The 57,671-nt window shown below is 46.4% G+C and carries 50 protein-coding genes and 2 rRNA genes (2 of these 52 only partly in view); 22 read left to right on the top strand and 30 right to left on the bottom strand.

Features of this window, described 5'->3' with window-relative positions; all coding sequences use genetic code 11:
• The 3 genes from K0H61_RS17300 to K0H61_RS17290 all read left to right on the top strand — a co-directional run.
• Window positions 1–189: ribosomal RNA gene (locus tag K0H61_RS17300) — 23S ribosomal RNA — on the top strand; it begins 2,704 nt to the left of the window's first position.
• 172 nt (window positions 190–361) lie between these two features.
• Window positions 362–477, top strand: a 5S ribosomal RNA gene (gene rrf, locus K0H61_RS17295).
• Window positions 478–706: 229 nt separating this feature from the next.
• Window positions 707–3,157 (top strand): bifunctional diguanylate cyclase/phosphodiesterase, encoded by a 2,451-nt coding sequence (locus K0H61_RS17290; protein ID WP_220050689.1) that lies wholly within the window; start codon window positions 707–709, stop codon window positions 3,155–3,157.
• On the opposite strand, the gene K0H61_RS17285 is transcribed toward K0H61_RS17290, so the two are convergent.
• Window positions 3,114–4,097, bottom strand: coding sequence for an alpha/beta fold hydrolase (locus K0H61_RS17285; RefSeq protein ID WP_220050688.1), 984 nt, complete (start codon window positions 4,095–4,097; stop codon window positions 3,114–3,116). The two genes, K0H61_RS17290 and K0H61_RS17285, sit on opposite strands and share 44 nt — an antisense overlap.
• A 90-nt stretch (window positions 4,098–4,187) precedes the next feature.
• Window positions 4,188–5,990 carry a DUF885 domain-containing protein gene (locus K0H61_RS17280; protein WP_220050687.1) on the bottom strand — a complete coding sequence of 601 codons (1,803 nt, stop codon included), beginning with the start codon at window positions 5,988–5,990 and terminating at the stop codon, window positions 4,188–4,190.
• Window positions 5,991–6,198: 208 nt separating this feature from the next.
• Here K0H61_RS17280 and add point away from each other — a divergent pair, with 208 nt between their 5' ends.
• Window positions 6,199–7,194 carry an adenosine deaminase gene (gene add / locus K0H61_RS17275; protein WP_220050686.1) on the top strand — a complete coding sequence of 332 codons (996 nt, stop codon included), beginning with the start codon at window positions 6,199–6,201 and terminating at the stop codon, window positions 7,192–7,194.
• Window positions 7,195–7,259: 65 nt separating this feature from the next.
• Here add and hemN read toward each other — a convergent pair whose 3' ends face one another.
• From hemN to K0H61_RS17250, 5 genes are all read right to left on the bottom strand, one after another.
• The gene (gene hemN / locus K0H61_RS17270) at window positions 7,260–8,636 is read right to left on the bottom strand and encodes an oxygen-independent coproporphyrinogen III oxidase (protein WP_258405977.1); all 1,377 of its coding nucleotides are present in this window, start codon (window positions 8,634–8,636) and stop codon (window positions 7,260–7,262) included.
• Between the two features lie 249 nt (window positions 8,637–8,885).
• A complete protein-coding gene (locus K0H61_RS17265) occupies window positions 8,886–9,353 on the bottom strand; it encodes a DUF2489 domain-containing protein (RefSeq protein ID WP_220050685.1) in 468 nt (155 codons plus the stop codon).
• 70 nt (window positions 9,354–9,423) lie between these two features.
• Window positions 9,424–9,984 (bottom strand): Der GTPase-activating protein YihI, encoded by a 561-nt coding sequence (gene yihI, locus K0H61_RS17260; protein ID WP_220050684.1) that lies wholly within the window; start codon window positions 9,982–9,984, stop codon window positions 9,424–9,426.
• Window positions 9,985–10,073: 89 nt separating this feature from the next.
• Window positions 10,074–10,712, bottom strand: a complete 639-nt coding sequence (locus K0H61_RS17255; RefSeq protein ID WP_220050683.1) for a class I SAM-dependent methyltransferase — start codon at window positions 10,710–10,712, stop codon at window positions 10,074–10,076.
• Between the two features lie 820 nt (window positions 10,713–11,532).
• Window positions 11,533–12,156 carry a c-type cytochrome gene (locus K0H61_RS17250; RefSeq protein ID WP_220050682.1) on the bottom strand — a complete coding sequence of 208 codons (624 nt, stop codon included), beginning with the start codon at window positions 12,154–12,156 and terminating at the stop codon, window positions 11,533–11,535.
• Between the two features lie 170 nt (window positions 12,157–12,326).
• On the opposite strand from K0H61_RS17250, the gene yihA reads away from it, so the two are divergent.
• On the top strand, window positions 12,327–12,977 hold the full coding sequence (gene yihA, locus K0H61_RS17245) for a ribosome biogenesis GTP-binding protein YihA/YsxC (RefSeq protein ID WP_220050681.1): 651 nt from the start codon (window positions 12,327–12,329) through the stop codon (window positions 12,975–12,977).
• Window positions 12,978–13,786: 809 nt separating this feature from the next.
• Here the strand turns inward: yihA and polA are convergent.
• On the bottom strand, window positions 13,787–16,555 hold the full coding sequence (gene polA, locus K0H61_RS17240) for a DNA polymerase I (RefSeq protein WP_220050680.1): 2,769 nt from the start codon (window positions 16,553–16,555) through the stop codon (window positions 13,787–13,789).
• 385 nt (window positions 16,556–16,940) lie between these two features.
• On the opposite strand from polA, the gene elbB reads away from it, so the two are divergent.
• Complete coding sequence (gene elbB / locus K0H61_RS17235) at window positions 16,941–17,600, top strand: isoprenoid biosynthesis glyoxalase ElbB (RefSeq protein WP_220050679.1); 660 nt, start codon at window positions 16,941–16,943, stop codon at window positions 17,598–17,600.
• A 161-nt stretch (window positions 17,601–17,761) separates the two neighbouring features.
• Here elbB and glpG read toward each other — a convergent pair whose 3' ends face one another.
• The 5 genes from glpG to K0H61_RS17210 form a co-directional block, all read right to left on the bottom strand.
• Window positions 17,762–18,595, bottom strand: a complete 834-nt coding sequence (glpG, locus tag K0H61_RS17230; protein ID WP_220050678.1) for a rhomboid family intramembrane serine protease GlpG — start codon at window positions 18,593–18,595, stop codon at window positions 17,762–17,764.
• On the bottom strand, window positions 18,592–18,897 hold the full coding sequence (glpE, locus tag K0H61_RS17225) for a thiosulfate sulfurtransferase GlpE (RefSeq protein WP_220052805.1): 306 nt from the start codon (window positions 18,895–18,897) through the stop codon (window positions 18,592–18,594). The genes glpG and glpE overlap by 4 nt, the downstream gene beginning before the upstream one ends.
• A gap of 104 nt (window positions 18,898–19,001) precedes the next feature.
• Window positions 19,002–20,027, bottom strand: coding sequence for an L-threonine 3-dehydrogenase (tdh, locus tag K0H61_RS17220; protein WP_220050677.1), 1,026 nt, complete (start codon window positions 20,025–20,027; stop codon window positions 19,002–19,004).
• A 277-nt stretch (window positions 20,028–20,304) separates the two neighbouring features.
• Window positions 20,305–21,498: a glycine C-acetyltransferase gene (locus K0H61_RS17215; protein WP_220050676.1), complete on the bottom strand. Its 1,194-nt coding sequence runs from the start codon at window positions 21,496–21,498 to the stop codon at window positions 20,305–20,307.
• A 274-nt stretch (window positions 21,499–21,772) separates the two neighbouring features.
• Window positions 21,773–22,420 (bottom strand): TetR/AcrR family transcriptional regulator, encoded by a 648-nt coding sequence (locus K0H61_RS17210; RefSeq protein ID WP_220050675.1) that lies wholly within the window; start codon window positions 22,418–22,420, stop codon window positions 21,773–21,775.
• Window positions 22,421–22,657: 237 nt separating this feature from the next.
• On the opposite strand from K0H61_RS17210, the gene waaA reads away from it, so the two are divergent.
• Window positions 22,658–23,965 carry a lipid IV(A) 3-deoxy-D-manno-octulosonic acid transferase gene (gene waaA, locus K0H61_RS17205; RefSeq protein ID WP_220050674.1) on the top strand — a complete coding sequence of 436 codons (1,308 nt, stop codon included), beginning with the start codon at window positions 22,658–22,660 and terminating at the stop codon, window positions 23,963–23,965.
• A 25-nt stretch (window positions 23,966–23,990) separates the two neighbouring features.
• On the opposite strand, the gene K0H61_RS17200 is transcribed toward waaA, so the two are convergent.
• Window positions 23,991–24,725, bottom strand: a complete 735-nt coding sequence (locus K0H61_RS17200; protein WP_220050673.1) for a 3-deoxy-D-manno-octulosonic acid kinase — start codon at window positions 24,723–24,725, stop codon at window positions 23,991–23,993.
• Window positions 24,726–24,814: 89 nt separating this feature from the next.
• On the opposite strand from K0H61_RS17200, the gene K0H61_RS17195 reads away from it, so the two are divergent.
• The 6 genes from K0H61_RS17195 to K0H61_RS17170 all read left to right on the top strand — a co-directional run bounded on the left by K0H61_RS17195 (window position 24,815) and on the right by K0H61_RS17170 (window position 30,766).
• Window positions 24,815–25,843: a glycosyltransferase family 9 protein gene (locus K0H61_RS17195; RefSeq protein ID WP_220050672.1), complete on the top strand. Its 1,029-nt coding sequence runs from the start codon at window positions 24,815–24,817 to the stop codon at window positions 25,841–25,843.
• 42 nt (window positions 25,844–25,885) lie between these two features.
• A complete protein-coding gene (locus K0H61_RS17190; protein ID WP_220050671.1) occupies window positions 25,886–26,779 on the top strand; it encodes a polysaccharide pyruvyl transferase family protein in 894 nt (297 codons plus the stop codon).
• A gap of 44 nt (window positions 26,780–26,823) precedes the next feature.
• Complete coding sequence (locus K0H61_RS17185) at window positions 26,824–27,885, top strand: CDP-glycerol glycerophosphotransferase family protein (RefSeq protein WP_220050670.1); 1,062 nt, start codon at window positions 26,824–26,826, stop codon at window positions 27,883–27,885.
• 10 nt (window positions 27,886–27,895) lie between these two features.
• On the top strand, window positions 27,896–28,660 hold the full coding sequence (locus K0H61_RS17180; RefSeq protein ID WP_220050669.1) for a glycosyltransferase family 2 protein: 765 nt from the start codon (window positions 27,896–27,898) through the stop codon (window positions 28,658–28,660).
• 38 nt (window positions 28,661–28,698) lie between these two features.
• Window positions 28,699–29,190 (top strand): pantetheine-phosphate adenylyltransferase, encoded by a 492-nt coding sequence (gene coaD / locus K0H61_RS17175; protein WP_220050668.1) that lies wholly within the window; start codon window positions 28,699–28,701, stop codon window positions 29,188–29,190.
• Between the two features lie 106 nt (window positions 29,191–29,296).
• A complete protein-coding gene (locus K0H61_RS17170) occupies window positions 29,297–30,766 on the top strand; it encodes a capsule assembly Wzi family protein (RefSeq protein WP_220050667.1) in 1,470 nt (489 codons plus the stop codon).
• A gap of 23 nt (window positions 30,767–30,789) precedes the next feature.
• Here the strand turns inward: K0H61_RS17170 and K0H61_RS17165 are convergent, their stop codons facing one another.
• From K0H61_RS17165 to K0H61_RS17155, 3 genes are all read right to left on the bottom strand, one after another.
• Window positions 30,790–32,622, bottom strand: coding sequence for a DUF3413 domain-containing protein (locus tag K0H61_RS17165; RefSeq protein ID WP_220050666.1), 1,833 nt, complete (start codon window positions 32,620–32,622; stop codon window positions 30,790–30,792).
• A gap of 262 nt (window positions 32,623–32,884) precedes the next feature.
• Window positions 32,885–33,889, bottom strand: coding sequence for an NAD-dependent epimerase (locus tag K0H61_RS17160; protein WP_220050665.1), 1,005 nt, complete (start codon window positions 33,887–33,889; stop codon window positions 32,885–32,887).
• A 50-nt stretch (window positions 33,890–33,939) separates the two neighbouring features.
• On the bottom strand, window positions 33,940–35,103 hold the full coding sequence (locus K0H61_RS17155; protein WP_220050664.1) for a nucleotide sugar dehydrogenase: 1,164 nt from the start codon (window positions 35,101–35,103) through the stop codon (window positions 33,940–33,942).
• Window positions 35,104–35,336: 233 nt separating this feature from the next.
• Here K0H61_RS17155 and K0H61_RS17150 point away from each other — a divergent pair, with 233 nt between their 5' ends.
• From K0H61_RS17150 to K0H61_RS17140, 3 genes are read left to right on the top strand one after another with little or no spacing between them, the layout of a single operon-like run.
• Window positions 35,337–36,068 (top strand): glycosyltransferase family 2 protein, encoded by a 732-nt coding sequence (locus tag K0H61_RS17150; protein WP_220050663.1) that lies wholly within the window; start codon window positions 35,337–35,339, stop codon window positions 36,066–36,068.
• A gap of 25 nt (window positions 36,069–36,093) precedes the next feature.
• Window positions 36,094–36,753, top strand: coding sequence for a TVP38/TMEM64 family protein (locus K0H61_RS17145; protein WP_220050662.1), 660 nt, complete (start codon window positions 36,094–36,096; stop codon window positions 36,751–36,753).
• A gap of 12 nt (window positions 36,754–36,765) precedes the next feature.
• Window positions 36,766–38,490: an ArnT family glycosyltransferase gene (locus K0H61_RS17140; RefSeq protein WP_220050661.1), complete on the top strand. Its 1,725-nt coding sequence runs from the start codon at window positions 36,766–36,768 to the stop codon at window positions 38,488–38,490.
• Between the two features lie 93 nt (window positions 38,491–38,583).
• Here K0H61_RS17140 and mutM read toward each other — a convergent pair whose 3' ends face one another.
• The 8 genes from mutM to K0H61_RS17100 all read right to left on the bottom strand — a co-directional run bounded on the left by mutM (window position 38,584) and on the right by K0H61_RS17100 (window position 45,591).
• Window positions 38,584–39,399, bottom strand: coding sequence for a bifunctional DNA-formamidopyrimidine glycosylase/DNA-(apurinic or apyrimidinic site) lyase (mutM, locus tag K0H61_RS17135; RefSeq protein ID WP_220050660.1), 816 nt, complete (start codon window positions 39,397–39,399; stop codon window positions 38,584–38,586).
• Window positions 39,400–39,419: 20 nt separating this feature from the next.
• Window positions 39,420–39,875, bottom strand: coding sequence for a hypothetical protein (locus tag K0H61_RS17130; RefSeq protein ID WP_220050659.1), 456 nt, complete (start codon window positions 39,873–39,875; stop codon window positions 39,420–39,422).
• A gap of 87 nt (window positions 39,876–39,962) precedes the next feature.
• Window positions 39,963–40,946 carry a GTP 3',8-cyclase MoaA gene (moaA, locus tag K0H61_RS17125; protein WP_220050658.1) on the bottom strand — a complete coding sequence of 328 codons (984 nt, stop codon included), beginning with the start codon at window positions 40,944–40,946 and terminating at the stop codon, window positions 39,963–39,965.
• 12 nt (window positions 40,947–40,958) lie between these two features.
• Complete coding sequence (locus K0H61_RS17120; protein WP_220050657.1) at window positions 40,959–42,758, bottom strand: bifunctional molybdopterin-guanine dinucleotide biosynthesis adaptor protein MobB/molybdopterin molybdotransferase MoeA; 1,800 nt, start codon at window positions 42,756–42,758, stop codon at window positions 40,959–40,961.
• 14 nt (window positions 42,759–42,772) lie between these two features.
• Entirely contained in the window at window positions 42,773–43,369 is a 597-nt protein-coding gene (gene mobA, locus K0H61_RS17115) for a molybdenum cofactor guanylyltransferase MobA (RefSeq protein ID WP_220050656.1), read from the bottom strand.
• Window positions 43,353–44,060: an ABC transporter ATP-binding protein gene (locus K0H61_RS17110; protein ID WP_220050655.1), complete on the bottom strand. Its 708-nt coding sequence runs from the start codon at window positions 44,058–44,060 to the stop codon at window positions 43,353–43,355. Before K0H61_RS17110 ends, mobA begins: the two co-directional genes overlap by 17 nt.
• 2 nt (window positions 44,061–44,062) lie before the next feature.
• Window positions 44,063–44,770, bottom strand: a complete 708-nt coding sequence (locus tag K0H61_RS17105; RefSeq protein ID WP_220050654.1) for an ABC transporter permease — start codon at window positions 44,768–44,770, stop codon at window positions 44,063–44,065.
• On the bottom strand, window positions 44,767–45,591 hold the full coding sequence (locus K0H61_RS17100; protein ID WP_220050653.1) for an ABC transporter substrate-binding protein: 825 nt from the start codon (window positions 45,589–45,591) through the stop codon (window positions 44,767–44,769). The genes K0H61_RS17105 and K0H61_RS17100 overlap by 4 nt, the downstream gene beginning before the upstream one ends.
• A gap of 276 nt (window positions 45,592–45,867) precedes the next feature.
• Here K0H61_RS17100 and K0H61_RS17095 point away from each other — a divergent pair, with 276 nt between their 5' ends.
• Both K0H61_RS17095 and K0H61_RS17090 read left to right on the top strand, forming a co-directional pair.
• A complete protein-coding gene (locus K0H61_RS17095) occupies window positions 45,868–47,250 on the top strand; it encodes a sigma-54-dependent transcriptional regulator (RefSeq protein ID WP_220050652.1) in 1,383 nt (460 codons plus the stop codon).
• A 1-nt stretch (window position 47,251) separates the two neighbouring features.
• Window positions 47,252–49,387: a sensor histidine kinase gene (locus K0H61_RS17090; RefSeq protein ID WP_220050651.1), complete on the top strand. Its 2,136-nt coding sequence runs from the start codon at window positions 47,252–47,254 to the stop codon at window positions 49,385–49,387.
• A gap of 264 nt (window positions 49,388–49,651) precedes the next feature.
• On the opposite strand, the gene K0H61_RS17085 is transcribed toward K0H61_RS17090, so the two are convergent.
• Together K0H61_RS17085 and K0H61_RS17080 are read right to left on the bottom strand one after the other, a co-directional pair.
• Window positions 49,652–50,110: a GNAT family N-acetyltransferase gene (locus K0H61_RS17085; protein ID WP_220050650.1), complete on the bottom strand. Its 459-nt coding sequence runs from the start codon at window positions 50,108–50,110 to the stop codon at window positions 49,652–49,654.
• Between the two features lie 98 nt (window positions 50,111–50,208).
• Entirely contained in the window at window positions 50,209–50,868 is a 660-nt protein-coding gene (locus K0H61_RS17080; RefSeq protein WP_220050649.1) for a 7-cyano-7-deazaguanine/7-aminomethyl-7-deazaguanine transporter, read from the bottom strand.
• Between the two features lie 244 nt (window positions 50,869–51,112).
• On the opposite strand from K0H61_RS17080, the gene K0H61_RS17075 reads away from it, so the two are divergent.
• A complete protein-coding gene (locus tag K0H61_RS17075) occupies window positions 51,113–51,838 on the top strand; it encodes a type 2 periplasmic-binding domain-containing protein (protein WP_220050648.1) in 726 nt (241 codons plus the stop codon).
• A gap of 20 nt (window positions 51,839–51,858) precedes the next feature.
• On the opposite strand, the gene K0H61_RS17070 is transcribed toward K0H61_RS17075, so the two are convergent.
• Window positions 51,859–53,217 carry an isochorismate synthase gene (locus K0H61_RS17070; protein ID WP_220050647.1) on the bottom strand — a complete coding sequence of 453 codons (1,359 nt, stop codon included), beginning with the start codon at window positions 53,215–53,217 and terminating at the stop codon, window positions 51,859–51,861.
• Between the two features lie 640 nt (window positions 53,218–53,857).
• Here K0H61_RS17070 and K0H61_RS17065 point away from each other — a divergent pair.
• Both K0H61_RS17065 and K0H61_RS17060 read left to right on the top strand, forming a co-directional pair.
• On the top strand, window positions 53,858–54,502 hold the full coding sequence (locus K0H61_RS17065; protein WP_220050646.1) for a paraquat-inducible protein A: 645 nt from the start codon (window positions 53,858–53,860) through the stop codon (window positions 54,500–54,502).
• A gap of 66 nt (window positions 54,503–54,568) precedes the next feature.
• The gene (locus tag K0H61_RS17060; RefSeq protein ID WP_220052808.1) at window positions 54,569–54,748 is read left to right on the top strand and encodes a hypothetical protein; all 180 of its coding nucleotides are present in this window, start codon (window positions 54,569–54,571) and stop codon (window positions 54,746–54,748) included.
• Between the two features lie 36 nt (window positions 54,749–54,784).
• Here K0H61_RS17060 and K0H61_RS17055 read toward each other — a convergent pair whose 3' ends face one another.
• Together K0H61_RS17055 and K0H61_RS17050 are read right to left on the bottom strand one after the other, a co-directional pair.
• Entirely contained in the window at window positions 54,785–55,735 is a 951-nt protein-coding gene (locus K0H61_RS17055) for a YeiH family protein (protein WP_220050645.1), read from the bottom strand.
• 366 nt (window positions 55,736–56,101) lie between these two features.
• Window positions 56,102–56,668, bottom strand: a complete 567-nt coding sequence (locus tag K0H61_RS17050; RefSeq protein ID WP_220050644.1) for an aldolase/citrate lyase/malate synthase family protein — start codon at window positions 56,666–56,668, stop codon at window positions 56,102–56,104.
• A 117-nt stretch (window positions 56,669–56,785) separates the two neighbouring features.
• On the opposite strand from K0H61_RS17050, the gene K0H61_RS17045 reads away from it, so the two are divergent.
• Window positions 56,786–57,671 carry the 5' portion of a DUF3612 domain-containing protein gene (locus K0H61_RS17045; RefSeq protein ID WP_220050643.1) on the top strand. 644 nt of this gene lie beyond the right edge of the window, so only the first 886 of its 1,530 coding nucleotides appear in the window; the start codon lies at window positions 56,786–56,788; the stop codon falls past the right edge of the window.

Genomic DNA, 57,671 nt, shown 5'->3' with positions numbered 1-57,671 from the left:
CCGGTAGCTATGTTCGGAATCGATAACCGCTGAAAGCATCTAAGCGGGAAGCGAGCCCCAAGATGAGTCATCCCTTGGACTTTAAGTCCACTAAAGAGCCGTTCGAGACTAGGACGTTGATAGGTCAGGTGTGTAAGCGTTGTGAGGCGTTGAGCTAACTGATACTAATGACTCGAGAGGCTTAACCATACAACCCAGATGGGTTTTACTAAGCGTGCTTAGATAGAATACAAACACTTAAGAAGTGACTCAAAACAGCTTTCCGAATTAACTGGAATAAAAATTTATCAACTACATCCATGTAGTTGACCCTAACGGGCCGCGCTAAAGCGCGTTAAAAATTGTTCCAGACAATTTTTTGCTTGGTGACAATAGCATTGTGGTCCCACCTGATCCCATCCCGAACTCAGAAGTGAAACGCAATCGCGCCGATGGTAGTGTGGGGTCTCCCCATGTGAGAGTAGGTCATCGCCAAGCGCCTAATTATCTCTATGAGATGTAACGAAGCCAGCTGAAGAAGCTGGCTTTTTTGCATTTTGGCCTTGTAAAATTACTAAGATAATTCACCTATTCACGCTTTAAATTCAATTTATTACAGTTATTTTTGATTAATTACCCTCAACTTCACTAAGTCCTTTTGCTTACTTGGCTAATTACCGCTAGGATACTGGGCATCAATTCATCGCTTGTTAACATTTTCACTCTGATGCTACGTAAATTATCACTCTCTATTTTGCTGCCTGCCTGCATGTTAACACTGTATTTAGTGTTGGTTGCTGGGGAGTATTTATATGAAAGTGATTTAGTGCGTGATCAGCTCGCCGAACGGCAGATTAATCAAATCCAGCAGCAACTACTGCGGATGCGTCAGGTGGTGGAGTCTGCCCAAGCGATTCAGGATGTCGATCGGATCGAGCAGGAGGTGGTGTTAGCTGCTATCGATATGAACGTGATGGTTTATATCCTGATGGACGCTAATAGTCGTATTCGTTTCGCTAATCACACTGTCTGGCGCGACAGTAATGCGATGCATGTTATTGATGGATATGATATTGCAATTCATCATGCCGTAGTCCAATCAACACAGCCTCAAGTCATTCTTAATCAAGAAAGGTTAACTATTCAGGCCTACTATCCAGTTGACTCCCGCTATCCTGGTGGTATCGAACTTATTTATCTTGAATCTGATTTAGCGCCCTTGATTGCGGAGGCCTCCACAGAGCTACAGCAACGTTTCCTGCGTGTATGGGGGTTAGGGGCTTTACTGCTTATTGCCTTTACTCTCATTCTTTATTATCTGTTAATTCGGCCATTTAAGAGTCTGAGTCGGGCGGCAAAGCAAATCGGCTCAGCTGACTTCAAGGTATCCATACCTTGGAGTTCAACTGAAGTGTTATCTTTGCAGGCTAGTCTGCAGCAGGTGCATGATCGCTTATGCAGCGCAGTAAAGCAGCTTAATGACAGTGAACTTCGCTGGCTGTTCGCCGTTGAAGGTTCTAGAAATGGTATCTGGGATTGGGATCTCAGAACTGGTGAAGTCTTTCTTTCTGATCGCTGGAAGGAAATGGTGGGGTATCGGCCCGATGAATTGGACGGGGTATTCCAGACTTGGGAAGCGCGTCTGCACCCTGAAGATAAGCAAGCTGTGCTTGATTCGCTCGATAATTATATCAGCGGTAAGGCGAAGTCCTTTGAAAGTGTGCATCGTTTGATGCACCGAGACGGTCATTATGTATGGGTGCTCGACCGCGGAATGCTAGTTGATTGGGATCACCTTGGCAGACCAACTCGAATGCTGGGATTACACGTAGATGTGTCAGCGAGTGAGCGTCACCATGCTGCCATTAGCGAGATTGTTAAGCACTCGACGTCTGGCCATCGAATGTTGCCTGATGCGTTTATGAAGCAGTTAACTCAGTTCTTATCTGAGCCAAGTATACTGCATTCTTGGTCTGCATTATTTTCTGTGGAAGTTGAATTACTCGGCTTACATCCATCGTTAGCTCCACAGGAATTAGAGCGTTTATATGCCCAACTCGGAGCTCGATTATCTAGCTATTTTGGTGAGGATGTTGTTGTCGCTCATGTTCAACTAGGCCGTTTTTCTCTGCTTGCTAAAACAATGTCGCTCGATGTTGCATCGGCTGGACGTAAGGCGTTAGCGCTAGCGGCTGAATTACGTCAGCTGGCATCCAGGCCCTTTCAGAATGCGGATAATCATCTGACTCTTAATGCTAATGTCGGGATTTGTCTTATCGATAGTTTCGATACCCTAGAGGCAGATGAAGTGATGCGGCGCGCAGATTTAGCTATGCAACAGGCAAAGTCACTGGAACAGGCCGGGTGTGCCTTCTACAGTGGTGAGCTTGAAGAGGAACTGAGTCAAAGCGATACACTGCATAAGGAGCTCGCCTTAGCCATCGCAGAAAACCAAATAACCATAATGTTCCAACCTGTGATGGACTCAAGCGGCAATATAATCTCGGCTGAAGCATTATCCCGCTGGCATTTACCTAATGGCAAGTTCGTACCCGTTACCGAGTTTATTGGGCTCGCCGAGCGCCATGGCCTCATTGCCTCGTTAGATTTACATGTGGCGAGGCGTGTATGTCAGTCACTACAGCAGTTACAGCAACAAGGGCTAGAAATACCGAGAATAAGCATTAATGTGAGTAGCTTATCTTTTTGTCAGGCGGAATTTGTTGAACAGTTAATTGCTATTGTTCATCGAGCTAATATAGCTAGCCATCGGATTGGTATTGAGCTTAACGAACTTGCATTAAATGGTGGTGAGCTGTTTATCAGGGACAGAATGAATAAACTGATTGAAGCAGGTATCACTATTACTTTAGATAACTTCGGTTCAGGCAGTGCATCTCTAAGTTATTTAATGAAATACCCAATCAGTGAGGTGAAATTGGATATGCAGTGCACTGCAATAATCGCTGATTCACTCTGTTGGCCGCAGGCACTTATCCAAGCGGCGCAGCCTTTTAAAGTGCGGGTTGTGGCAAAGGGAATTGAGTCAGTTCAACAGCAGCAAATGTTCGCTGCCTTAGGTTGTATGCACTATCAGGGCTATGGCATGAGCCGAGCCCTAAGCCTTAGTGACTTTAAACGGCTAATTTACCCTCGTCCTTTGCTACGTAGCGTGTAAAAAAGCTGAGTACTTCCATTAGCGCCTGATTTCGGTAGCTGTCTTTTTCCATAAAGATTTCATGGGCCGCACCCTCAATCACTTTTAGTTTGCAGTGTGTGCTAACTGCAAGGTTTTGTGCGGCGTTATCGACGACCCTATCATCTCCTGCTTGAAGAATTAAAATGGGCGTTCTGATGTTAGCTGTGGCGAGCACGCAGGAATCGGCTGCGTCTAAGGATTCCATTAACCAACGATTGGTCGGTGAACCCAGTTGCAGTTCGGGTTGGAGTTCATATTGCTCACGGTAATGTTGATAGCGTGACTGCGAATGGGTTAAGTCATTACCCTTAAAAGGCCCTGGCTGGTAGTTGTGGCCATTAAGAACATAGTTAGGTTCACCGCCATTGAGGCTAGAATCTAATTTACTTGCCAACCAGCGAACAAATCCCTTCGGCATTGGTAATTTGATGCCATACATAGGCGCCGAAAATGCCGCTGCGGTAAAAGTATCTGGGTACTCCTTAAGATACAGGGTTCCTATCGCGCCGCCCATGGAGTGGCCTAAAAGCAACAGCGGTTCGGCCGCTTGTTTAAGTACTACTGTGCGGATGAACAATGCAAAATCATCGACATAGTCATTGAAGCGTCGCACATGTCCTTGATGGGGATTTTGCGTTAAGCGGCTCGAAAGTCCCTGCCCTCGGTGATCGATGGCAAATACCGAAAACCCCTGCTGGTACAGATCAAAAATCAATTCTTGGTATTTAATGTAAGACTCAACCCGGCCGCTGCTGATAATAATGCTGGCTTGAGGATTGGGATGTTTTACAAACATAAACGCCAAGCTGACACCGTCAGGTGTTGTGAGGGTGTCTTGCACCACGGTTTGCCAGAAAGCTTGCTGCTCTGCAGTATTTAACAGGTGTTCAGATGAAAACGTGGAGGAGGTTTGGCTCATGCTCTGCAGTACATCTTTAACAAAGTGATTTGCCTAGAGTGTAACAGAGAATAGTGGGAGTCTTAAAATCTAGACTCCCACCTTTTGGGTTTAGATTTTTGACCGTTCGGCGGCAATAAAGTCATCGATTTGCTGTTCTAGAATCGACATAGGTACTGAGCCATTGGCTAATACAGCATCGTGGAAGGCGCGAATGTCGAATTTATTACCTAAGGCTTTTTCTGCTTTGGCGCGTAAGCGTTTAATGGTTAACTCACCAATTTTGTACGATAACGCTTGCCCTGGCCAAGTGATATAGCGGTCTATTTCAGTGGTGACGTTATGGAGCGACAATGCGGTATTGCTCGCCATAAAGTCGATGGCTTGCTGACGGCTCCAGCCTTGGGCGTGTATGCCTGTATCGACGACGAGACGCGCAGCGCGCCACATCTCATAGGTTAAGCGACCAAAATTGCTATAGGGATCTTTGTAGAAACCCGCTTCTAAGCCTAAGTATTCGCTGTATAGACCCCAACCTTCACCGAATGCTGAGATATAACCATAGCGGCGAAAATCGGGCAGATTGCTGAGTTCAGAGTTAATGGAGATTTGCAGATGGTGCCCTGGTACGGCTTCGTGCAGAGTTAATGCCTCTAGTTCGTAGAGCGGGCGTTTATCCAGAGCATAGGTATTGACCCAGTAATAGCCAGGTTCGTCGTCGCGGTTAGAGCCCGAATAACGGCCAGATGTGTATTTAGGGGCGATTTCAGCTGGGACTGGCGCCACGCCATAGGGTTTACGCGGCAGATTGCCAAAATACTTTGGCAGCATGGCATCGGCTTTTTTGGCGATGAAGGAGGCTTCCTTCAATAACTGCTCGGCGCTAGTGGTATAGAACTTAGGGTCGGTTCGCAGGAAATGTAAGAAGTCCGCAAAACTGCCCTTAAAGCCAACAGTCTTAATGATTTGCTCCATTTCCTTGCGGATGCGAGCTACCTCCTTTAAACCTAGCTCATGCACTTCGGCTGAAGTGATATCGAGCGTGGTGTAATAACGCACACGGTTTTCGTAGAAGGCATCACCATCGGGCAGACTATTAGCGGCAATATTTTCCCGAGTGTTGGGCATATATTCCTGGGTCATAAAATCATAAAACGCCTGATAGGTCGGCAGGACATTTTGTTCAACTAAAGCGCGCCCTTCTTTTGTGAGCTCTGCTTTTTGAGCCTCAGTGAAATAGTTTGGATATTGGGTGAAGGGGGCAAAGTAGCTGCTCTTTTCTACCGGGACAATATAAGCACTAATACTGTTCTCAAAGCCTTTGAGCGTCGCCTTTGGCGGTGTGATGCCTTCCTTCAAACCTTGTCTTAGCCAATAGGTTTGTTGGGCAAAATAGCTAGGCAATGCCTTGAGCTTACCCATGTAGTTTTGGTAATCCTCTAAGGTATTAAAGCGACCTTGAGCGATTGAGGCGATATAGGCATGAAAACCGCTCTCTGCGGTTATCGGTAGGTAATAGTCTTTGTATTTATAGAGATCCACATCGTTTTGGATCTGATCCTCAAGGATTTGCGCATTAATCTTATCTTCTTTGTTGAGCTTACTTCTATCAAGCGCTTTCAACTGCGAAAGGACTGCAAGTTGCCCTTGATTGAGTTTGGCTAACGCCTCAGGAGAGAGATCTTGAAGTTTACCCATAGCCGTCTTATCACCCATGCCATAGGCCATCTCTGGGCTTGCAGCTAATTGTAATCGCCAGCTTTGGTCTATGATGGACTTAAGCGCGGGATCGATTTTCTTGCTCTGAGACTGCATGGCAACGGCCATCGGCGCAGTGTTTTCTACCTGAGTTGGTGCAGAACTACAGGCTGCTAAGGCACAAATAAGTAAGCTAGGGGTAAGTAATTTATGCATGGGCTTTCTCGGATATTTTCGTTGTTATTGAAGCCATTATGCCTGAGTTTTCAACAGATACTTGTATAGATAAGCCGCATAATTGTGACCGAATGTTAATTTATCGCAGCGCTTTAAGTCAGTTGTGCAATCTATGCATGTTAAACTGAGCTCCGCAACCTGACCAAAAAACAACAATATTGGCAGGGGCGTTTACAAGGGGTTAATCATGATAAATACATCCATTCCATTGGTGGATCTGCATCGGCATTTAGACGGTAATGTTCGAGTCAACACTATTTGGGAGCTTGCACATCAACATGGTATTAAATTACCAGTTGATTCTATTGATAAATTAGTTCCATTTGTTCAAATCCAAGGTAAGGAATCCAGTTTAGTGGCCTTTCTGTCAAAGCTGGATTGGATGGTGGCGGTGCTTGCCGATTTAGATGCGGTAAAACGTGTAGCCTATGAGAACGTTGCCGATGCGGCGGTATCTGGGCTCGATTACGCCGAGCTGCGTTTTAGTCCATTCTATATGGCGATGAATCATAAGTTGCCGATTGAAGGCGTGGTCGAAGCGGTAATTGACGGCGTAAAAGCGGGTCTTAAGGATCATAAGGTTAAGATTAATCTCATTGGCATTTTATCGCGCACCTTCGGTCAAGCGGCCTGTATGCAGGAGCTTGAGGGCTTACTCGCCCATAAACAGCATTTAGTGGCGATGGATATTGCCGGTGATGAGTTAGGTTTCCCTGGTGCACTTTTTAACGATCATTTTAAAAAGGTACGTGATGCAGGCCTTGCTATCACCGCCCATGCGGGGGAAGCTGCTGGAGCACAGAGCATGTGGCAGGCGATTCAAGAGCTTGGCGCGACTCGTATTGGCCACGGGGTAAATGCAATCCGCGATCCTAGGTTGATGGAGTATTTAGCCAAACATGGTATTGGTATTGAGTCCTGCCCTACGAGTAATTTGCATACCTCTACAGTGGCATCCTATGCGGCGCATCCCTTTAAGAATTTTTTAAATGCGGGCATTCCTATAAGCTTAAATACCGACGATCCGGGTGTGAGTGCTATCGATATAAAGCACGAGTACCGCATTGCTAAATCGGAACTAGGGTTAACGAATGCAGAGCTGGCTCTGGTGCAACGCAATGGTATCGAGATGGCGTTTATTTCAGACAGTGAGCGCAAGGCACTGTATGCCGCTAAAACTTAAGTGTTGAAAGCGAGGCAATAAAAAATCCGACCCTAGGGTCGGATTTTTTATTGGAGTGTGAAAGCTTAAATCACTCGTGAGAACTGTTGCTGGCGCGCCTTTTGACGGTAATAAAGGTCAAAGCACATACAGATGTTACGGATCAATAGACGCCCCGTTGGGCTAATAGTGATTTTTCTATCTGTTACTTCAACTAATTTATCGTCAATGAAGGTTTGCAGCAGTTTTAAATCTTCGGCGAAGTACTCTTCGAAGTTAATACCCAGTTTGGCATCGATTTTTGCCATATCTAAGTCGAAGTGGCATATCAGCTGTTTAATCACTACGCGGCGAATTTCATCATCACGGTTTAAGCTACAACCCTTCCACAGGGCGTGACCGTCTTTATCGATTGCTTCGTAGTATGGACGAATGTCCTTTTGGTTTTGGGCGTAACAGTCGCCAATTTGGCTGATTGATGACACGCCTAAACCCAATAGGTCACATTCTTCTTGGGTGGTGTAACCTTGGAAGTTACGGTGCAGTTTGCCTTCACGTTGCAGTTTAGCTAACTCATCATCTGGCTTCGCGAAGTGGTCCATGCCGATATATTGATAACCCGCACCGGTTAAGGTCTCTATGGTTTGATGCAGCATATCGAGTTTTTGTTTAGGTGACGGTAAATGCTCATCTTTAATCTTACGCTGCGCCGCAAAACGTGCTGGCAAGTGGGCATAGTTAAACACCGACAGACGGTCCGGTGACAGATCAAGCACGCGCTGCATAGTCGCTGCAAAGGTCTCTGGTGTTTGATGCGGCAACCCGTAGATTAAATCGATGTTGGTCGATACGAAGCCCATAGCCTTGGCTTTGGCCATCAAATCGAAAATAAATTGTTCGTCTTGCTCGCGGTTTACGGCCACTTGCACTTCTTTGTTGAAGTCTTGCACCCCAATCGAAATACGATTAAAGCCGGCTTCTTTCAAGGTATCGAGCATTGAAAGCTCAATCTCGCGGGGGTCGACTTCAATTGAGAATTCGCCTTCATCGGCAAAGTTAAAGTTAGCCTTGATTAGCGCGGTTAACTTTAGGATTTGCTCAGGGTTTAAGAAGGTTGGCGTACCGCCGCCCCAGTGCATTTGGGTCACGCTATAGTGCTTGAAAAGCGGAGCACGTTTAATGATTTCATGGCTGAGATACTCGATGTATTGATCTGCCTTATGGGCATGGCGAGTAATGACTTTATTACAGCCACAGTAATAGCAAAGTTTGGCGCAGAACGGGATATGAATATACAGCGAGAGTTTGTCACTCTTGCTGTTTTCAATGGCAGTTAATAGGTGTTGTTCTGTAAATGAGTCGTCGAACTCTAGCGCCGTTGGATAAGACGTATAACGGGGACCGCTGTAGTTATATTTTTCGATCATCGACTGATCCCAGCTTATCTGAGTGGGCTGCTTCAAGGCGTGTCCTCCGAGGGTAAATTAGCAACAAACGAAGTATGCAAGGTTCTAACTTAAATAACCTTGATCTAGGTTGTAAAATTGATCTCTGTCTTTTTAGAAGTTACGCAATATCTATGAAAAGTAGACGAATGTCAGTTGGTTTTTGGAGGTTTTGTGCGCAGGCTCACGGGAGAATCTAGCTTAGGAAGGAGGGAAGTGATACTGGCCTCGAAACACCAAACGTGGGTTTCGAGGCTTGTTAAATTGCTAGTGTGTTGCTTTAAGTTGGTAGGTTGAAAGCTTCTTGGCATCTTCGCTGATAGCATCAGCTAATTCGGCCTCTGACTTCATTCGCACAAAATCGAGCTTCATCCGCTGTTGTTTTGGCAGTTCCTTGCGGGCCTCCATAATGGGATGATCTTTGATTAGCTCAAAATGTTTAAAAAGTCCTGGAAACTCTGGCGCAACACGCTCACTCAAGGACAATATTTCAAACAATCGCCCGATACGAACTACACCTTCGGACACTTCACAGCGGTCTTCAATCATCGCTAAGGCGATATAGCGAATATCCTCTAACACTTGCTCACGCTTTGCATTAGCAGTCGCATCACGTTCGGCAACAATCGCTTGTTGGCGCTGGGTTTGTTGCTTAAGTTTGAGGAGCAGAAAGGTGGCGTAACTGCTGAGGGCTACAATGATGATAAAGCCGAGAATAATAAGAGTGGTAGACACGAATACTCCTTAGTCAGACCCTAGAAAAACAGAGCCATAAAGACTCTGTTTTTATGCTTACAGCAGGCAATTAAAACTTGTCTTGATAATCTTTCAGTAGTTCAGCACCGGATTCAAAGCGGTCGAACAGATCGTCATCTGAGTCGCTTTTAGCTTTGGATTTAGCTGGTGCCTCCTCTTCTAGCTCATCGCTAATTCCCAGTTTGACCATGAGCGCTTCAATTTTGTTGAGTTGCTGATCTAACCATTTTTGATCTGCATCGTTCAGGTCGCGACCTTCTTCAAGCATGTCGAGTAACTGGTTTAATCTTGGATCTTCTTCCAATTTCAGCAGTTTTTGCTCATCAGTCATTTTGGGCTGTTTTACTTTAGCTAAGGCAACCGCAGTTTCGTTTGCTGCTGCCACAACCAATTGCACAGGTTTTTTACTGCCATGACGAGGATCTTTCTTTTGGCCCGCTTTTTGTTGCGGCGCTTGAGCCTGGATCATGCCTTCATTGTGGCGGCTGCCAGATTTATTGCCCTTTTCTGCGCGCTTACCCGTGACTACAGCACGGTCTTGCTTCTTTACTCGAGGCTGTAATTTAGGGGCGTTCTCGCCGCCCTTGCGTGATTTCTTGCTACGAGACATGTTTTTCTCAATTGTTTACAACGTGTGGCCCTGTCGACTCGGCATATACCATCGGCAAGGTGCTAAATTTGGTCGGCTGTTATACCAGATTATGATGTTTTTTGCATCAAAACGAGGTCTTTCGCGGCAAATAATAGTTCAAAATCGCTATTATGGGCTAAATGTTCGAAGGTTTTTCGTTGATAAAAACTCACATGGGTGAGGTTATTCTTATAATGCCACTTGGCAAAACCCTCTAAATCAACCAATAAAGGCGTGCTGATAGCAAGCCAGCCACTGGGTTTCAGCAGGCGGGAGAGCAAGCTCCATTCTTTAACTGGATATTGAAAATGCTCAAACACTCGGTAGCAACAGATGAAATCATATTCCTGCTTTAGCGTCTCGTGGTCGGGGGCAAAGAAAGGGTCATACTGGTTAAGCGTGTGCCCAGCTCGTTCAATGCTAATCAGACTATCTTGGTCTAAAATCCGGCCAAAGTTCAGTCCAATGAGACTCCCTTTTTGATGTTGCTGCATTTGTTCAAGAAAGGGCAGGATAAACTGGGATAATTGACGCTGCTTTGAGGCTATGCGTGAGCGGCCATAACGTTGTCTTTCAGCGGCTGGGGGGAGATGACTTTTAGCGTCGGCAAATGCGAGTCCACATGTCTGACAAATATAAAAACAGCGTTTTTTATCCTGCAGTAGCAAGTCTGTTTGAGTATTTTGACAAAGGGGACATCTGCGCATTGAGTCATCAAGAAAAGTATTAAGGCCTTGATTGTAACAATTATATTGCCCAAGTGCACATTTTTAGGAAGGTGGAATTAAGCTGGAAAATGCTAAAGAAAAAGGCGGCAGTTAAACTGCCGCCTCACAATCGGTACAATGCGCACCTTATTCTGATTCCAAGTATCCGTACTTGCTATGCGACTTTCCCGGTCGGTATCCTTCTTTTTTTTAATGCTTTCCCTGCACTTTTCTCGTTATCGGTCTTCCAGACACTTAATTAATTACTGTCGCCATCCTGACCACAGTTTCCGTAGATGGTCTCAAGACTCATCACTAAGCAGCGTCTTCACTGACGTTAAGTTAACCATCCATGTTACTTAAAAGTACCTTCCCATGATAACTAGCGTCCAACCAGTGCATCCAAAGTTTTTAGCTTCTTTTGCCACAGTCTGAATCATTCTGACTGTTCTCTAGTGGGGCAAGCTCCCTTGAGTGTAAGGCTGAATTTGCTATTGCAAACTGGCGTTATCGGCCATCCCCTACAAAAGTGTACTGACCTGGACTTCAAAGCGAAATCACGACTCTTGTTATTATTAGAGAGTGGTCTTAATCGTATTATTGTTATTAAGTATCTTTATTCTTATATCTTGAATGTTAAACATACCGAAATCTGTGAGTTGTGATTAAATTTTTTATACAAACAGATGGGTTTATCTCGGTACGGGGCATATTAAAACCAAATACGTGATCTATGTCAAGCCAAAGTCGCCTCAGTTTACGTCAACGTAAACTTTGATTGGTAAAAAAAGGGTGCTTAGCACCCTTTATTGACTCAAACTTATTTTAGGCTGGATAGATACTTAGACAGTGCATCAATATCGCTGTCACTTAACTTTTTAGCGACGTCTTGCATCATACCATTGAGATCATTATGACGACTGGTGTCACGGAACTTCGTCAGTTGAATTTTAATATAGTTAGCATGTTGCCCTGCTAGCGCAGGGAAACCGGCTGACTCGGCGCCTTTGCCTTCAGGACCGTGACAGGCTAAACAGGCGGTAATCCCACGAGCCACATCGCCACCTTTGTAGAGTTTTTCTCCTAACTCTGGAACATCTTTAACATCAGCAGTTTGAATTGCTTGGCTAGAGAAGTAGGCGCTAATATCCAGAATATCTTGATCACTTAGAGGCATTGCCATGCCACTCATGATAGGATCCATACGGCCGTCCTTACCACCCGATTGCGCGGCGCTACGGAAATCATGTAGTTGCTTTTGGAGGTAAGATTCGTGTTGACCCGCAAGTTTTGGGTACATGTCGATCATGCTGTTGCCATCCATGCCGTGACATGCAGAGCAGACGATAACTTTGGTTTTTCCCGCTTCAGCATTACCTTCAGCAATAACTGGTGAAGATATGGCGGCAACTACAACAGACAGCGCAAAAGCTAACTTTTTCATGGCGTTCCAACTTCTAGTTAAGATTATTATCCTGAGCTCGCAATTGTGTTAAGCAAGCGTGGTAAAAGGTGTATCTGTGTGATCGGAGTAATATTTTACACGAAAACGTGGAAAAGTAAGCAAATCTTCTTAAATTATGGTAATGCGCACTAAAATATTTGGAGTAAATAGTGACCGAATCTCAAATCGATTTTCGCAGGGCGAAATTTTTAATCAGTGCACCAGACATTGCACATTTGGATCAATATCTGCCCGGTGATGTTGGTGTTGAAATTGCGTTTGCTGGCCGCTCCAATGCTGGTAAATCAAGCGCACTCAATGCTTTAACCGAGCAGAAAAACTTAGCGCGTACCAGTAAAACTCCGGGTCGTACTCAGTTGATTAACGTGTTCGAATTAGATGCTCAGCGCCGCTTAGTTGACTTACCTGGTTATGGTTTTGCTCAGGTACCACTGGCGATGAAGCTCAAGTGGCAGCACTCACTGGGCGAGTACCTACAAAAGCGCGCCTGTTTAAGCGGTGTGGTTGTGTTAATGGATATTCGTCATCCATTAAAAGACTTAGACATGCAGATGATCGAGTGGGCGGTGGCGAGTGAGATCCCTGTGCTAGCTCTGCTAACAAAATCCGACAAACTTGCGCAAAGTGCCAAAATGAAAACCGTGAACGAAGTGCGTAAGGCGCTAGTCGAGTTCGGTGACTGGGTTCAAGTGGAACCATTCTCAGCGCTTAAGGGTACGGGCAAACCTAAGGTGCTAAGTATTTTGAATGAATGGTGCCACCCACAGTGGCTGGCCAATGAAGAGTCTTCAAAAGACTAATCCCTCCTATTACGCAGTCGACTAGCTGTCCTATGCTAGTTGGCTGTATGAGCCTTATTTCCCGCAGTATCGCCATATTCCATCAGTTAATTCATTAATTTAGAGCAAAAAAATAGCCGATAACATTTGCTATCGGCCGAAATTTTAGCTCTTTTGGGGAGAGGCTAAATTCAACAAGACTCAAGCACCATCGAATGACCTTCAATGGTTCTCAATGAGTACAGCATACATCGATTTAAATCTTATTTAAAGTAATTACTCTAGAAATTATTTCATGTTGAAAAAAAGCCAAAAAAAAGCCCCAGCAAGCAAGTTGCTGGGGCGCCAGAATTTGGCTCGTCACTTTAAGTGAAATAAAGGTCTGAAAGATAGAACATCTTAACCTCTGTACCCTACGCAGAGAATAATACGTCATTTATCTTAAAATAGGAAACAGTTTTTTTCAAAAAGTGATAATAATGTGCGTTTGGTCTCAATAGTTGTTTGAAAAAGCGACTGATTTTGATCGAAAAATTTCATAATTCACGAATTAACTCTCTGAATTGCCATGATTATTGATTTTTAGGTACGAAACTGACTAGGAATGATGATTTTTTACGGGTGGCGACTGGGTGGATAAACGCCATTTGTTGTGAAAACCGAACGAATGAAGAGAAATTGCTTAGCTTTGGCTGATGGCTATCGAATCTTCTTATTAATAGATGAATGAGTTATGGAGTGTTTTCTCACCGTAATAGGGTTGGATATACAAAAAGGGCTTATCCCTGCGGAATAAGCCCTTCAATATTTGAAATTAAGCGAAACTGAGATTAGTGCGCCTCGTCCCAGTTATCGCCAAGTCCTGCTTCTGCTAACAGCTCAACATCGAGTTGCACTGCGCCGGCCATTAATTGGCAAACCTTGAGTTTTAGCTCTTCTGCTTTATCTGCATCGACCTCAAATACCAGTTCGTCATGAACTTGCATGATCATGGTGATTTCACCCTTGGTTTCGGTTTTTATCCAATCGGCAATGCTGATCATGGCCTTTTTAATGATATCTGCCGCTGTGCCTTGCATCGGGGCGTTAATCGCGGCGCGCTCTGCAGCTTGGCGACGCATGGCGTTGCGGTCACGAATTTCTGGCAGATAGAGGCGACGGCCAAAGAGGGTGGAAACATAGCCTAATTCGGCGGCGCTGGCGCGGGTTTCCTCCATATATCTCAATACGCCTGGGTAACGGGCAAAGTAAGTGTCGATATAACTTTGGGCTTCGTTACGGGGAATATCGAGCTGACGGGCTAAGCCGAAGGCCGACATACCATAAATCAGACCAAAGTTAACGGCCTTGGCACGGCGTCGCTGTTCGGTCGTGACGTCTTCAAAGTCGGTACCAAAAACTTCGGCAGCGGTAGCGCGGTGAATGTCTTTACCCTCGGCAAAGGCTTTGAGTAGGCCGTCATCTTGGGAGAGATGCGCCATGATCCTCAGTTCGATTTGTGAATAGTCCGCAGCGAGAATCTTACGACCCTGTGGGGCAATGAATGCTTGGCGAATACGGCGACCCTCTTCATTGCGGATCGGAATATTCTGCAGGTTAGGCTCGCTCGATGATAAGCGACCCGTTGCCGCGTTGGCTTGATGGTAGCTTGTGTGTACACGACCCGTTTTTGCATTAACCATCAGCGGCAGTTTATCGGTATAAGTGCTCTTTAATTTGGTTAAGCTGCGGTGCTCAAGGATGACCTTAGGCAGTGGATAATCTAATGCCAATTCCACTAAGACTTCTTCGGCAGTTGAAGGTGCGCCCTTAGGCGTCTTTTTAATAACCGGATAACCCAACTTCTCAAAAAATAGGGTTTGCAGCTGCTTTGGCGAACTTAAGTTGAATTTCTCGCCGGCTATCTCGTAGGCCTTGGTTTCAAGGTCATCGATTTTACGCGCTAATTCATCGCTTTGTTGGCCCAGTAGCATGCTGTCGATAAACACACCTTGGCGCTCGATATCCGATAGCACTTGGATAAGCGGCAGTTCGATATCGCTAAATACTGCAGCTAGCTTGTCTTCTTTTTCGATTCTTGGCCACAGATGTTGGTGTAAGCGCAGGGTAATATCGGCATCTTCTGCCGCATAGGGCGCAGCGGTCTCTAGTGAAATTTGGTTAAAGGTTAATTGCTTAGCGCCTTTGCCTGCGATGTCTTCAAAGCCAATATTTTTATGGCCTAAATATTTGAGCGCCAGGCCGTCCATATCGTGGCGGGATGCGACAGAATTAAACACGTAGGATTCGAGCATAGTGTCGAAGACGACACCTTGAAGCTTGATGCCCGCATTTGCCAGCACGCTCATATCGTATTTAATGTTTTGGCCGACTTTTTTAATTTCAGGATTTTCTAAAATCGGGCGCAGCTTTTCTAGCACTAACTGTTTGTCTAGCTGTGTTGGCGCGCCAACATAATCGTGGGCTACAGGAAGGTAGGCTGCTTTGCCGACTTCAATTGAAAATGACAGTCCAACCAATTGCGCCTGCATATAGTCGAGGCTGGTGGTTTCAGTATCCACAGCTATGAGCGGTGCCTGCTTAAGCTGGCTAATCCATTGATCTAGCTGTGTTTCGGTTAGAATCGTCTCGTAGTGGGTCTCAATGTTGGCCGCTGGCGTTACGTCTTCTTGAGTTTCCACCGCTGTGCTTGGCACTGCTACAGAATTAGGAGCTTTGTTATCTAACACTTCGGCGAGCCAGCGCTTAAATTCCATCTCACCGTAGCATTTGATTAGTTCGTCTCGGTCGGCTGGTTTGACGGTCAGTTCATGCCAATCCTGCTCAAGCTCAACATCGGTTTTGATGGTAGCAAGCGCATAGGACAGCTCAAGCATTTCGGCATTTTCGATGATCTTGGCGCCCATGGTTTTTGAGCCTCTAAAGCCTAATTCTGCTACTTTTTCTGGCTCAGCCAATAACTTTGCTACACCACCGGCACCGGTAAGCATGGCGAGTGCGGTTTTCTCGCCTACTCCAGGTAAACCCGGAATGTTATCGGCCTTATCGCCCATTAGAGCGAGTAAATCGATAATCAGTTCAGGGCCAACACCAAATTTTTCGGTGACTTCAGCAGGCCCCATGATGGTATCTGTCATGGTGTTGATCAGGGTGATATGTTCATCAACCAGTTGCGCCATATCCTTATCACCGGTGCTGATGAGTACTGCTCGTTGTTCACTACTGGCTTGACGGGCGATAGTGCCAATCACGTCGTCGGCCTCAACGCCTGGGATTGAAATTAGGGGTAGACCTAAGGCGCGAATAATGCGGTGCAGGGGCTCGATTTGCGAGCGTAGATCATCGGGCATCGGTGGGCGATGAGCCTTGTAATCGCTATACATGTCATTGCGGAACGTTTTGCCCTTGGCGTCGAATACCACGGCGATGTGACTCGGTTGATAGCGGGATAATAAACTGCGTAGCATGTTGACTACGCCATATACAGCACCAGTTGCTTCGCCCTTTGAGTTTGTCAGGTGAGGAGGCGCATAATAAGCGCGATATAAATAGGAAGATCCATCCACAAGGACAAGTGGGTTATTTGCAATGGTAGGCATAAGTAATTTTCGTTTATCGATGACGTAGATGGCGGTAAGCATGCCACAGAAGTGGTTTTTCAGCCACGGCAAATTGACTCTCAGCCTGTGGATAAGTCTGTGAGTGAAAAAGTCAACTGTGAATTATGGCGATGATTACGGCTTGGTGCGATATTTTTAAGTTGTTGATTATTATTGTTTTTAAAAAATTGTGTGAGTTCGATAAAGTTTCCTGAAAAATCATCCTGATTTGTGGATTTTTTATTGTCTCCGTAAAATATCTGCTAGCTGGCTTAATTTTGACCGTCCATCAGATTCGACGAACTAAGTTAGCATGATTTTTAATCAGATCAACACATTTGTTTCTAGTTTGTTAAAACCAAATGACATAAGAAGGGCATTTTTAATGAAAAAAATCGCAGTATTACTCAGTGGGTGCGGTGTTTTCGATGGAACAGAGATCCATGAATCGGTTTTAACCTTATTATCTTTGGCTAAAGCTGGGGCGCAATATCAGTGTTTTGCAACCAATATCAATCAGATGCATGTTGTTAATCATGCTACCGGAGAGGTTGATGCTGCAGCGACCCGAAACGTTTTAGTCGAGTCGGCTCGTATTGCCCGGGGCGATGTTAAGGACACAATTGAGTTAGATGTACATGACTTTGATGCGCTGATTGTGCCTGGTGGTTTTGGGGCCGCGAAAAATTTGTGCAACTTCGCTACTAACGGCAGTGAATGCGAAGTTAACCTATTAGTCACTGATTTTATTAATGAGTTTATTGTAACTAAAAAGCCAGTTGGTTTTATGTGCATCGCACCTATGATGATCCCGCGCCTCTACGGCCACGGCGCTAAGGGCACGATTGGCAATGACATTGATACCGTTGCTGCATTTAATTTAATGGGTGGCGCCCATCAAGAGGCGACAGTTCATGAGATTGTTGTCGATGAGATCCACAACATTGTGAGTACTCCTGCCTATATGTTGGCGGGTAATATCGCAGAAGCACATTCGGGTATCGAAAAGCTAGTGCATAAGGTATTAGAGTTAGCCAGTAAATAAGTTGCTGGTGGACTGATTAGTATGCCCCAGTTTTGTTGGGGCATCATTTTATGGGGTGTTTTAAGGTGATATCTGCCTTGGAACCAGCACGGTCACTATCACTGATGGCAATTAAATCGGTTTCATTTTGGCTTTAGCAAATGCTGGTTTCAGTTATCGCGTTATTTTTTACGGCTATCAAATAGACCTTGGGCTAAGCCAATCAACAAACCACCAATATGGGCGCCGTTGGCGACAGAAACCCCTAAGAAATCGGTAAAGCCTAATACCAGCCACAGCATCATAAAGCCCATGTAGGAAGGGGGTAGGCCAATCCCTGCGCTGGGTTTGCGAAGACCCATTACCCAAGTGTATCCCACGACGGCATACACCACGCCCGAGAGTCCACCAAAGTTTGGGCCAGTCACATAGTACTGAACCACGTTAGGCAGTGTCCCCGCGACGACTAGCAATATCAGCAGTGGTGTGGTGCCGATGCGAGTTTCAATTCTGCCCCCTAAGTACCACCACCATAATAGGTTGAAGATGATATGCATGGCGGAGAAATGCAGCAGGCTAGGGGTAAACACTCGCCAGAACTGGACCGTACTCGTGTCTGGCACCGCACCAAAATAGGAAAGCGCTTCGTAAACTGGCGCGCCAAAACCAAGGTTCATGGCGGCATAAATCAGTGTACAAAGAGCAAAAATAACGAGGGTGAGTGGGCCTGCGCCAGTAATAAATTGGCTGAAAAGTTGTAGTGATGGCGCGCCATAATCGAGTTTGGCTTCAGTATCGCCATGTTCCCAAGAGGCTTGTAGGTATTTGTTCTCGTATGGATTAGCGATGAAGTGGGCAAACTCTTTGCTGGCAAGCTCGGCATCTTTGTCGTGGGTCACCACAATGGCGACTCCCTGCATTAGCGGCTGGACTTGGCACTCAATCTGTTTACCTTTGAGGTAATCGACGAAGGCCTGCGCGGCTCTGCTATTGGGGAGTCGACCAATTTCTATCATGCATTGGCCTCATGCCATGCACTAAAGCCACCATCGAGACTGTAAACATCATCGAAACCCTGTTCACACAGGTATTGCGCGGCCGTTTGGCTGCTGATGCCGTGGTAACACACAACCACTAATGGGCTATCCATGTCCGCTTGGCTGATAAATTGCGCCAAGTTGTCATTATTTAAGTTAACTGCGCCAGCGATATGGCCGTTGCTGAAGCTATTACCATCGCGAATATCGACGATTTGTACTGACTTAGACTCGGTCATTTGCACTAATTGGTTGACGCTTAAGTGTTTAAAGGAAGACATAATAAAACCTGAAATTGCAGAGGTAGGATTACCTTGGGATAAGTGTGCAATAAGGGGCTGCATGTGTACAGCCCCTTGTTTTAATAGGTGACACTTCTGAGAGATTAATCCCAGCTTAAAATCACTTTACCGGATTGGCCAGAACCCATGGCGTCGAAGCCTTTTTGGAAATCTTCGATCTTGTAGTGGTGAGTGATGATAGGTGAAATGTCTAAGCCAGATTGGATTAGGCTTGCCATCTTGTACCAAGTTTCGAACATCTCACGGCCGTAAATGCCTTTGATCACTAGACCTTTGAAGATCACTTTGCTCCAGTCGATCGCCATTTCGCCGCCTGGAATACCCAGCATGGCGATTTTGCCACCGTGGTTCATGGTGTCTAACATCGCGTGGAACGCCGTTGGTACGCCTGACATTTCCAGACCCACATCGAAACCTTCGGTCATGCCGAGTTCCGCCATTACGTCCTTCAGGTTTTCTTTAGCAACGTTAACCGCGCGAGTCGCGCCCATCTTACGGGCCAGCTCTAAACGGTATTCGTTAACATCGGTGATCACCACGTGGCGAGCACCAACATGGCGACATACGGCCGCAGCCATAATACCGATTGGGCCAGCGCCTGTAATTAACACGTCTTCGCCCACTAAATCGAATGACAACGCAGTGTGCACAGCGTTACCGAATGGGTCGAAGATAGAGGCTAAATCATCGCTGATATCGTCTGGGATTTTGAAGGCGTTAAACGCTGGGATAACTAAGTATTCAGCAAATGAACCTTCGCGGTTTACACCGACACCTGAGGTGTTGCGGCATAAATGGGTACGACCCGCACGGCAGTTACGGCAGTGACCACAGGTGATGTGACCTTCACCAGAAACGCGGTCACCAATGTTAAAACCGCGAACTTCTTGACCGATGCCAACCACTTCACCCACGTATTCGTGGCCAACGACCATAGGTACAGGAATGGTTTTTTGTGACCATTCGTCCCAGTTATAAATGTGCATGTCGGTGCCGCAAATCGCGGTCTTTTTAATCTTGATCAGCAGATCGTTGTGGCCCATTTCAGGTTTAGGCGCATCGACTAACCAAATACCTTTTTCGGCTTTTAACTTGCTTAGTGCTTTCATTTTGTAGAGTCCTAGGACGTATTGGTGTTTCGAGATTAAATTTTGTTCGTTCTGGCAAGCTCGTACTCGCGAAGCGAGGAATGACGTGTAGTTATTCTACTCAAATGACGAGTGACAAAGAGTAAGTGCTTGCCAGACGAACCCTTCGGGCAGCGTTTGGCTGACGTTTCTGCTACGTTATCGTCCGTTTATGTAGAATAACTACACGGCACGGACTTTGCCTTGCATAAACACCAGCCAAATTGCTGCAAAAATAACCCTGAAACGTCAATACGCCCTAGATAATCGCCATTTCTTTAGCGATACGGGTAAAGGCTTCAATCGCTTTGTCTAGCTGCTCACGAGTGTGCGCGGCTGACATTTGAGTACGGATACGGGCTTGTCCCTTTGGAACCACAGGGAATGAGAAGCCAATAACGTAAATGTGTTCTGCCAATAGGCGGTTGGCAAAATCGCTCGCCAGTTTGGCATCGCCAATCATCACTGGGATAATCGCGTGGTCTGCGCCGCCTAAGGTAAAGCCCGCCGCCGACATTTGCTCGCGGAAGTAACGGCTGTTTTCCCATACTGCTTCGCGCAGCGCTTGGCCTGATTTCAGCATCTCTAACACATGGATAGACGCGGTCACGATAGATGGCGCTAATGAGTTAGAGAACAAGTAAGGGCGTGAGCGTTGACGTAACCAGTCGATGACTTCTTTTTTACCTGAAGTGAAACCGCCCGATGCACCGCCTAAGGCCTTGCCTAGAGTGCCGGTGATGATGTCAACGCGACCCATCACGCCACAGTGTTCGTGTGAACCTCGGCCATTTTGACCGACAAAGCCGACGGCATGTGAGTCGTCAACCATCACTAACGCGCCGTATTTATCGGCTAAATCACACACGCCCTGAAGGTTGGCAATCACGCCGTCCATTGAGAATACGCCGTCGGTGGCGATTAAAATGTTACGTGCGCCTGCTTCTTTTGCGGCGATTAGCTGCGTTTCTAAATCCGCCATGTCGTTGTTGGCGTAACGGAAACGCTTAGCCTTACATAAACGCACGCCGTCGATGATAGAAGCGTGGTTTAAGGCATCGGAGATGATGGCATCTTCGGCATCTAACAGAGTTTCGAACAGACCCGCGTTGGCGTCGAAGCAAGAAGAATACAGAATCGTGTCTTCCATACCGAGGAATTCACTTAGGCTGGCTTCGAGTTGTTTGTGGATATCTTGGGTACCACAAATAAAGCGTACCGACGCCATGCCAAAGCCGTGACTGTCTAAGCCGTTTTGGGCCGCTTTGATGAGTTCAGGATGGTTGGCTAGTCCTAAGTAGTTGTTGGCACAAAAGTTAACAACTTCTTGGTGATTTACTTGAATGGCGGTCTGTTGCGGTGAGGCAATTACACGCTCACTTTTGTATAAACCTTCTGCTTTAACGTCTGCAAGCTGTTGATTAATTTGGGCGTAGAATGAGGTAGAAGCCACCTGATATCTCCTTAGTTAACTTTATTCTGATTCTGGGAGTGGCGGCATTCTAACGCTAAACCCAATTGGCCTACAGCCTTTTTTTCATGCGACCTAGAAGGATAAATTAGTTTAGGGCTACAGGGGTTTTTACATTATAAAAACTAATGCTTAACATGGGCTGTTGGATTAATTAAGTCTAGCCCGTTTGGCATTGATTAGATGATAGTCGCTCACATCCAAAATGTTCTCATTTTGAGTTGGATTCTGGATGCGAGTTCCTCTAAAGAGAGGCTTAAGCCGCAGGGTTTTGGGCGAGGGCTTGGTAATGTTGCTCAAGGCGACTGAAGATCGGCTGCGATGACGTCGTAGAGTATGCTTGGAAAATCATCAATACCCGCAGTACGCCTTCGTAGAGGATTTCCTTGGTGATGGTAGAAGCGCTTGATTGAGTAAGTTGGTAGCTAATCCAGAAGGTAACCAGCATTTTAATGGTGTCGGCCAGTTGGGTAACCTTATCCTCGGCGATATTTAAATAACCATCGATACGAATTTTATTTAGTACTTGGCTGGAGCGGGTCAGAACTTGTTGCTGGGCATGAAGATAGCGCTTTTTCAAATCTTCGTCGCGGGCCAGAATGTCTGCCAAGTTGGCATACATAAAACGAAATTGCCACAGGGTGTAGAACATGGCATCGAAGTAACCAATTAAATGCTCGATACTGGCTTGGCCACCTTCGTAGATTTTAAAGCCAGATTCGAGATGGCTTTCATATTGGTCAAAAATAGAACGAATTATGTCTTCTTTATTGCGGAAGTGGTAATAAAGATTTCCCGGACTCATATTCAAATGGGCGGCAATATGATTGGTGGTGATATTTCTTTCGCCGTGCTCATTGAATAGCTCAAGGCTAGCATAGATGATTTTGTCGCGGGTTTTCATACGTGTTCCAAGTGGTCAGTAAAGCGAGCTAGTTGATTACTAGAGTCAATCAACCATGGCTTCACTACTGGTAAATTATCCCTAATTCGAATCGCGTTAGTTCTATGTTCGACAGAACAACAGTTCAATACGATTTGTCTATCCAAAAAACCTCTGAAACTCGTATCTTGAAGTCGCTTGGATATATTATGCTAACATTGCCATCATTCAACAGGCAAAATTCATCAGCACGATTTTATGAATCGATTTCTTTACAGTGCACTGCTTTATCTTTTGTCACCACTACTTATCGTGTATTTAGCCTTTCGCGCTATTAAGAGCCCGGATTATCGTGGCCGCTGGGGCGAGCGATTTGGTTTAAGTCGCTTAGATAAAACGGATTTGTTAATCCATTCTGTTTCCATGGGCGAAACCTTAGCGGCCATTCCACTTATTCGGCAGATTCTGCAAACCCATCCTGAACTTAAGCTCACTGTCACAACGACAAGTCCAACGGGTTCTGCCGAGGTGCGAAAGGCCTTCGGTAATACAGTACAGCATTGTTATCTGCCATTCGATTTACCACTGTGTATTGGACGATTTTTATCTCAGCTGTCGCCGCGCGCTATGGTCATTATGGAAACTGAACTTTGGCCCAATTTACTTGCCATTGCGTCAAAACGTGGCGTGGGCCTGATGCTCGCCAATGCAAGACTCTCGGCTAAATCAGCAGCGCAATATGCCAAATACCCAAAACTCACCCAGCCTATGTTGCAGGCGTTAGATTTGATTGCAGTGCAAAGCGAAGATGAAGCCAAGCGTTTTATTGATCTCGGAATTGACGCTGAAAAAGTCACTGTCTGTGGCAGTTTAAAGTTCGATTTATTTATTAGCGCCGAGCGCATTGCAGCTGCCAAAGAGTTAAGACTCAGTTGGGGGCGCGATGCTGCTCCCGTGTGGGTGGCAGGCAGTGTTCACCCCGGTGAATTTGACGCTGTGTTAACCGCCCATAGACTGGTGCTGGCTAAGTGGCCTGATGCCCTATTGATTATGGCGCCGCGTCACCCCGAACAATTTAATGCATTAGCCGAACTCGTTGCCGGGAAAGGGTTTGAGTCTGTGCGCCGCAGTGAGGGAGGGGAGCTATCTGCCAATACCCAAGTGCTGGTGGGCGATACCATGGGCGAGCTTTTAACTTTTTATGGCGCAGCGGATCAGGCGTTTGTTGGCGGCTCATTAATTGTTCATGGTGGTCATAATCCGTTAGAGCCAGTGGCGATGGCTGTGCCTGTTATGGTGGGGCCCAACCATAGGGACTTTGCGCAAATCACGCAGATGCTTAATGAGGCTGGCAGCCTAAGAATCGTCGCTAGCGCAAAGGAACTGGCTGAGGACCTTATCCACTATTTCGAATCTCCTGTACTAAGGAAAGATGCGGCACAAGCTGGGCTTAAGGTGGTTGCCGCAAACCGTGGTGCGGTGCAGCGACAATTTGCGCTGGTGGAATCCCTACTAGCGCAAACTGAGAAAGCGAAAACCGAGAAGGCGCAAACTGCTAAGCGTTAAGTCGCGAGATGTCAGCCTGATAACGTTAACCTTGGTAACCTTTTACTAACGCAGCCCAATTATCTGGGGTGAAAGCGAGATTGGGCTCTTTACCCTGTTCCTTGTTAAAGGAGCGCAGGAGTCTATCGAGGTTAGCCTGTTGCCAGCCTTGGTTTGGTGTTCTTAACTCACCGCGGTCAAAATCGATAAGGTAAAAGCACTCTTCTCCATTTACCTCTGCTGGTTGGCACAGAATATTCTTGGCATTGAGGTCGGCATGGTAAACTCCGCGCCGATGAAACTTAGCAATACAGGCGCCTAGGGTCTGCCATTGTTGCTCGTTCATCGCGCCCTTAGACAATTTAGCGACCAGATCCTCGGCACCTTCAACCCGCTCAATAATGATGTCGGCGCGGTAAAAAATAGAGTCGCGCACTATATTCACCGCTATGGGTTTAGGTACGGCAAAGTGTTCGCGATAGAGAATATCCAACAATCTTAACTCGCCCATAGCGCGGGTGTTTTCCAATCCCGTATACATATAGGCATCTTTGCTGAATTTGCCCATTAGACCGCCGCGCCAGTAATGGCGTAACACCCATTGGTTGCCATTAGACTCCACGAACCATGTGGTGTAGCGTCCCTTAGATGAACCCACAACGGCCGCTTTTTCACGCCAAAAATCCACCGAAAACCACTCCTGCGTGATTTCTAAAGGCGTATCCTGGCAAAGAGCAATATAGCCCTCAGGCGTTTTTACTATGTTCAATTGTGAGCTCATGGAGGATTTGTTGACTTAAGCGTGGAACCTAGGGCCATTCTACATTAAGATCCTCAGCTTGCGCTAAATAACCTTAAAGAGCTAATCGCTTGAGTTTAGATCCTAATACCATGAACTCCCTCTGTTTGCTTAGGCTATCGGCCATCGGCGACGTTTGTCATGCCGTCGCTATGGTGCAGGCGATACAAAGGCAATATCCCCACCTTAAAATTACATGGGTGATCGGCAAAGTGGAATATCAACTGCTTAAGCATTTGCCGGACATTGAATTCGTAATCTTTGATAAGTCCAAAGGGTGGCGTAGTTACTTCAATTTACGTGATGCCTTAAAGGGGCGACGTTTCGATGTGCTGCTGCATATGCAGGTCGCGCTGCGGGCGACGCTAGCATCACTGGCGATTTCAGCTAAGGTGCGCATTGGCTTTGACCGTGCTCGCGCGAAAGAAGGCCAATGGTTGGTAACTAATCACCAAGTCGAGCCTTTAGGGCAGCCACATGTACTTGAAGGTTTTATGGGATTTGCCAAGGCATTAGGCGTTAAAGATTTAACGCCGCAGTGGAATATCCCTGTACCTGAGGCTGATACTGCTTTTGCCGCAGAGCAAATTGGTGAGGGTGAAAAGGTATTAGTGATTTGTGCCGCAGCCAGTAAGGCTGAGCGTAATTGGTTGCCTGAGCGATATGCTGAGCTTGCCGACCATGCGGCTTCCAAGGGATATCGAGTTATCCTCTGCGGCGGTCCAACGGCGCTAGAGAAGAATTTAGCCGAACAAATCATTGCGGCATCAACGTCGAACTTAGAAAACCTCGTCGGCAAGACTAGCCTGACGCAATTACTTGCCATTCTAAAACGCGCCAGCGTGGTGCTCGCGCCCGATACGGGGCCTGCGCATATGGCAGTAACTCAAGGCACACCGGTGATAGGTCTTTATGCCCACTCAAATCCTGGTCGTACGGGACCCTATTTATCACAGCAATATGTGGTCAGCGCCTATGATCAGGCCATTGCTTCACAGCATCAGGGAGACGTGAAATGGGGAACCCGAGCTAGGGGTGAACACCTGATGGAAATGATTAGCGTTGATGCGGTGATAGAGAAGTTTGATCAAATACATTAATTATTTAGTTGACTTTGTTTTGTATAAGTTAAAGGGTAGGTAGTGAATAAATTATCTAATAAACAGCATGTTAAGTTATATTATTTTACTAGTTTTAAAAATTTTGGTGACTTATTAAGTGCTAGTTTGTTTGAAAGAATTGCAGGGGTAGATATCCGTTGTTGTGTCGCAAAAAAATGCGAAATTGTAGCTGTTGGTAGTTTGCTTCAACGGTTTCTTGCTTTGAAGCCATTCAGTTTTATCCGTCGTCTATTTAGTGCTTCAGCCATTGTATGGGGTTCTGGATTTATGAATTCGCCGAAGACGAGTAAATCTTTGTATCGTAGTTTAGATGTTAAAGCGGTAAGAGGATTAAAAACGCTAGAAGTCCTAAAAAAAATGGATCATGTCAAGATATCTGAAAAACTAGCAATCGGAGATCCTGGTCTTCTCGCATCCTGCATTTTTGATACGAGCCATATCAAAAAGAAATATGCACTTGGCATAGTGGTTCACTATAAGGATAAGAATCATCCGTTACTGAGTAAAATTAATGTTAAAAATTCAGTGTTTATTGATATTTCACAAGAGCCTTTAGAATTTATGATGCAACTAGCTGAATGTGAAAATGTTCTAGCCAGTGCAATGCATGCTCTTATTGCAGCTGATTCTTTAGGTATCCCCAATGTCAGAATGACCACAAAAGATGTTGGTGTAGGCGATTATAAATTTAATGATTATTACTCAGCATTTGGTTTAAGAGAACATAGAATAATCAACCTTAATTTACGTGATTTTTCAGATGGTGATGTAATTGATATTGAAAAAAATTACCCGATAAATTCAGACAAAGTCAAAGAAATTCAATCTGCATTGATTGAAAGTTTTCCCATTAAGAATAAAGAATATACTGAGTTTAAACACTCATTGATAAATGGTGTTAGTTCACCAAATTAATCCCTATTTTACTCGGGGCATTATTTATTGAAATGTGAGTTATTATGGCTGCTAAACGTTACTTAATGTACATTTCACAAAATTACTCTTATGCCATTCTTAGGCCTCTTCAACAGGTTATTAAGAACAGGGGGGATTCAGTCCGTTGGTTTTTGGAGGGCGATGAAGTTGATCCTACATTTTTGGCTGTGGATGAAGAACGATTAAATACAATTGATGATGTTATTCATTGGAAACCCGATGCAGTTTTTGTCCCTGGGAATATGGTTCCTAATTTTATTCCTGGAGTTAAAGTTCAGGTTTTTCATGGACTTAATTCTGGAAAGGTGAATCGAAAGGGACGCGAATATCATTTTGAAATTAGGCACTGCTTTGATTTGTATTGTACCCAAGGACCATCAACTACGAACAAGTTCAATGAGCTAGCTGATAAGTTTGGTACGTTTTCAGTTGTTGAAACTGGGTGGCCTGTATTAGATCCTTTATTTAAAGGTATTCAAAATAATCCCTTTATCGATTCAGCAGACCAAAGGCCGGTAGTCTTATTTTGCTCAACATTTTCGCCTCGGCTCACCTGTGCACCAATTGTATTTGATGAAATTCAACGATTGTCTAAGCAAGGAAATTGGCGTTGGTTGGTGCAATTTCACCCCAAAATGGATAGTAAAATAGTCAAGCAATACAAAGAAGCGCAGAACGAAAATTTATGTTTTGTTGAAACGGATGATGTTATCCCCTTATTAAAGGCCGCAGATGTAATGCTGTGTGATACATCATCTGTTTTACAAATGTTTTTACTGCAAAACAAACCAGTGGTTACTTTTAATAATAGTGCACCTGCAGATCATTTAATCGATATCCACCATGTTGAAGATATAGAAAAGTCATTAGAACAGGCGTTGAGCTTCCCTGTAGAGTTAATGACAAATATCAAAAATTATTGCGAGCAAGTTCACCCATACAAAGATGGTTTATCGAGTCAGCGAGTGTTGCAGGCAACTGATACTTTGATTGATAGAGGGACTTCTGAGCTGAAGTGTAAACCCTTAAATTTATTACGGCACTTAAAGTTGCGTCGTAAGTTAGGTTATTGGAAATTAAGGTAGAAATCAGAAGATGAAAAAACACTCCCTATCAGTAATGTTGATTACTAAAAATGAGGCTGATCGCGTAGAACGATGCTTATCTTCGGTTGTTGGTATTGCGGATGAAATTATCGTTCTAGATAGTGGTTCAACCGATGACACCTTAAAAATTTGTGCCCAGTATACAGACAAAATTACGGTTACAGATTGGCCTGGTTTTGGTAAACAGAAGCAAAGGGCGCTTGAGCAAACGACTTGTGATTGGGTGCTTTCAATTGATGCTGATGAGGCTCTGGATGGCACTATGCAGTCAGCATTACTGCAATTGTTGTCGCAGGATAAGATTCAAGAGTCTGCTTTTAATTTACCTTGGGGGGTCACCCTGTATGGTAAAACGTTAAAGTATGGTCGAAGTGCTCGATCAGTCTTACGACTCTTTAAGCGGGAGGGGGCTCGATATACCTTAGATGAGGTACATGAAACGGTTATTCCTGTAGAAGGCAAAATAGGCCAATTAAAAGGATTACTGTTGCATTACACTCACCGTGATTATGGTCATGGCTTAGATAAAGCGGCACAGTATGCTTGGCTGGGATCGCAAAAGTATCATCGTAAAGGTAAAAAATCTTACGGCTTAACTTTGGCATTGATGCGAGGATTTTGGACATTTTTCCAAATTTACGTGTTGCGACTTGGTTTTTTGGATGGACGGGTTGGTTTTATTATGGCAATGACCTATGCACAGGTAAACTTTAACAAATACGTAGGGTTGTGGTTGTTAGAGAACAACCGCTAAAACATTTTAACTGTAATGGACATTTCTTGAGTCAGCCTATGCATACAAGAGCTATTTACCCCGGAACTTTCGATCCCATCACCAATGGTCACGCCGATTTAATCGAGCGTGCCGCTAAGTTATTCCAGCATGTGACTATTGGGATTGCCGCTAGCCCATCAAAGCAGCCTAAGTTTTCCCTTGAGGAGCGTGTGGAATTAGTCAATCGTGTGACTGCACACTTAGATAATGTGGAAGTGGTGGGTTTCTCGGGGCTGTTGGTCGATTTTGCTAAGGAGCAAAAGGCGAGTGTGTTAGTGCGGGGTTTGCGGGCGGTTTCAGATTTTGAGTATGAGTTCCAATTGGCGAATATGAATCGTCGCTTAAGCCCAGATCTTGAAAGCGTGTTTTTAACGCCTGCCGAAGAAAACTCGTTTATCTCTTCGACCTTAGTGAAGGAAGTGGCGTTGCATGGTGGTGATGTGAGCCAGTTTGTTCATCCTGATGTCGCAAGTGCTTTAACTGCCAAATTGAAATCGATTAAGCCATAAATGTTTAAGAAAAAACGATGTGAGAGCCGAGTTCGCATAATCCCCCGGATTTGTGGTATTTTTAGCGCCTTCGCTTTGTATAGGCTCTCGACGATAAAAGGATGTTATGAAGGCTTTTTTTACCCCCTCAATCCTCGCAATCAGTGTTGCATCTAGTCTTGTATTGTCTCCTACGCTGGCCGCCCCTTGGGTAGATGCATCGGATATTTACCTTCGAGCCGATATTCAGGCGTTGGCGGATGCTGGCGTAATTAGTGTGCCAGTAAATACCTTCCCGCTGATGTGGTCGGGCATTGGCGCGGATCTCGCCAAGGTCGAGCCTGAGCGGCTTACGCCACAATTGGTGCAGGCCTTTGCCCGCGTTAACTTTTACTATCAAAATGCCGTCGATAATCGTGGCAATGCCAGAGTCAAACTCTCAGGGGCAAGTGACTCGGCAAGATTTCAGCACTATGGCAGTGATTACCGCGAAAAGGGCGAAATCAAAGGCTCATACGAGTATTTAGGCCCACACATTGCCTATAAGACCACAGTGGCAGAAACCTATGATCCCCAGGATGGAAAAAACTTCCGCCTCGATGAGTCATATTTTTCGGTGATTTTTGGTAATTGGATCACGACGTTAGGTTCCATGGAGCAATGGTGGGGGCCGGGTGTGGATTCTGCCCTGCATCGTTCTAACAATGCGCGCCCAATGCCATCACTCACCTTGAGTCGTAATCGCGCTACCGCCTTCGAAACCCCATGGTTATCTTGGATTGGCCCTTGGACCTTTAAGACGGGTTTCAGTATTGCCGAAGCCGACCGCGCTGTGCCCAAAACCGCTGAATGGGATATGCGTCTCACCGCTAAGCCGATTAAGCAGTTAGAAGTCGGTTTGGCTTGGTCGACCCTGTTTTGCGGCGAAGGCCAAGAATGTGACTACGATGCTTGGTGGGATTCTCTCTCTGGTCATTCGGTGTGTAATGATGGTACTAACAGCTGTTTGGCCGAAGACCGCCACGATGCGGGGCATAGAACTCAAAGTATTGATCTGCGTTACGGCGATACTTGGCAGGGAGTTCCTGTGGGTATCTATACCGAATATAGCTGCGAGAATGGCAGCGACTGTGGTTCGCTCTGGGGTATCGATACCCACTTTGGCAGTGCGTCCCAGCAGTACAAGGTCTTCCTCGAATATTCTGATACCTATGTGAAATGCAATGGTGAGGGTAACTGCTTCTACGAAGATCCAGTTTATTTGAGTGGCTCACGCTTCTATGGCCGCGCGTTGGGCTCGACCTATGACAGTGATGCCAAAGCATTGGTATTTGGTATGATTGGTCAATTTAGTAATAGCCGCGGTTTTACCTCGTTATTGCGTTACGCCCAATTGAATTATGATGGCAGCAATGTGGCCACAACTTGGGCGCCGCAGCCCGAGCAGGAAGACTTGCTGATGCTTGAACTCTCCTACCGTATGCCCGTTTGGAAAGGGATGTGGAGTATCGGCGGCACGGTTTCACAGTCGGAGTTTGAGGTTAAGGACAATGAAACCGATGCCACTATCTTTAGTAGTTTTGAGTATCGGTTTTAATCTTTAGGGCGCGTTAGCGCCCTTTACTTGCTAAAATGGCTCAATTGCTCGAGTACTTGTTGTAAGAAATCAAAATTAGGCTTCCCCTTTAATGGACGATTGGTTTTATCCAGTAGTTCATATTGTCCCGCACTTCCCACTTCTAAAATGGTGTCTGATGTGAGCATGGCATAACTACTGTAGTTTGAAGCTAAAATCCAAGCTCTCTCTTGCATTGGATTGAGTAAATTCAAGCCTACTGAATAATCGCCGATTGGGTTGGTTACGCCTAAATATCCTTGCATTAATGTTGGAACCAGATCTTGATGACTAGTTAGTTGCTCAGTATCAAGACTTGCGTTGGCATTGATTTGAGGGCCAACGACTGCAAAAGGAACATGAACTTGGGCTGGTGTATAGTTACTGTTATGCCCCCAGAAGTTCAGTTTATTATCGTTCATCTCTTGACCGTGATCTCCCGTGATAATGATAAGCGTATTGGCCAAATCACCCGTCTCTTTTAACTTGTCTACAACGGGGGCGATTAGGCTATCTACGTAGTGCACACTCGTTCTATATCGGTTGAAAAATGGTAACGGATCAGTGTTGTTGTTTAATTGCAGATAATTGACATCGCTAAGCATTGGTTGATATTGATGCGGATAATCTTTAGGGAAATCATAGCCATGTGCCGAATCGTAAAACAGGAATGAAAATGCTGGTTTCTGGGGATCCCGCTTGTCGTACCAAGTGAGCCAATCATGGGTCAGGTTGGCATCAAGTTCAGATGCGCTTGAGCCTTCTGAGCCTATCCGTAAATCTTTGACGTTGGTAAATACGGTGCGATCAAACTCTGGATTGCGTAACTGTGCAGCAGTGAAAATACCTAACTGGTAGTCTAATTGCTGAAGGCGGTCTATTAGAACAGGACCTTGATTGTTAGCTAAAACTCCTTGCCAGTAAGTACCAGGTATTCCGTAGAATAGCCCGAAAATTCCTGTCCTTGTTGCATTCCCCGAGGCCATATGTTGATTAAATCGAACACCGGTCTGAGTCAAGTTCCACAAATTGGGGGTATTGTCCGCACTAAAAGTATCAAACCGCCATGAATCGATAACAATCAACATGATATTGGTTGGTTTTTCAACTGGTTGAACTTGTAAAGGGTGAATAGGGTAGTGTAAGTCACTCTTGTGAAGAGATAATGATTTCTGTTGGGCAATAGCTTGCTGATCGACCCAGCCGTGCTTTTCCATAAAGCGATTTGCCGTAGCTGGATAAAACAGGGGTAAATAGCGTTTTATCTGGGTAACGGGTTGGTAAGCATTTGCTGCAGCCCAGATATGAATGATATGGGTCAGCACAAACGCAGATAATGCCAAATATGCGAATCGGTAAGCAACCCTACTCGGTAATAATGTTGCGGTCTGAATCCATTTAAGCAACAGCCATAGTGTAATCCACAACCCTAGAATAGCGATTGTAACCATTAACCAAGTGATTAGAGGGAAGCTAACAACTTGCCCCGATAAGACTAGATTAAGAACAACCGAATTAATATGGAACCGATATTGGGCAAATACTAATGTGTCAATAAACAGTGCAGTTAAGCCTACTGCGGCAGCTCCAGATAAAGCGATGTTACGACAATACTTAGGTAGAAAATGCAATGGAACAATTAATGCTGCAAATAAACCTGTTAGCACAAACATCTGTGAGATGGAGCTAATAATGATAAAAAATTGCCCTAAAAAATCTGAGGGAAACTCAGGTAAAAATGCGAAATAGCGCGTCGAAAGCAGCGTAGCTAAAAATGCATTGAATAAAATGAACCATTCCCAGTTGGATGCTTTTGGCTTGGTTGAAGATGTAAACATGGTGTAGTCCAGGAAATATCTTGTACAGCAGGCTTTGAAAAGACACTGTTAGAAATTAAGAAAATTGCAGGACTATTTTAAAGGTTAAAGGCTCAATAGTACTAGAGGTTTGGGAGGGATTTACGAGTCGGATCGATGTTAAATCGAATACATTAACTATGGAGTCAGAATACACAACAAAAATTCCCCATTTTAACGTAATTACATGCAGCATTGGCGTATCTGCCTGTTAACATTTCGGTGTTTTAATTTGTTATCTGCATTAGTTGTAAAACTCTTTGTACCAGCTAACGAATTGAGTCACACCGCTGTTGATATCCACCTGTGGCTTATAACCCACAGCCTTAAATAGGTCTTCAGTATCCGCCCAAGTCGCGTGCACATCTCCTGGCTGCATCGGTAAGAGGTTTTTCTTGGCTTTTACCCCAAGGGCATTTTCCAGCGCGGTGATAAAGTCGAGCAGTTGCACTGGGCTACCGTTACCTATATTGAACACTCTATAGGGGGCGCTACTGCTGGCGGGCGTGCCCGTTTCAACCGTCCAATCGGCATTGGCCTGCGGCGGTTTGTCTTGTACTCGGATAATCCCCTCAACAATATCATCGATATAGGTGAAGTCGCGACTTAAATCTCCATGGTTGTAAACGTCGATCACTTCACCTGCGAGAATCGCCTTAGTGAACTTAAATAACGCCATATCGGGGCGACCCCATGGGCCATACACGGTAAAGAAGCGCAGTCCTGTAGTAGGTAATTGGTAAAGATGCGAGTAAGTGTGGGACATCAACTCATTGGCCTTTTTGGTGGCCGCATAGAGTGAAATCGGATGATCTATGCTGTCGGATGTCGAGAATGGCATCTTTTGATTCAGACCATAAACCGAGGATGAAGAGGCATAAACCAAGTGCTCAATCCTATGGTGGCGACAACCTTCAAGGATTGTCAGGTGACCAACAAGATTGCTATCGGCATAGGCAAGGGGATTATCGAGGGAATAACGTACTCCAGCCTGAGCCGCGAGGTGGATCACGCGCTGAAAGCCCTCTTTAGCGAACAGCTCTGCAATGCCTGCTCGGTCGGCTAAATCCAGTTTGATAAACCGAAAATTGCTCAATGCTTCGAGTGGCGCGAGTCTGGCAAATTTCAGGTTAACATCGTAATAATCGTTAAGATTATCGATACCGACGACGTCATGCCCCATGGCGCAGAGGCGCTGGCTAACTTTGGCGCCGATAAATCCCGCTGCGCCTGTGACTAAGTATTTCATCTAACGCTTTATTCCTTGCTATGACTTACTCAAACTGGCTTTTAACTCGATTAATCGTGGTGAAATAGGTCACGGGTGTAGACTTTGTTGGCCACATCTGCGAGTTCTTGGGCCATACGGTTAGAGACTATGACATCGCACATGCCTTTAAATTCGTTGAGATCCTTAATTACTCTGGAATTAAAGAACTCTTCTTCCTTCAATACTGGCTCGTAAACGACGACTTCAATCCCCTTGGCTTTAATGCGTTTCATCACCCCCTGCACGGCGGAGGCGCGGAAGTTGTCTGAATCGGCTTTCATAATCAGACGGTAAATCCCCACGCACTTAGGCTTTTGGCTAATAATGGCGTCGGCAATAAAGTCCTTGCGAGTGGTATTGGAATCGACAATCGCGCTAATCAAGTTGTTGGGCACATCGTTATAGTTGGCCAGCAACTGTTTTGTGTCCTTGGGCAGACAGTAGCCACCGTAACCGAAGGAAGGATTGTTATAGTAATCGCCAATGCGTGGGTCGAGGCTCACGCCCTCGATAATCTGCCTAGTGTTTAGGCCGCGGCTTTCTGCGTAGGTATCAAGTTCATTAAAGTAAGCGACGCGCATAGCCAAATAAGTATTGGCAAATAACTTGATGGCTTCAGCTTCTGTGCTGTCGGTCAACAGGATTGGAATATCTCGCTTGATGGCGGCATCGGCAAGTAGGTTGGCAAAAGCGTGTGCGCGCTCAGAACGTTCTCCCACGATAATCCGTGAGGGATGCAGATTGTCGTAAAGCGCCTTTCCTTCCCGCAAAAATTCCGGTGAAAAGACGATATTGTCACTGTTGAGCTTTTTTCTTAGCTCAGTGGTAAAGCCTACGGGTACCGTCGATTTAATGATGACAGTGGTATTGGGATTTATGACCAATACTTCCTGTGTAACCGTTTCGACTGACTGAGTATTAAAATAATTGGTCTGTGGGTCGTAATCCGTTGGGGTTGCGACAATCACAAAGTCGGCCGATTTAACCGCATTTTTATCCGTAGATGCGATTAAGTTTAAATCTTTGCTCTGAAGATATTCTTGTATTAATGCATCTACTACGGTTGGTTTACCTTGATTAACGAGATCGACCCGTTCCTGCTGTAAGTCGATAGCCGTGACTTGGTTTTTCTGCGCGAGCAGCACTGCATTTGACAGGCCTACATAGCCCATTCCAACGACAACTATATTCATAGAAGATTTTTAGCTGAGGGATCTGCTCTTAAGCTAACATGATTTTACCTCAGGTAAATGTAAATTCTGTGAAACATTGGGTTTAGAATTAAGCGCTAAGTTCATGTGACAAAAATAGATTTTAGTGCTGCTCCGATCTGTTGTCTGAGCCAAAGATATTAGCTAATTGAAATTTTTCTTTTGCAACAATCGTATGCTACCGTAGCGAAGGTGCGTATTTTGGGAGCGTTAAATTGATTTCTGTTGTAATTCCCGCAAAAGATGAAGTGGGCAATATTGGCCCGTTGATGAAGGAAATCTGCCAAGCTTTACAAGGATTAATTGCCTTTGAAATTTTGGTGGTCGATGATGGTAGTCAAGATGACACCTTTGGCGAAGTGATGACAACTGCAGCAGAAATGCAATGCAATGCCAAAGCGATTCGCCATGAACGTAGCACAGGTCAAAGCACTGCTATTTCTACAGGTGTTTTGCATGCCCGCGGTAAGTTTATTGTGACCCTAGATGCTGATGGCCAAAACGATCCCGCGGACATTCCAGCTATGCTCGCTAAATTGACCGATATCCAAGCTGAGCATTTCTGTATCGCAGGCTACCGTAAACACCGTAAAGATACCGCTTGGAAACGCTTCCAATCCCGTTTTGCTAATAAAGTGCGCGATGCCCTGCTGCATGACGGCGTGCCGGACACTGGCTGCGGTCTAAAATTATTCCCCCGCGACACTTTCCTTCGCATGCCTTATTTTGATCATATGCACAGATATATCCCTGCGCTGGTGCGCCGTATGGGTGGTGAAGTGTTGATTTCAGTGGTCAATCATAGGGATCGCCAAGTGGGCGTCTCTAAATACACGGCTTGGAACCGTGTATGGGTTGGGATTGTCGATATCATGGGAGTGATGTGGCTGGGTCGCAGAGCTAAGATCGCCAAGGTTGCCCGCAGCCAAGCCAGCTGGAACGAATAACAAGACTCACAGCAAGTGAACAACCATGAAACGACTCTATAAGGCGATTTTTATTGTCTTTATCCTGCTAGGGCTAATGTTTGCAGCCCAGCAGGGACTGTTTGAGCACATGACCGATAGCAATTGGGTCGCCCACTTTGTCGCCGAAAATGGCATTTATGGCATGGTAGTGATGTTGGTGGCCGGAGGACTTTTTACCGCCGTGGGAGGGCCAAGGCAGGTGATCGCCTTTGTGTTTGGTTTCGCCCTTGGTGGTGTTTATGGCGGACTATTTTCGACCTTAGCTGCCTTTCTGGGCTGTCTGTTGTCTTTCTATATCGCAAGATTCACCATTCGTTCAAGTTTGCAGCGTCGCTTCGGCCATAAACTACAAAAATTTGAAGCGCTTATCATACAAAGAACTTGGCTTAAAGTGTTGATGATCCGCCTGTTGCCCGTCGGCAGTAATCTACTCACTAACCTGTTTGCAGGTGCGACCCATGTACCCGCCACCGGCTTTTTGTTGGGCAGCGGTATTGGTTATTTGCCACAGATGCTGATCTTCAGTTTTGCCGGTGCTGGCATTGGTCTCTCGGATCATAACCAGCTTGGGATCAGCATTGGGTTATTTATTGTGTCGAGCCTGATTGGGGCCTATCTGTATCGCACCAGCTTGAGTAAGCAAGTCGACGAATTGGAAAGTTAAAAGGGATTAGGAATGGATGCATTACAGCGTCGTTTTAACAGTGACGATTATTTTCAGGTACTCTGGCCACTATTATTGATAAGTTTATTTATCCTCTTGGTGGGCATTGGTTTTCGCTCACCTTGGCCGGCAGACGAGCCGCGCTTTGTCGAGGTTGCTCGAGAAATGGTGGCATCAGGGCAATGGTTATTCCCTACCCGTGGCGGCGAATATTATCCCGATAAGCCGCCGGTGTTTATGTGGTCTATCGCGCTGTTTTATCAAATCACAGGTTCACTCAAACTCGCTTTTTTACTGCCTAATGCCCTCTGCGGATTGCTTACCGTGTTCCTTATTTATGACTTAGGTACAAGGCTGTGGAACGTGCGCGTGGGGCGCAATGCCGCATTGCTATTGCTGATAGTGCCGCAGTTTTTAATGCAGGCTAAAAATGCCCAAATCGATGGCATGGTGATGTGCTGGATAACCCTAGGCTGTTACGGCTTAATTCGGCACTTTATGTTGGGGCCTAAGTGGCATTGGTATTTTATCGGCTGGGCTTTTATGGGGCTCGGGGTGATTACTAAGGGCGTCGGTTTTCTGCCGCTGTTGTTACTCATTCCAATTGCAGTCTATGCCGTAAAAGATAAGAGTCGTTTTGAGGGACGATTAACTTGGTTGTGTCTTGCGGGTCCCTTAGCCATGCTGGCGGTGATTGCTTGCTGGTTGGTGCCTATGGTGCTGACAGTGCAAGGCCAAAGTACACCAGAGCTGTTAGCTTATCAAAACAATATCCTGTTTAAGCAGACCGGAGAGCGTTACGTCAATGCTTGGCACCATATCAAACCATGGTATTTCTTTGTCTTAAGCGTGATCCCTTGGATGTGGTTCCCTATTACCCTGCTGGTGGTCGCCTACTGGAAACAGTGGGTGCAGAAGGTCAAAGCCGAGCCGAACATTGCCATACTGCTGATTTGGGTTGGTTTGGTGGTTTTGTTCTTCAGCATCAGCCCTGGCAAGCGCAACGTGTATATTTTACCCGCGCTGCCCATGCTAGCTCTAGCGGCTTCCGCTGTGCTAACGGGTCAGTCGCCTAAAGTATGGTTTGAGAAGTTAGTCAGTGGAGTGTTGTGGCTACTCGGATTTGTCGTGCTGGCCGCGGGGGTGTTGTCGTTAATACACCACCCCAAACTGGTTAAGGCTTTAGCCGACTATACCGACGATCTCTCTGGTATAGGTTATCTCTTTATCTTACTCGGTGTTCTTTGGTGCCTGCTGTTATGGCTTGGGCGCAAACAGTTTGCCCTCGTTAAGATTGCCATGGTTTCAGCCTTAGGCTGGGCACTGGTAAGCACTTGGGGTTATTCGATAATAGATGAAATGCGTACCCCAAGAAGTCTAATGTTACATACTGCAGACGTGATAGGTGAGGATGCCGAGTTAGGGCTCGTGAACTTTAAGGAGCAATTTATTCTGTTCTCACCCATGAGTGTGACTCATTTTAGTTACCTCGCCTCCAATGAGGAGCAAGAACGCAATGCCTGGCAATGGATCCATGAGAACCCGCAGCGATACTTATTGATCCCTAAAGGCACTGAGCTTGAATGTTTTGAAATGGATACCGCTAAGAGCATGGGCATGGCGCACCGTGACGAGTGGATGTTATTGAGTGTTGCAGAGGCTAAAGCCCAGTGTGAGGCACCCAAACGGCAATACCGTTATTTTACCGATCACCCCGGTCGTTGGTTAAAAGAATAGCGACAAAGTACGCCTCATTTTACAAGTCATAAAAAATGCCTGCTCTAGCAGGCATTTTTGTTGAATGGACTGAACCTGAACCAGAATCTGAGCCTAGCGAGTTTGGCAGATACCGCAGAACACTGTGGTGCGCTGACCTAAACGAATCTCGCTAAGCAGGTTGCCACATTGGGTACAGGTTTCGCCGCCACGGCCGTAAACGTGAAGTTTTTGGGCAAAGTAACCAGGCTTACCATCGGCATTAGTAAAGTCTTTAAGCGTGGTGCCGCCCTGTTTAATGGCATGGGCGAGGATTTGTTTTACCTCGGCGACTAACAAGGTTAAGCGCTCAATATCGACGCTACCAGCCTGCGCTTCGGGGTGAATGCCCGCGGCAAATAGCGCCTCGTTAGCGTAAATATTGCCAACGCCTACTACGATATGGTTATCCATTAGGCAGAGTTTTATCGCCTTCTTCTTACCCTTAAGTGCCGCCGCTAACTGCTCGACATTAAAGGCATCGGTTAACGGCTCTGGGCCTAATTTCTCCAGCAGAGGATGGGCTTCCTCCGGCAGTTGGCACCATAACCAAGCGCCAAATCGGCGTGGGTCGTTAAAGCGCAGCACACGGCCGTTGGCGAATACGAGGTCGATATGATCGTGTTTTTCAATCGGTGTATCTTGGGGCAGAATGCGTAAGCTGCCTGACATGCCAAGGTGCACTATTGCTGTGCCTGCATCGGTATCAATAAGCAGATATTTCGCTCTGCGCCTGACGCGGCGGATCACTTGACCCACGATCTGTTTAGCAAGTTCGGGTACGGGCCAGCGCAACGAGGCATTGCGCACCACAAAATCCACGACGGTTTGCTCTACAAGATGGGGGGCTATGCCCTGTCGGGTGACTTCGACTTCTGGTAATTCCGGCATTATCTATATCTTATTTTTAGTTAATCTGTGGTTTTAGCATTACTGATGGGTTGCAAACCTTCGCGAAGACTGGGTGGTACTAGATACCAGTTGCCCGCGGGGGATTTTAACGCCCCCAGACTTGGGAAATACATCCACCGCTGGGTTTGTACTATATCGGCAATTTGGATCACTAATTCTTGGGGAGATTCGGTCAGCTCAGGTGCATCGCCTAAAGGTGAGACCTTAAGGGTTTGCCAGGCCTTTGCCCATTCATCACAGTTCAGCACTTTGGGGTCACACTCCCAACGGGATGTCTTTTTATGCAGCCAAATACCATCGAGCTGAAGCTGTGCGAGTGGTGCATTGTCATCAAATAATCGTTTGGCATCACTGGGAATATTCTGGGTTTTTCGATCAACAAAGGTCAGCACAGCCACCATGATAAGGCAGGCAATAATGATGATGTTATTCCATTGTTTACGCGATAAAGCCATAGGGACATGACGCCAGAAAGTAGGTATGCCTTGAGTGTATCACGGTCAATTTGATAAACCAGTCTTAGGGAGGAGGGCGGCTAGGGCTTAGCCGCCCGTGGCGTTCATAAATCGCAGAATTTGCACGCCATTTTTATCGAACTCATGTTGCTTAGGCTTGTAATGAATGCCCTGCAAAATAGTGGTTTTAAGACGTTCAATATCGCCGGGGAATTCGCGCACAATACTTTTAAGATCAATAGAATGTTCGTTACCTAGGCAGAGCAAAAGCTGGCCTTCCACCGTGACCCGTACGCGGTTGCATTCGTGGCAGAAGTTATGGCTGTGGGGCGAGATAAAACCAATATGGACTGGGCTGTCTGCCATAGTGTAATAACGGGCTGGGCCGCCGGTGCGTTTATTAGATAAAGCCAAGGGATAGCGCGTATTGATAATGGCTTTTACCTCATCACTGCTGCAATGACGTGCCTGCTTGCGCTCATCCATTTCCCCGAGAGGCATCTCTTCAATAAAGGCGATATCCAGCGCTCGGTTACGGCAAAACTCCACTAAGTCCAACACTTCATGGTCGTTTTGCTGCTTGAGGATCACAGCATTGATTTTGATGTGTTTAAAGCCTGCCGCAATTGCCGCATCAATCCCTTCAACTACCCGCTCTAACTTGCCATTGCGGGTTAGCTGGGTAAATAGCTTGGGATTGAGCGTGTCTAGACTGATGTTTAGCCTTTTTAAGCCCGCATCGAACATAGGTTTGGCAAATTTAGTCAGCCGTGAACCGTTGGTGGTCATCGACAAATCTTTGAGGCCTGGCAACTTGCCGAGCAGTTTGACCAGTTCATCGCAGTCGGTACGCACTAAGGGCTCACCACCCGTGAGGCGGATTTTGGTCACACCAAGCTCAGTAAAAGCCTGGGCAATCCACGCGAGTTCCTCTAGGTTAAGCACCGCCTCCCTTGGCAGAAAGCAGGGGTCTTCCGTCATGCAATAGACACAACGAAAATCACAGCGGTCGGTAACCGAGAGTCGCAGGTACTCGACTTCTCGGCCAAATGCGTCCACGAGTAAACTCATAGTCACATGCCTTTATAAAAGGTCGGCAAAGGGCTGGATATACACGGTTTCGCCCTTATTAACCGACTCGACATCATCGCCAATAATGATCAAACAATTGCCTTTAACCATGGAATTGAGCATGCCAGAACCTTGGTTACCTGTGCTGCGAACATGCAGCCTGCCATCCACACCAAGTTGGTAAATCCCGCGGCTAAACTCGGTACGTCCTTGACGGCTACGTAGTACCTCATCACTAATGGCAGGGAATAACTTAGGCTGCCATTCAGTTTCGCCCGCCAATTTTCGCAGCGCGGGCTGCACGAATTGTAGGAAAGACACCATCACGGCAACGGGGTTTCCTGGTAAGCCGAAGAACAAACTGCTGCCCACTTTACCGAAGGCGAGCGGGCGACCAGGGCGCATGTTAATCCGCCAAAAATCGATATTACCGAGGCGCGCTAACACGGTTTTGATGTAATCGGCATCACCTACGGAAACCCCGCCAGAGCTAATCACGACATCGGCCTGAGTCGCGGCTTTGGATAGTGTTGCTTCGAGCGCGGCTTCTGAATCTTCAATAATGCCTAAGTCGATGATGTTACAACCTAAGCGTTTCGCCATCGCCTTGATGGTGTAACGGTTTGAATCGTAAATGCAGTTAGGCTTTAACGCTTCGCCCGGTTGGCTCACCTCATCGCCAGTGGAGAACACGGCAACCGTTGGACGACGATAGGCTGGCACACGGTTAAATCCGAGGGAGGCGAGGAGCCCTTGTTCGGCGGCGCCAAGGCGAGTGCCTTGTTTGAGGGCGACTTGACCCTTGGCAATATCTTCACCCGCGAGGCGCACATGTTGCCCCTGTTGGATTGTGCCTTCGAAGCTAACCTTGGCATCGACTTCACTTGCCAGTTCTCTTGGCTGCACAGTATCGGCGCCGACTGGCACAGTCGCGCCCGTCATAATACGGATGGTTTCCCCGGCCTTAAGCGTGCCTGAATATTGGTGACCGGCAAACACTTCTCCAACCAGTGTAAAGCTTTCAGGCATAGGGTCTTGGTAGGCAAAAGCATAGCCATCCATTGCCGAGTTTGTTTGCTGCGGCACATCGACGGGAGAGATACTATCGCTTGCTAATACGCGGTTATCCAGCTCGTCTAGGTCAATGTCTTCAGTGCCAGAAACGGCTGATACGTGGGATAAAATCTGCGCCAGCCCTTGGCTTACGCTGAGGTTTTTATCGCTGCCAATCGTGCAGGCATCCACCGCTGGGATAGGTAATTTTGGGTTTGGTGCCTGCCAGTTGTTAGCGTACTCAATCACAAAATCGGCAATCTGGCCGACATTGTTGAGGTCTAAGCGGCGTAAATCGCTGGGCAATACCGTGTCATCGCAGCAGGCGATGGCGAGAATATTTTCGTCGTGGGTGTGAATAAAAGGTTTGCCATGGGCGGCGCGGTGCAGCTCAATTTTAGGCAGCGTTAGCTTTTTAAAGCCTTCAACTAGCACTATATCGACTTTGTCGGCTTCAATATGCTTGAGCAGATGTACCAGTTCTGGGTCACTATCGCGGGCATCTTCGGTCATCAGTGCCCAACGTACATGGGAGGCAACCAGCATTTGCCGTGCGCCGGCTTTACGCATCTCGTAACTGTCTTTACCGGGAATATCGACATCAAAATCATGGTGAGCATGTTTGATGACCGCTAGGCGCAGGCCACGTTGATTCAACTCAGGGATCAATTGCTTGAGTAAGGTTGTTTTCCCCGTGCCGCTGTAGGCACAAAATCCGAGTACGGGAATGGAGAGCGGATTGATGAAGGGGTTACTCATGTACACCTCTAATTTTATTCACTTTTAGTTATTTCGGCTGCCAGGCGTTGTTTTTGTTCTGGAGTATTTACATTCACAAAGGCGTTGGGTTGGTCGGCAAAGGCCGCGACAGCGCAGTTATGATTGGCATACCAAAAATCAATTTTACGCTCACCCGCTTCGAGAAATGCTTTCATCGAATCGCGTAAGCTAGGTTTTAATAGCAGTACTACGGGCTGTTCGCGCTCACCATCGCTGGCAACGGCAAGCTCGGCGTTCTGCGCTTCAATTGCAGCCAGCATGCGCGGGACTAAATCCTTTGGCAGGAGTGGGCAATCACAGGGGACAACCAGCAGAAAATCGGCTTGGGTTTGTCCCATGGCGGTGATCATGCCAGCCAATGGGCCGAGGAATCCAGTGTGCTCATCGCTCAGTACTCTAAAACCGTACTCAGCATAACGGCTTTGATTACGATTTGCGTTGATCAGGATCTCCTTAACTTGAGGTTTTATGCGCTCGATTGTGTGCTCAATCATGGCTTTGCCATTGAGTTCGACCAAGCCCTTGTCGTCGCCACCCATACGACGTGCCATACCGCCTGCGAGAATCACAGCATCAATTTGCAACGACATATAAAGATCCCTGTTTCGATAAATTCGGAGTTTGCGCCTGGGAGGTTATCACCTGTTGTCCCTCTATCTGCCATTGATGTTCACATATGCTGGTTAAAGCGCAGTTTTGATGACTACTTAGCAGCATGCCAGTGCCTTGCTGCTTTAGCTGTTTAATCATCTCAAGCACTAAGGCTTGGGAATCCCTGTCCATATTCGAGGTGGGTTCATCAAGCATCAGCAGTTTTGGCTGTAAAATCCAGGCGCGGGCAATGGCGAGACGCTGGCGTTCACCACCTGATAAATCGCTGGCCCTCGCGTGTAACAGTGAGCCTAACTGCGCCATTTCAATAGCTTGGTTAATTCGCTGTTTGGCCTGTTGCTTCGCGTCGGCAAAAGCTAAGCCATAGGTGAGGTTATGATAGACACTGCCATCGAATAAATAGGGGTGCTGATGAAGGTAAATCGCCTTTCCTAACAGCGGGTTGCGCTTCCACCAAGGATCTTTGCTAAAGCCATGGGCCTCAATCGTGCCAAGGCTTGGCTGGATGAGTCCCGCCAGTATTTTCATTAGGGTCGATTTGCCTGAGCCGTTGTCGCCCTGCAGATAAATGACATTTCCTTGGCATAGCTCGAGAAAGGTCGCCCTAAAGAGTAAACGAGTACCAAAGGACTTTTCTACATTCTGGGCAGTGAGTTTAACCTGCGTCATCGTTAGTGGCTCCTCGGCGTCGCTTTGCCACGTAAACTTCCTAGGGCAAAGTTGAGTATTAAGGCCAAGATTAACAGCACTAGGCCAAGGGCGATAGCTTGGGCAAAGTCCCCTTTGCTCGTTTCGAGAGCAATGGCGGTAGGGATATTTCGGGTCACATTTAAAATATTGCCACCGACCATCATGGAACAACCGACTTCGGTCAGAATCCGGCTAAAGGCTGCGACTATGGCTAAGAGGAGTGGCATCCGCAGTTCTCGGCACACTGTCCATACCGCCATTATCCAAGAGGCGCCGAGAGTTCGCGAAGTTTCCCAGGCGCGGCGATCGACACTGGTAAAGGCTGCCTGACTCATGGCTACCATTACGGGAGCGCAGATCATCATCTGGCCTAAAATCATGCCTTCCTGGGTAAATAACCACTTGAGATCGCCAAGCGGGCCGTTGCGCGTCAGTAGTAAATACACTAACAGGCCAATCACCACAGTTGGGATGGATTGCAGCGTTTGAACAAGATTAGTGACCAACCATTTGCCACGAAACGGCGCAAAGGCCAGCACAAAGCCTAGTACCATGGAGGGGACTAGTGTAATGAGTAATGCCGCAAAGGAAACGGAAAACGATACATATATGATGGACCAAACATCGGGGTCCAATGAAAACAGCAGGCCTAACGCCTGCTGTAACAGAGCTAGCCAGCCTTCGTTCATTCGCTATAAGTTGCCTTGAACAGCTGTTCACCTTCGACTTTAAAGTTGTTGATCAGACTTTGACCTTCTTTACTGATCAACCAGTCACTTAAGGCTTTTGCGCCTTTGTGATTTAAATCAGGGTACTTAGCTGGGTTAATTAAAATAATTTGGTATGGATTCGCTAATGTTTTACCGCCATCGAAATCAACACTCAAGTCCAGTTTGGTTTTATAGGCAACAAAAGTGCCACGGTCAGACAGGGTGTAACCTTGCAGTTCATTTGCCATCAGCAGGGTTTTACCCATGCCTTGACCGACTGAAGTGTAACCTTTGAAATCAGGGGTCACATTAGCAGCTTTCCACACTTCTAACTCTTTGATGTGGGTGCCTGAGTTGTCACCGCGGGAGAGGAACGTGACACCAGATTCTGAAATCTTGGCGAAGGCTTCTTCAGCAGTTTTGCTATCACGGATTTTGGCTGGATCGTTTTTAGGACCTAGCACAACAAAATCGTTTTCCATAATGCCGCGGGGTTCAACACCAAAACCAGCTTCGACAAATTTAGCCTCTGCACTTGGTGCGTGGGTCATAACCACATCCACGTCGCCTTGTTCACCCAATTTCAGGGCCTTGCCCGTACCAGTTGCGATCACTTCAACCTTGTAGCCCGATGCACTTTCAAACTTAGGCAAAATTTCTTTTAACAAACCTGAGTTTTCAGTGCTGGTTGTCGTAGCTAACTTAATAACTTCTGCCGATTGGGCAGGTAACGCGGCGAACATGCTGGCCGCAACAACTAGACCAACAAACGTTTTCATTTGTGACTTCACGTTTAGCATGGATACTCCTTGGCAAAATAAGGTGCCCACTCAAATGCCTGTTGAGTGGATTAATATGTTAAAACACGCTTATCAAAGCAATTTAGGTGCCAAAGCCGTTAATTACGATTTCTCATCACAACACATCCGAAATTGTGACCCTAGTCTCAGGCTTAGCAAATAGTACCCAGACAAATTGTCGCACCCCATACTTCTTGTGGTTCATAGTGACCTATTTGCTAGATTTCAGTGCTAGAATTGGTCGTAATTGAGTCAGAATGTCCTGAAGTGAGTCCAATGAGTCAAATTGATAACAACCCTAAGCCTCTTCCTTCTGCCGTTTCTGTCCTTATCGTCGATGACGAACCGGGGATGCGCAGCTTTTTAAACAAGGCACTATCGAAAAAATTTGCCCTAGTTGAGACTGCCGCCAGTATTGAGGATGCCGAGCAGTTACGCAGCCGTTGCCATTTTGACCTGCTTATCGTCGACATTCGCTTACCAGGCCGTTCAGGAATCGAATGGCACGAGGCTTTGGATGAACAGGGGCGTCGTTCAGATATTATCTTTATGACCGGCTATGCCGATATGGAAGTCGCGATCAAGGCATTACGTGCTGGCGCATCCGATTTTATTATGAAGCCTTTCCACCTTGAACAGATGATGTCGGCGGTGGAGCGTTGTATCGAGCGCAGATTACTTAAGCGTGAAAACCTGATGCTGCGCCGAGAGGTCTCCATTGGTTATTCCTCTACCATAATTGGTAACAGTGAGGCGATGAACTCAGTGAAGCAAGTCATTGAGCGTGTTGCGCCGACGAATGCAGTGGTGTTGATTCAAGGCGAGTCCGGCACCGGCAAAGAATTAGTCGCAAGGCAGCTGCATCTTCTTAGCGGTCGACAAGGGCCATTTGTACCCGTTAACTGTGGATCGATAGCGCCAGAGCTTCTTGAGAGTGAGCTATTTGGTCATACCGCAGGTGCCTTTACCGGCGCGAAGGGGAATCGTGAAGGGCTATTTAGTTTCGCCTCGGGAGGCACTATTTTTCTCGATGAAATTGGCGAGATGCCACTGAAAATGCAGACCGCCTTGCTTAGGGTATTAGAGCAAAAGGCCATTCGCCCCGTAGGCAGTGAAAAAGAAGTCAATATCGATGTGCGGGTGATAGCTGCGACTAACCGTACGCTTGAAGAAGAAGTTGAAGCTGGCCATTTTCGCCGCGATCTCTATTACCGTTTGAATGTGCTTGATATTCTGATCCCGCCCTTGCGTGAACGTCCTGAAGATGTGGTCGAATTGACCCATCACTTCACCCGCCAACTCGCTGCCGAATTAGGTGTGAGGGAAGTGGTATGGAGTCATGAGGACTTAGTAAAACTACAGCAGCATGATTGGCCTGGAAATATCCGAGAACTGCGCAATATGATCGAGCGCTGCATTTTGCTCGGCAAGCCGCCAGCGGAATATTGGAAGCAACAGGTCAAGAGTGAATTGCCGACGACCCAAGGGTATCCCTTGGATTGGCCGCTAAAAGATGTGGAAAAACACCATGTGACCAGTGTGGTTGACCTTCACAGTGGCAATAAGTCCGCCGCTGCGAGGGATTTAGGGGTTTCCCGTAAGACCTTGGATCGCAAGTATAAAGAATGGTTTGACGTTAGCGGCGAACAGGAGTCTTAAGGTGTCGTTTTTCACTCACTTCTTTGGTGTCAGTTGGCAGCAAATGCAGGCCAAGGTGCGCTATCGCATTCTGATCCTGACCCTGCTGCCGATTCTACTGACCCTAGTGAGTTTAGTGTTTATCACTATTTACTGGAACATCAGTTACACAGGTAAGCAACTGTTTATGAAGGTCAAGGCTGACCTCGCTGTTGCAGAAAACACGCTACAACAAGTTCAGCTACGCCAGGAAAAGCAGCTCGAAACTGTGATGGCATCTTGGACCTTCCAAAACGATTTTCGCCCACTTTTAAGTGGCGAATTGACCCACAGGACCAGTATCGAAACGTTTTTAAACGAGCAGAAAAAACAGCTTGATCTCGATTATCTACGCTTAGTCAGTATTGCGGAGGCGGCGGCCGATCCTGATTTGCGCCATGTACTGCCAAAAATGGGGGGGCTTTTACCCTATTCAGGCTTGATGGTATTACCGCCTGAACGCTTGGCGAGAATCGACCCAGAGTTGGAGGAGCGGGCGAGTATTCCTATTTTACCGACTCTTAGAGCTCAGAGTCCTGAAAGTAAACAGGAATCCCGTGGTTTGCTCAGCCGTAGTCTTTTGCCTGTCCCTGACTTGGATGGTAGGGTTGCCTGGTACCTCGACGGCGGGATTTTGTTTAACCGCGATACGCGAATTGTCGACCACATCCGTGACTTAGTGTATGACAAGGGCACACTGCCTGAGCGTTCAATTGGGACTGTGACCATCTTTCTCGATAATATTCGGGTCTCCACCAACGTACCCTTACATTTCTCTCCACAACCTAATGAATCTCAAGGCCGAGCACTGGGAAGTTTAGTGTCGGAGGAAGTACGCGAGAAGGTGCTAAATCAAGGTGAGCTTTGGGTCGACCGAGCATTCGTGTTCAACGACTGGTTTATTTCCGCTTATGCTCCGTTAGTTGATATTCGAGGACAACGGATAGGGATGATTTACACCGGTTTTTCTGAGTCGCCGTTTATTCACAACTATCTGCTTAATATCATTGAGTTAGGTACGATACTCATGCTGGTTTTACTGGTATCAGGACTTTTGGTTTACCGTGGTGCCTATAGCCTTTTGCAACCGATTGAGCGGATTCATCACGTTGTACAGGCGGTGCAGTCGGGGCGCAATGTTAGGATCGGCGAGCTCGGACTCGATAGGGACAATGAACTCTCAAATTTAGCCGAGCAGTTTGACCGCATGTTAGACCTGTTGCAACGACGCAACGCGCAAATTCAAGCTGCTGCAGAACAATTGGAAATGAAAGTAGAGGAGCGTACCCGCAGTCTGCAGGATAAGACATTAGAACTGCAGCGAAACGTCGCGTTGTTAAACGAGACTCGTCAACAACTGGTTACCAATGAAAAATTGACCGCGTTAGGTGAGTTAACCGCCGGTATCGCCCATGAAATCAATAATCCGACAGCCGTGATTTTGGGTAATATGGAGCTGCTAAGGTACGAACTCGGGGATAATGCAGAAGTCGTAAAAGAAGAAATCGATTTAGTGATCCAACAGGTAGGCAGGATAAGCACTATTATTCGCAGTTTGTTGCAATACAGTCGTCCTGGGGAGTTTAATGCACCGCTTGAGATGCACCCCATTAAACCGATCATCGAAGAGATGTTAGTGTTGGTGCGCCACTCGATTCAAAAGCAAGAAGTTGTGCTTATTACTGAACTTCATTCTACTGCAGTAGTGCAGGTCAATCGGCCGCAACTGTTGCAAGTGCTGATTAACCTCGTGGTTAATGCCGCCCATGCAATGGAAGGTAAGGGGCGCATTTGGGTGCGCACCTTTGACTGGATCCAGCAGGGTGAACCCATCGGAGTCAAAATTGAAGTGGAAGACCAAGGCTCGGGGATTGCACCTGAACAGCTTGGTCGAATTTTCGACCCCTTCTATACCACCCGTAAAGATGGCACTGGACTGGGTTTATCGCTGAGTTACGGCATTATTAAACGTATTGGTGGCACAATCGAAGTGAGTTCAACCTTAGGTAAAGGCACTGTCTTTACTATCGGTTTGTATCATGAGGCTAAAGAAGATCAGCAAAATAATCCCTACGATGGCTTACATTTTGCGGGCAGCAGTTTAGAAGAACAGCCTTAAGGAATAGCCGTTTTGTACCCTGATATATTCGGTTAAACAGCTAAAAATAAAGCAAAAAAAAGCCGGATAATATATCCGGCCACAAAAGAGTGTGTGAGCAATGTCGTGCTTGCAAACTCAGGAGCACTTTAAAACGTCAGATTACCAGTCATCGGTATTTAAAGATGAGTTTTGGAACGCAAGTTAACGATAATCATTCTCAATTGTATTTGCAAGTTTTAAATGCAGATATTTTTATATCTTTACACTCTTTGCTTAGGTTAACTAAATGGCTTTACTCAGATGCAGCTTGTGATCGACCTGATTTTGCGGATCGGCTTGTAGCTCAGTAATTAAGTATTGATTTGTAATCAACAGATTAAGCATTGCAGGGAAACGGTTCATGGTTTTTACTTGGATATGCTTATAGCCTTGGCGATTTGCCCAGGTTTCTTGGTATTCCAAAAGGCTTTGTGCCAATCCTAAACGTCTAAAATCCGATGCTACGCCACCTAACCAGCTGTAAAACACGCCATCAGCCTGTTCATAACCCAGTTTAAAACCCGCGAGTTCACCTTCCACATGGGCAGTGAGGATAAGGCTAGGTTTAGCCGCCAGTCTTTGTTCGAGTGCCTCGGCAGTCAGTGGGCGATCCAGTTCAGGGATCTGTTTACTCAGTTCAATCAACTGGGCAATTAAGTCGGCGGATAGTTCGGTTTGCGCTTTAATTTCAACAGAATACATAGTGTTCTCCCACGAAAAATCAGCCCCCATGCGGGTTTACACATAGGGGCTGTACAACAATCTGCTTAAATTATAACAGGTCTGGCCAGTTGAGTTAATTAGGAAAATGATTTTTGTGGGCTGGTTAGCAGGATTTTGTCCTGTAGGACCTTCAGCAGTACCCCGTAGGCTGGGAGGAATAGTCCTAGGCTGACAAGCAGCTTAAAGCTGTAATCAACCGTGGCAATCTCAGGCCAATGGGCAGCCATAAATTCATCCGTTGATGCGTAAAAAGCAACACTAAAAAACACTAAGGTATCGACTAAGTTACCGACAATCGTTGACGCAGCGGGGGCTACCCACCAAGAGCGAGTCTTACGCAGGCGTGCAAACACTGTGATATCCATTAGTTGACCAATTAAGTAGGCGGCAAAGCTGGCAAAGGCGATTCGAAATACAAAGGTGTTCCACTGGGCTAATGAATCCATGCCTTGGAAGGCTCCTTGGTGGAATAACACCCCAATGACATAGGAAATCACCAGTGCGGGCAACATCGCTTTGAGAATAATGCTGCGTGCAGAGCCTTGCCCAAAGATACGTACGGTCAAATCGGTGGCTAAGTAGACAAACGGAAAACTAAAGGCGCCCCAAGTGGTGTGGTAGCCAAATAGCTGAAAAGGTAATTGTACTAAGTAGTTACTAACTGAAATGATCAGTATGTGGAATCCTACTAATAGGAATAGCGCGCGGCGAAGCTGCGCAGGGGTAAGCATTAACATATTGTGGCCTTTTTATTTGTGTAGGGCGGGGTGAGGGAACCCGCTAATTTGTCAATTTATTATCTTATTTTAACAGCCCGATTTCCTGATGTGGAAAGCGGGGCAGCCATTATAGTGAGCATATTCCAAGATGCAAGCACTCTGGTTAGTTTATAATCGATGGATGCTCAGTTTGAGCCTTACTGATCCCTCGGCATGTCGCGAAATTTATCCTACACTGATAAAAAGTCACGGAGGGTGAGCGATGAGATCATTGTTAGCTGCAATCTATTTGAGTTGTCTAGCTTTTGTCTGTTATGCAGCACCTAAAGAACCCGTGGTGATTAACCTAGTTACTGCAACTTGGGAAGGGTACGCCAACCCCGATGAGACAGGTTATTACTTTGAAATCCTAAAGCGGGTATTTCCTGCCCCCGACTGGCAGCTCGAAGTTCAATTTATGCCCTTTGCTCGTACCTTGTATTTAGTCGAACACGATCGAGTTGACATGATGCTCAGCGTTTATAAGGACGATGTTAAGCATAGCTTACTCAGTCAGTATCCTGTTGAACTCGACATTATCGATGCAGCGGTCACCCCCGGTATTGCCGAAAAGTGGATTGGTATTGAGAGCTTATCTTATAAAAAAGTCCGTGCGATGTTGGCATATCGATTCAACACGCTAACGCCAGCGCCTATGTATTATGAAGAAAGTAGCGATATGCTTACGATGTTAAACACCTTAAATGCGGGGCATATTGATGCGGTGTTAGATTATCGAGCTGATTTGATGGGGTTAATCCCCCAATTAAAAAAGCCGAAGAGTTTTGTCATTTTACCGGATGTATTAAAGGCGGAGGCCTATTTCGCCTTTGCCAATACAGAAAAGGGTCGACTTTTGAAGCAGCAATTTGATAATGAACATAAAAAGCTTATCGACTCCGGCGAGCAGGCAAGACTCTTTAAAGAGACTAAAGCTAAAGGCTACTAACTTGTTAACTTGGTTGAAGCCTAAAGTTCGATAAGGATAGACAGAATTGTCGCCAGTTTATTTTCCAGCTCCTGCCATTCAGCCTTAGGATCAGAACCTGCAATAATACCCGCGCCCGCAAACAGATTAATCCGACCTGGTTCAATCAAGGCGCTGCGAATCGCCACCGAAAATTCACTCTCGTGTTTATTGAAATAACCACAAGCACCTGCGTACCAGCCACGCATATAGCCTTCGCGTTGGCGGATAAAGTTCATTGCCGAATGCCTAGGCAAGCCGCCAACAGCGGGTGTGGGATGCAAAGCCTGCAGCAGTTGGAAGTCGTTAACTCCCGCTTTCAACTCGGCGCGAATCGCTCGGTGCAAATGCTGAATATGAGTCAATTTGAAGATAGTCGCCGACTCTTCAGCACCGACATAATGGCTCAGTGGTGTCAGCATATTCACAATATGACTGCGTACCAGCTGGTTCTCGATACTATTTTTGGTGTCCTCTAAAAGCGCCTTCGCCAGTGCTGCATCTTCTTCCTGATTTAAACCGCGCACTGTTGTGCCAGCGAGCGCTTCGGTAAATAACTCGTTTTGACGGCGGCGGAATAATCGCTCTGGCGAGCAGGAAATAAAAGTGCGCTCAGGGCTGAATTGAAAGCCAAATTGGAAACTATTGGGATTACGTCCCTGCCAGCAGGCGAGCACCATCCAAGGATCAATTAACTCATTCACTTCGAGCTGCGTTTGGCGCGACAACACCACCTTAGGAGTATCTTGATTGAATTTAGGCTCGACCACTTGCTCCACGAGCGCCTTCCAGCGCGGATATTCGGGTCTATCACTGCGGCCTAGTAGGGTCAATTTGTTGGGGGGCGTGAGCGGGCGAGCCGGCATGACGGCTTCGATAGCTTTAATGGCATTGTCGATTTCGATTAAGGGATCATTATCGGCGAAGTTGAGGTTCACCCTCAGACTGAATTGATTTTCACTGCGTCGGAATTCAATCCGTGGCAGTACAAAGCGGCTATTACCGAACTCGGGCCAAGATTCTATGGTGCGATCGAAGGCGACGCCACCGTAATATCGAATATCCTGATTGGTCGAAAGTGAGCGTTGCTGTTCGTAAACTTTGGCGAGTTGTTGGTCGCTAACGCCGGAGTCGAATTTAAAGTCTTTACAGGCACCAATGGCGGCGACTTCTTCAATCTTGTCGCGACCGTGCCAATAGACACGAGGAAATTGGGTTTGCGACGCCAGCCACGAAATTAAAGGAATTGAAACCGTTGGCATAGATAGCTGCACTATGGGTTCGGTTGGCGGAACTTGCTTTAACCTGATGAGTTTGTCGATAAGCGACTTGAGGTCTTCAGACAGTGCGTGAGCGGGCAAGTAAAACTCCAAAGATGACAAGTAAAGACGAAGGCTGATTTCCTGATTGTCAGCGGTAAATATGAACTTAGTGAGTTCATGCTTTTAAGTCATTAACACCGAATGAGTTCGAGCATCTAAATAAGTATCTGCTGATCAAATTAAAGACCGTCGACCAGTGTGTCAAGTTGTAAGCCATCGCTGTGTGACTTTCGCCATAGTCTCATCCCGCCAAATCAAAAAAATGTACTTTGTGTGGATCTTTCTGTGGGCAAAAAGAGTTGTATTAGACATTTTGTCCTTTGAAGGCTTTTAGCTTTCTCCTTTGGTTTGTAATGAGTCGATCTCAGTAGGTTTTTAGTCGTTTTCCTGTTGCGGTGGAATCTAGCTGGCTCAACATTGGGAGTAATTCCAACATTTTGGTCATGACAACGAATGTATGAGAACGAATAAAATCATTTTTAGAGTGTCTTCAATTGCCTTAGCGATGGAATAGAGTTTTGCTGCAGCAGGAACACACCAAGTGGCTGCTTGAACAACTCGAATAGCCGCATCTAGTACAACATCCCTCCACCAACTCCCCTAGGATCAGAAAGCAAATAATTGCCCTCACTGGCCGAAAAACCTACACTGTAGGCCGTTTTTTAGCTCAGGTTTTATTATGAAAAGTGCAAACAACTCCCTTCTGCCGATCCTCGTGATTTTGCTGTCCTTAGCCCTGTTAATACCAGGGGTGACTCAGCCTATTCTTAGCTTGAATGGCAATATTGATAAGGCAAAATTAACCGAACAAGGGATTGAGCAGGTGGCACAGAGTTTTGATGAAGACTCGGGACGGGATAGCGCCCGTGGCATGCTGAATATGGTCAGCGGCTTATTAGGATTGAATAAGCTTAAGGGTGAGATTGAAGTGCTGGATGAAACCCGCAGTATTTGGAGCACAGTGACTGAGCTGTATCAGTCTGGTAATGCCTTTGTCGCCGGCTTAGTCATGTTATTCAGTGTAATAGTGCCAGCGGTAAAATTAACATTGATGTTGATACAGCAGTTAATTAGTTCTGTGGCGTGGCAGCTTCGGATCCACCGCGTGGTCAATGCGTTGGCTAAATGGTCGATGGCCGATGTGTTTGTGGTGGCGCTGATCATTACCTTCTTAGCGGGTAATGCCTCGGGTGGCATGGGTGAAATGCTCAGAACTGAGGCTCAGTTTGAGATTGGATTCTACTTCTTCACTGCTTATTGCATTCTGTCGATTGCCAGCGGGTATTTGGTGCGCCGCCCACAGGTGCAAGCCTCGGCAATCTAGGTATATTTTTTATAGCTATTTGTTATTGAAAATCGATATTTGCTGAGTTTTTGGTTCTAAACAATAATGGACATCTTTCCTGTGTGTTGGATGATGTCTGTGAAAAACGCGCCCATTATTGTCTTTTGCCTATTGGCCTTAATTGCTTCTTCGCAAACGACGGGGCTAGTTCGTTCTCTGATAGACTTTTCTGCCTTTGTCGGCGTGCTCTACTTGGCTTGGCGCATTAAGCCAAAGGCCGAGTAGGGCACAGCACCATCCCACGATTAGTCCGCTTTCAATCTACTGAAAATACAGAATATAGCCTAAGGATGAGCTGGCGATTGCCGCCCATAGCATCACCCCGAGCAGCAAAGGTTTAGGGCCGCTTGCTCGCATCTTCTGCACCGTAATCCCTGCACCGATCAAGAAAAGACACAGCACTAAGGTGCGTTTTGACATCATAAATAGGGTGTCATACACGCCTTGGAATTGCGGTAACACATAGGCCGTAGCAATCGCTAAGCAATAGAATCCAATAAAGTAGGGAATGCTCATTTTGCGCTTATTGCCGCCAAACAGCATGGCGCTAATGAGCGCGATAGGGATAATCCACAGTGCCCGCGCCAGTTTAATGGTGGTGGCAGTTTTAAGTGCTTCATCACCGTAGGCCGAAGCGGCACCGACCACAGATGATGTGTCGTGAATGGCAATGGCACTCCATACCCCGAACTCGTATTGGCTCATATTGAGTAATTGTCCGAGGGCGGGAAACAGGAATAGCGCTACCGAATTGAGCACAAAAACGCAGGCCAGTGCAGTCGCAGTTTGATCCGAGCGGGCGTTAATGGCAGGGGCGACGGCCGCGATGGCGCTGCCGCCACAGATGGCGGTGCCTGAAGCAATTAAATGTCCGGTAGTAGGGTCAAATTTCAATGCCTTAGTCAGTATCCAACCCAGTAATAAGGTGAAGATAATCGAGCCGATAATCAGCCCCAAATTATTGCTGCTGGCTTCGATGGCTGCATCTAAGTTGATGCCAAATCCAAGGCCGATAATTGAATAGGACAACAGCTTTTTGGTGAAGGCGCTTAAGTCCCATTGGCTAGGGACCCAACCAAGACTCGCTAGGGTAAAACCGAGCACTAATGCCATGGGGGATGACATAAAAGGCGCAAGGCATAACAGTGCGGCACTGATAAAAATAAGATGTTGGCGATTTTTAAACAGCGAGAGTGTCGAAGAAAAATTCATAACGCCTTTTGCCTAAACGATTAAGTTTGCCGATTCGCAGTTTTCAACTCCTATCGTGCCAAGCACATTGGTTGGCAACTCAATAACCTAGGATTCAAGCTAGCAAATTGACTGAGGCGGGCATTATAGCCTTGGGGACGACATTCAATAAAATCAATTTATCTTATTTTATGGGTAAGTTTTGTTGAATCTTAAGATGTGCTAACACTTCTATCGGGTCTCGTTCACCTTTAGGGCAAAATCATAGGGCAATGGGCTCGGTGCTTTAAGTTTGGGTTTGATGACACAGTAAAGAAATGCGGGGGAGTCGATAAATCCACTCCCCCGCATACTACTCCCCGTGCTTCTCCCCAAGAAGTCTTTAGCCTACAGATTAACTATGCTTTGCAGATCATAGTTCTGTGGATCAGAGTTTTGCAGGTCGTATACGCTGCCATCTTTGGCAGTAAAGAATCTATCTGGCGTGTCATTGGCACTTGGTGTTTCAGTGTGTAACAAACTCAGCCTGCGGCACTCTTGGGTTTTCTTTGCTGCTTCAATAATCTGTACGTCATCCAAATGAGCCAGATTACGGGCGCCAATCATGCCGCTGCGGTCGAAACACAATTCCACATGGCAACCTTGATCTCTCAATACCAGTGCAGTGGGTGAATCTTTGGTGCCGTTAAAGGCAACAAATTGCTTAGGTTGCGCGAGGCCGCTATGGCTGCCATCTTCAAAGAAGGCTAGCAGGTGTTGGTAGTAAACCACATAGCTGGTGACGTTCTGGTGTGAACCCTCATTCAGTGGAAAATGACGATCCAGAAATTGTTTCGCATGGGTCAGCATCTCCTGTTCTGCACCTTTGACTTGGGCGACAGCGAGTACTTCTTCTGCGATGAAGCTGGTTAGATTTTGTTGGATCCGTTCGCTATTGATAATTGACATATTCATCGCTGTTTCCCCTACTCGTACTGATTAAAAATGAGAGCTTTGATTGCTTGATTTGTAGTCTAGTCGCTTTTTCACTACAATTTCACAATAAAAATTTTACAATGTGAATTTTACAAAATGCGCAATGACCAGAGCTTGATGAGAAAATCACATTTCCTAGGGACTAAAATTCGTAACCTACGGAAACGTAACAATTTAACCATGGAGGATTTATCGGCACGCTGTATTCGTGTCGATGCAAACAGCGCCCCTTCTGTGTCATATTTGTCGATGATCGAACGTGGGAAACGAGTGCCGAGTGCAGAAATGTTGGCTGTGATTGCCGCCGTTTTTCAAAAAGAGGTCGATTGGTTTCTAGATGACGCCCCCGAAGAGAGCGCCATTACCCCCGACAAGGGGCGTCGTGGTGGGATAAGCGGCATGGCTCTAGAACCAAGCTTTTTGTTTTCTAATGATATTTTGCAAATTGCGATACCTGAGATGCTGTCACAAACTGGGATATCGGGTCGGCAGTTCGCCCATTTACTCATTCGCGCTCATCAGGAACATCATCAAAATCATTTCCCCGATTTAGAACGTGCAGCCGAAGAGGTTGGTCAGAAGCGCATGCCGCTTTCCCTCGACGAAATGCTCGATATCGCCAAGGGTGTGGGTCTAAAAATCAAGTGGATAGATAGCACTCCCCAGGAAGTCATCGATGAGCGTGGCATTAGTTCACGTCAGTTGGTGACCTCCTTCTTCGAGCCGCCAAGCACTATCTATGTGAATAAAATCCTTAAAAACAGACCCAATCGCCTCAAATACGACTTAGCGGCGCACATAGGTCACTGTGTTTTGCACAATAAGGATGGCCTCAAGAGCGTGATGATTTCTGGCCGTAAGCTAGAGATGGACGAAGAGGTCACGATGCAATCCAACACGCTGAACGCGCAGGATATTTTGCATGCATGGCGTGACTTTGAGTCGAGTTTTTTCGCAGGTGCGCTCCTATGCCCTAGGGTGC

Source organism: Shewanella acanthi, assembly GCF_019457475.1.
GTDB classification, from domain to species: Bacteria; Pseudomonadota; Gammaproteobacteria; order Enterobacterales; family Shewanellaceae; genus Shewanella; species Shewanella acanthi.
This window is presented reverse-complemented; position numbering and strand designations above follow the sequence as displayed.

Bases quoted from the DNA above. Each gene is read 5' to 3' on its own strand.
- K0H61_RS17290 (WP_220050689.1), top strand. From the start codon at position 707: ATGCTACGTAAATTATCACTCTCTATTTTGCTGCCTGCCTGCATGTTA.
- K0H61_RS17285 (WP_220050688.1), bottom strand. From the start codon at position 4,097: ATGAGCCAAACCTCCTCCACGTTTTCATCTGAACACCTGTTAAATACT.
- K0H61_RS17280 (WP_220050687.1), bottom strand. From the start codon at position 5,990: ATGCATAAATTACTTACCCCTAGCTTACTTATTTGTGCCTTAGCAGCC.
- add (WP_220050686.1), top strand. From the start codon at position 6,199: ATGATAAATACATCCATTCCATTGGTGGATCTGCATCGGCATTTAGAC.
- yihI (WP_220050684.1), bottom strand. From the start codon at position 9,984: ATGTCTCGTAGCAAGAAATCACGCAAGGGCGGCGAGAACGCCCCTAAA.
- K0H61_RS17255 (WP_220050683.1), bottom strand. From the start codon at position 10,712: ATGCGCAGATGTCCCCTTTGTCAAAATACTCAAACAGACTTGCTACTG.
- K0H61_RS17250 (WP_220050682.1), bottom strand. From the start codon at position 12,156: ATGAAAAAGTTAGCTTTTGCGCTGTCTGTTGTAGTTGCCGCCATATCT.
- polA (WP_220050680.1), bottom strand. From the start codon at position 16,555: ATGCCTACCATTGCAAATAACCCACTTGTCCTTGTGGATGGATCTTCC.
- elbB (WP_220050679.1), top strand. From the start codon at position 16,941: ATGAAAAAAATCGCAGTATTACTCAGTGGGTGCGGTGTTTTCGATGGA.
- glpG (WP_220050678.1), bottom strand. From the start codon at position 18,595: ATGATAGAAATTGGTCGACTCCCCAATAGCAGAGCCGCGCAGGCCTTC.
- glpE (WP_220052805.1), bottom strand. From the start codon at position 18,897: ATGTCTTCCTTTAAACACTTAAGCGTCAACCAATTAGTGCAAATGACC.
- tdh (WP_220050677.1), bottom strand. From the start codon at position 20,027: ATGAAAGCACTAAGCAAGTTAAAAGCCGAAAAAGGTATTTGGTTAGTC.
- K0H61_RS17210 (WP_220050675.1), bottom strand. From the start codon at position 22,420: ATGAAAACCCGCGACAAAATCATCTATGCTAGCCTTGAGCTATTCAAT.
- waaA (WP_220050674.1), top strand. From the start codon at position 22,658: ATGAATCGATTTCTTTACAGTGCACTGCTTTATCTTTTGTCACCACTA.
- K0H61_RS17200 (WP_220050673.1), bottom strand. From the start codon at position 24,725: ATGAGCTCACAATTGAACATAGTAAAAACGCCTGAGGGCTATATTGCT.
- K0H61_RS17185 (WP_220050670.1), top strand. From the start codon at position 26,824: ATGGCTGCTAAACGTTACTTAATGTACATTTCACAAAATTACTCTTAT.
- K0H61_RS17180 (WP_220050669.1), top strand. From the start codon at position 27,896: ATGAAAAAACACTCCCTATCAGTAATGTTGATTACTAAAAATGAGGCT.
- coaD (WP_220050668.1), top strand. From the start codon at position 28,699: ATGCATACAAGAGCTATTTACCCCGGAACTTTCGATCCCATCACCAAT.
- K0H61_RS17170 (WP_220050667.1), top strand. From the start codon at position 29,297: ATGAAGGCTTTTTTTACCCCCTCAATCCTCGCAATCAGTGTTGCATCT.
- K0H61_RS17165 (WP_220050666.1), bottom strand. From the start codon at position 32,622: ATGTTTACATCTTCAACCAAGCCAAAAGCATCCAACTGGGAATGGTTC.
- K0H61_RS17160 (WP_220050665.1), bottom strand. From the start codon at position 33,889: ATGAAATACTTAGTCACAGGCGCAGCGGGATTTATCGGCGCCAAAGTT.
- K0H61_RS17155 (WP_220050664.1), bottom strand. From the start codon at position 35,103: ATGAATATAGTTGTCGTTGGAATGGGCTATGTAGGCCTGTCAAATGCA.
- K0H61_RS17145 (WP_220050662.1), top strand. From the start codon at position 36,094: ATGAAACGACTCTATAAGGCGATTTTTATTGTCTTTATCCTGCTAGGG.
- K0H61_RS17140 (WP_220050661.1), top strand. From the start codon at position 36,766: ATGGATGCATTACAGCGTCGTTTTAACAGTGACGATTATTTTCAGGTA.
- mutM (WP_220050660.1), bottom strand. From the start codon at position 39,399: ATGCCGGAATTACCAGAAGTCGAAGTCACCCGACAGGGCATAGCCCCC.
- K0H61_RS17130 (WP_220050659.1), bottom strand. From the start codon at position 39,875: ATGGCTTTATCGCGTAAACAATGGAATAACATCATCATTATTGCCTGC.
- moaA (WP_220050658.1), bottom strand. From the start codon at position 40,946: ATGAGTTTACTCGTGGACGCATTTGGCCGAGAAGTCGAGTACCTGCGA.
- K0H61_RS17120 (WP_220050657.1), bottom strand. From the start codon at position 42,758: ATGAGTAACCCCTTCATCAATCCGCTCTCCATTCCCGTACTCGGATTT.
- mobA (WP_220050656.1), bottom strand. From the start codon at position 43,369: ATGTCGTTGCAAATTGATGCTGTGATTCTCGCAGGCGGTATGGCACGT.
- K0H61_RS17110 (WP_220050655.1), bottom strand. From the start codon at position 44,060: ATGACGCAGGTTAAACTCACTGCCCAGAATGTAGAAAAGTCCTTTGGT.
- K0H61_RS17105 (WP_220050654.1), bottom strand. From the start codon at position 44,770: ATGAACGAAGGCTGGCTAGCTCTGTTACAGCAGGCGTTAGGCCTGCTG.
- K0H61_RS17100 (WP_220050653.1), bottom strand. From the start codon at position 45,591: ATGCTAAACGTGAAGTCACAAATGAAAACGTTTGTTGGTCTAGTTGTT.
- K0H61_RS17095 (WP_220050652.1), top strand. From the start codon at position 45,868: ATGAGTCAAATTGATAACAACCCTAAGCCTCTTCCTTCTGCCGTTTCT.
- K0H61_RS17085 (WP_220050650.1), bottom strand. From the start codon at position 50,110: ATGTATTCTGTTGAAATTAAAGCGCAAACCGAACTATCCGCCGACTTA.
- K0H61_RS17080 (WP_220050649.1), bottom strand. From the start codon at position 50,868: ATGTTAATGCTTACCCCTGCGCAGCTTCGCCGCGCGCTATTCCTATTA.
- K0H61_RS17075 (WP_220050648.1), top strand. From the start codon at position 51,113: ATGAGATCATTGTTAGCTGCAATCTATTTGAGTTGTCTAGCTTTTGTC.
- K0H61_RS17065 (WP_220050646.1), top strand. From the start codon at position 53,858: ATGAAAAGTGCAAACAACTCCCTTCTGCCGATCCTCGTGATTTTGCTG.
- K0H61_RS17060 (WP_220052808.1), top strand. From the start codon at position 54,569: ATGGACATCTTTCCTGTGTGTTGGATGATGTCTGTGAAAAACGCGCCC.
- K0H61_RS17055 (WP_220050645.1), bottom strand. From the start codon at position 55,735: ATGAATTTTTCTTCGACACTCTCGCTGTTTAAAAATCGCCAACATCTT.
- K0H61_RS17050 (WP_220050644.1), bottom strand. From the start codon at position 56,668: ATGAATATGTCAATTATCAATAGCGAACGGATCCAACAAAATCTAACC.